This is a genomic window from Paenibacillus provencensis, from assembly GCF_042678545.1.
GTDB classification, from domain to species: domain Bacteria; phylum Bacillota; class Bacilli; order Paenibacillales; family Paenibacillaceae; genus Paenibacillus; species Paenibacillus provencensis.
Window position 1 is genome coordinate 2,824,533 of sequence record NZ_JBHTKX010000001.1, and the last position, 57,671, is coordinate 2,882,203.

At 43.2% G+C, this 57,671-nt stretch carries 52 protein-coding genes (2 of these 52 cut by a window edge); 12 read left to right on the top strand and 40 right to left on the bottom strand.

Going from position 1 to position 57,671, the window contains the following annotated elements; all coding sequences use genetic code 11:
* The 5 genes from rimI to ACFQ3J_RS13720 all read right to left on the bottom strand — a co-directional run.
* Positions 1 to 155, bottom strand: the beginning of a protein-coding gene (gene rimI / locus ACFQ3J_RS13700; RefSeq protein WP_091153783.1) for a ribosomal protein S18-alanine N-acetyltransferase. 367 nt of this gene lie to the left of the window's left edge; only the first 155 of its 522 coding nucleotides appear in the window; it begins with the start codon at positions 153 to 155; the stop codon falls past the left edge of the window.
* Positions 156 to 175: 20 nt separating this feature from the next.
* Positions 176 to 997 (bottom strand): tRNA (adenosine(37)-N6)-threonylcarbamoyltransferase complex dimerization subunit type 1 TsaB, encoded by an 822-nt coding sequence (tsaB, locus tag ACFQ3J_RS13705; protein WP_251582149.1) that lies wholly within the window; start codon positions 995 to 997, stop codon positions 176 to 178.
* Positions 998 to 999: 2 nt separating this feature from the next.
* On the bottom strand, positions 1,000 to 1,482 hold the full coding sequence (tsaE, locus tag ACFQ3J_RS13710) for a tRNA (adenosine(37)-N6)-threonylcarbamoyltransferase complex ATPase subunit type 1 TsaE (protein ID WP_379293004.1): 483 nt from the start codon (positions 1,480 to 1,482) through the stop codon (positions 1,000 to 1,002).
* A 169-nt stretch (positions 1,483 to 1,651) separates the two neighbouring features.
* Complete coding sequence (locus ACFQ3J_RS13715) at positions 1,652 to 1,837, bottom strand: H-type small acid-soluble spore protein (protein WP_379293006.1); 186 nt, start codon at positions 1,835 to 1,837, stop codon at positions 1,652 to 1,654.
* Position 1,838: 1 nt separating this feature from the next.
* Positions 1,839 to 2,162 carry a hypothetical protein gene (locus ACFQ3J_RS13720; RefSeq protein ID WP_091153775.1) on the bottom strand — a complete coding sequence of 108 codons (324 nt, stop codon included), beginning with the start codon at positions 2,160 to 2,162 and terminating at the stop codon, positions 1,839 to 1,841.
* Positions 2,163 to 2,346: 184 nt separating this feature from the next.
* Here ACFQ3J_RS13720 and ku point away from each other — a divergent pair, with 184 nt between their 5' ends.
* The 4 genes from ku (at position 2,347) to ligD (ending at position 6,220) form a co-directional block, all read left to right on the top strand.
* Complete coding sequence (ku, locus tag ACFQ3J_RS13725; RefSeq protein ID WP_091153773.1) at positions 2,347 to 3,270, top strand: non-homologous end joining protein Ku; 924 nt, start codon at positions 2,347 to 2,349, stop codon at positions 3,268 to 3,270.
* A gap of 205 nt (positions 3,271 to 3,475) precedes the next feature.
* Positions 3,476 to 4,336 carry a VOC family protein gene (locus ACFQ3J_RS13730; RefSeq protein ID WP_251582153.1) on the top strand — a complete coding sequence of 287 codons (861 nt, stop codon included), beginning with the start codon at positions 3,476 to 3,478 and terminating at the stop codon, positions 4,334 to 4,336.
* A gap of 33 nt (positions 4,337 to 4,369) precedes the next feature.
* The gene (locus ACFQ3J_RS13735; RefSeq protein ID WP_251582155.1) at positions 4,370 to 5,326 is read left to right on the top strand and encodes an ATP-dependent DNA ligase; all 957 of its coding nucleotides are present in this window, start codon (positions 4,370 to 4,372) and stop codon (positions 5,324 to 5,326) included.
* A 3-nt stretch (positions 5,327 to 5,329) separates the two neighbouring features.
* Complete coding sequence (gene ligD, locus ACFQ3J_RS13740) at positions 5,330 to 6,220, top strand: non-homologous end-joining DNA ligase (RefSeq protein ID WP_251582157.1); 891 nt, start codon at positions 5,330 to 5,332, stop codon at positions 6,218 to 6,220.
* Between the two features lie 137 nt (positions 6,221 to 6,357).
* Here ligD and ACFQ3J_RS13745 read toward each other — a convergent pair whose 3' ends face one another.
* Positions 6,358 to 7,245, bottom strand: coding sequence for a YitT family protein (locus ACFQ3J_RS13745; protein ID WP_091158969.1), 888 nt, complete (start codon positions 7,243 to 7,245; stop codon positions 6,358 to 6,360).
* A gap of 183 nt (positions 7,246 to 7,428) precedes the next feature.
* On the bottom strand, positions 7,429 to 8,868 hold the full coding sequence (cls, locus tag ACFQ3J_RS13750; protein WP_251582159.1) for a cardiolipin synthase: 1,440 nt from the start codon (positions 8,866 to 8,868) through the stop codon (positions 7,429 to 7,431).
* 279 nt (positions 8,869 to 9,147) lie between these two features.
* On the opposite strand from cls, the gene ACFQ3J_RS13755 reads away from it, so the two are divergent.
* Positions 9,148 to 10,500 carry a hemolysin family protein gene (locus ACFQ3J_RS13755; RefSeq protein WP_379293010.1) on the top strand — a complete coding sequence of 451 codons (1,353 nt, stop codon included), beginning with the start codon at positions 9,148 to 9,150 and terminating at the stop codon, positions 10,498 to 10,500.
* Between the two features lie 107 nt (positions 10,501 to 10,607).
* On the opposite strand, the gene ACFQ3J_RS13760 is transcribed toward ACFQ3J_RS13755, so the two are convergent.
* The 5 genes from ACFQ3J_RS13760 to ACFQ3J_RS13780 form a co-directional block, all read right to left on the bottom strand.
* Entirely contained in the window at positions 10,608 to 11,687 is a 1,080-nt protein-coding gene (locus ACFQ3J_RS13760) for an AI-2E family transporter (RefSeq protein ID WP_251582161.1), read from the bottom strand.
* 138 nt (positions 11,688 to 11,825) lie between these two features.
* On the bottom strand, positions 11,826 to 12,605 hold the full coding sequence (locus ACFQ3J_RS13765; RefSeq protein ID WP_251582163.1) for an ABC transporter permease: 780 nt from the start codon (positions 12,603 to 12,605) through the stop codon (positions 11,826 to 11,828).
* Positions 12,602 to 13,507, bottom strand: a complete 906-nt coding sequence (locus ACFQ3J_RS13770; RefSeq protein WP_251582165.1) for an ABC transporter ATP-binding protein — start codon at positions 13,505 to 13,507, stop codon at positions 12,602 to 12,604. The genes ACFQ3J_RS13765 and ACFQ3J_RS13770 overlap by 4 nt, the downstream gene beginning before the upstream one ends.
* A 73-nt stretch (positions 13,508 to 13,580) precedes the next feature.
* Positions 13,581 to 13,958, bottom strand: coding sequence for a hypothetical protein (locus ACFQ3J_RS13775; RefSeq protein ID WP_139236936.1), 378 nt, complete (start codon positions 13,956 to 13,958; stop codon positions 13,581 to 13,583).
* 400 nt (positions 13,959 to 14,358) lie between these two features.
* On the bottom strand, positions 14,359 to 15,630 hold the full coding sequence (locus tag ACFQ3J_RS13780) for an O-antigen ligase family protein (RefSeq protein WP_251582166.1): 1,272 nt from the start codon (positions 15,628 to 15,630) through the stop codon (positions 14,359 to 14,361).
* Between the two features lie 244 nt (positions 15,631 to 15,874).
* On the opposite strand from ACFQ3J_RS13780, the gene ACFQ3J_RS13785 reads away from it, so the two are divergent.
* Together ACFQ3J_RS13785 and ACFQ3J_RS13790 are read left to right on the top strand one after the other, a co-directional pair.
* Positions 15,875 to 16,951, top strand: coding sequence for an acyltransferase family protein (locus ACFQ3J_RS13785; RefSeq protein ID WP_251582167.1), 1,077 nt, complete (start codon positions 15,875 to 15,877; stop codon positions 16,949 to 16,951).
* Positions 16,952 to 17,049: 98 nt separating this feature from the next.
* Positions 17,050 to 18,834, top strand: coding sequence for a right-handed parallel beta-helix repeat-containing protein (locus tag ACFQ3J_RS13790; protein WP_251582168.1), 1,785 nt, complete (start codon positions 17,050 to 17,052; stop codon positions 18,832 to 18,834).
* A 17-nt stretch (positions 18,835 to 18,851) separates the two neighbouring features.
* On the opposite strand, the gene ACFQ3J_RS13795 is transcribed toward ACFQ3J_RS13790, so the two are convergent.
* The 19 genes from ACFQ3J_RS13795 to ACFQ3J_RS13885 form a co-directional block, all read right to left on the bottom strand.
* The gene (locus tag ACFQ3J_RS13795; RefSeq protein ID WP_251582169.1) at positions 18,852 to 19,337 is read right to left on the bottom strand and encodes a hypothetical protein; all 486 of its coding nucleotides are present in this window, start codon (positions 19,335 to 19,337) and stop codon (positions 18,852 to 18,854) included.
* A 29-nt stretch (positions 19,338 to 19,366) separates the two neighbouring features.
* Entirely contained in the window at positions 19,367 to 19,867 is a 501-nt protein-coding gene (locus ACFQ3J_RS13800; RefSeq protein ID WP_379293329.1) for a VanZ family protein, read from the bottom strand.
* Between the two features lie 47 nt (positions 19,868 to 19,914).
* Positions 19,915 to 20,862, bottom strand: coding sequence for an LCP family glycopolymer transferase (locus ACFQ3J_RS13805; RefSeq protein ID WP_251582170.1), 948 nt, complete (start codon positions 20,860 to 20,862; stop codon positions 19,915 to 19,917).
* Between the two features lie 66 nt (positions 20,863 to 20,928).
* Positions 20,929 to 22,263: a UDP-glucose dehydrogenase family protein gene (locus tag ACFQ3J_RS13810; RefSeq protein WP_251582171.1), complete on the bottom strand. Its 1,335-nt coding sequence runs from the start codon at positions 22,261 to 22,263 to the stop codon at positions 20,929 to 20,931.
* Between the two features lies 1 nt (position 22,264).
* Entirely contained in the window at positions 22,265 to 23,290 is a 1,026-nt protein-coding gene (locus tag ACFQ3J_RS13815; RefSeq protein ID WP_251582172.1) for a glycosyltransferase, read from the bottom strand.
* A gap of 71 nt (positions 23,291 to 23,361) precedes the next feature.
* A complete protein-coding gene (locus tag ACFQ3J_RS13820) occupies positions 23,362 to 24,735 on the bottom strand; it encodes a sugar phosphate nucleotidyltransferase (protein ID WP_251582174.1) in 1,374 nt (457 codons plus the stop codon).
* 11 nt (positions 24,736 to 24,746) lie between these two features.
* Positions 24,747 to 25,544: a WecB/TagA/CpsF family glycosyltransferase gene (locus ACFQ3J_RS13825; protein ID WP_251582176.1), complete on the bottom strand. Its 798-nt coding sequence runs from the start codon at positions 25,542 to 25,544 to the stop codon at positions 24,747 to 24,749.
* Positions 25,522 to 26,733, bottom strand: coding sequence for a glycosyltransferase family 4 protein (locus ACFQ3J_RS13830; protein WP_251582178.1), 1,212 nt, complete (start codon positions 26,731 to 26,733; stop codon positions 25,522 to 25,524). The genes ACFQ3J_RS13825 and ACFQ3J_RS13830 overlap by 23 nt, the downstream gene beginning before the upstream one ends.
* Positions 26,708 to 27,880 carry a glycosyltransferase family 4 protein gene (locus ACFQ3J_RS13835; RefSeq protein WP_379293017.1) on the bottom strand — a complete coding sequence of 391 codons (1,173 nt, stop codon included), beginning with the start codon at positions 27,878 to 27,880 and terminating at the stop codon, positions 26,708 to 26,710. Before ACFQ3J_RS13835 ends, ACFQ3J_RS13830 begins: the two co-directional genes overlap by 26 nt.
* A 43-nt stretch (positions 27,881 to 27,923) precedes the next feature.
* Entirely contained in the window at positions 27,924 to 29,210 is a 1,287-nt protein-coding gene (locus tag ACFQ3J_RS13840) for a hypothetical protein (RefSeq protein ID WP_251582182.1), read from the bottom strand.
* Positions 29,197 to 30,543 carry a flippase gene (locus ACFQ3J_RS13845; RefSeq protein WP_251582184.1) on the bottom strand — a complete coding sequence of 449 codons (1,347 nt, stop codon included), beginning with the start codon at positions 30,541 to 30,543 and terminating at the stop codon, positions 29,197 to 29,199. The genes ACFQ3J_RS13840 and ACFQ3J_RS13845 overlap by 14 nt, the downstream gene beginning before the upstream one ends.
* Positions 30,544 to 30,603: 60 nt before the next feature.
* Positions 30,604 to 31,587: a GDP-mannose 4,6-dehydratase gene (gmd, locus tag ACFQ3J_RS13850; protein WP_251582186.1), complete on the bottom strand. Its 984-nt coding sequence runs from the start codon at positions 31,585 to 31,587 to the stop codon at positions 30,604 to 30,606.
* Between the two features lie 24 nt (positions 31,588 to 31,611).
* Positions 31,612 to 32,553, bottom strand: a complete 942-nt coding sequence (locus ACFQ3J_RS13855; protein ID WP_251582188.1) for a GDP-L-fucose synthase family protein — start codon at positions 32,551 to 32,553, stop codon at positions 31,612 to 31,614.
* Between the two features lie 23 nt (positions 32,554 to 32,576).
* Positions 32,577 to 33,197 (bottom strand): sugar transferase, encoded by a 621-nt coding sequence (locus ACFQ3J_RS13860; RefSeq protein ID WP_311286619.1) that lies wholly within the window; start codon positions 33,195 to 33,197, stop codon positions 32,577 to 32,579.
* Positions 33,198 to 33,268: 71 nt separating this feature from the next.
* On the bottom strand, positions 33,269 to 34,177 hold the full coding sequence (galU, locus tag ACFQ3J_RS13865; protein WP_251582190.1) for a UTP--glucose-1-phosphate uridylyltransferase GalU: 909 nt from the start codon (positions 34,175 to 34,177) through the stop codon (positions 33,269 to 33,271).
* Between the two features lie 258 nt (positions 34,178 to 34,435).
* Complete coding sequence (locus ACFQ3J_RS13870; protein WP_251582191.1) at positions 34,436 to 35,125, bottom strand: CpsD/CapB family tyrosine-protein kinase; 690 nt, start codon at positions 35,123 to 35,125, stop codon at positions 34,436 to 34,438.
* Positions 35,106 to 35,858 carry a YveK family protein gene (locus tag ACFQ3J_RS13875; protein WP_251582192.1) on the bottom strand — a complete coding sequence of 251 codons (753 nt, stop codon included), beginning with the start codon at positions 35,856 to 35,858 and terminating at the stop codon, positions 35,106 to 35,108. Before ACFQ3J_RS13875 ends, ACFQ3J_RS13870 begins: the two co-directional genes overlap by 20 nt.
* Positions 35,859 to 35,893: 35 nt before the next feature.
* The gene (locus ACFQ3J_RS13880; protein WP_251582193.1) at positions 35,894 to 36,652 is read right to left on the bottom strand and encodes a tyrosine-protein phosphatase; all 759 of its coding nucleotides are present in this window, start codon (positions 36,650 to 36,652) and stop codon (positions 35,894 to 35,896) included.
* 118 nt (positions 36,653 to 36,770) lie between these two features.
* Positions 36,771 to 37,202, bottom strand: coding sequence for a hypothetical protein (locus ACFQ3J_RS13885; RefSeq protein WP_251582194.1), 432 nt, complete (start codon positions 37,200 to 37,202; stop codon positions 36,771 to 36,773).
* A gap of 222 nt (positions 37,203 to 37,424) precedes the next feature.
* On the opposite strand from ACFQ3J_RS13885, the gene ACFQ3J_RS13890 reads away from it, so the two are divergent.
* The gene (locus ACFQ3J_RS13890; protein WP_091153707.1) at positions 37,425 to 37,796 is read left to right on the top strand and encodes a helix-turn-helix domain-containing protein; all 372 of its coding nucleotides are present in this window, start codon (positions 37,425 to 37,427) and stop codon (positions 37,794 to 37,796) included.
* A 244-nt stretch (positions 37,797 to 38,040) separates the two neighbouring features.
* Here the strand turns inward: ACFQ3J_RS13890 and ACFQ3J_RS13895 are convergent, their stop codons facing one another.
* The 4 genes from ACFQ3J_RS13895 to ACFQ3J_RS13910 all read right to left on the bottom strand — a co-directional run bounded on the left by ACFQ3J_RS13895 (position 38,041) and on the right by ACFQ3J_RS13910 (position 46,622).
* Entirely contained in the window at positions 38,041 to 38,187 is a 147-nt protein-coding gene (locus tag ACFQ3J_RS13895; RefSeq protein ID WP_170862332.1) for a hypothetical protein, read from the bottom strand.
* Between the two features lie 204 nt (positions 38,188 to 38,391).
* The gene (gene gltB, locus ACFQ3J_RS13900; protein WP_251582195.1) at positions 38,392 to 42,987 is read right to left on the bottom strand and encodes a glutamate synthase large subunit; all 4,596 of its coding nucleotides are present in this window, start codon (positions 42,985 to 42,987) and stop codon (positions 38,392 to 38,394) included.
* A 586-nt stretch (positions 42,988 to 43,573) separates the two neighbouring features.
* Entirely contained in the window at positions 43,574 to 45,865 is a 2,292-nt protein-coding gene (locus ACFQ3J_RS13905) for a YhgE/Pip domain-containing protein (RefSeq protein WP_251582196.1), read from the bottom strand.
* Between the two features lie 169 nt (positions 45,866 to 46,034).
* The gene (locus ACFQ3J_RS13910; RefSeq protein ID WP_170862460.1) at positions 46,035 to 46,622 is read right to left on the bottom strand and encodes a TetR/AcrR family transcriptional regulator; all 588 of its coding nucleotides are present in this window, start codon (positions 46,620 to 46,622) and stop codon (positions 46,035 to 46,037) included.
* 242 nt (positions 46,623 to 46,864) lie between these two features.
* Here ACFQ3J_RS13910 and ACFQ3J_RS13915 point away from each other — a divergent pair, with 242 nt between their 5' ends.
* On the top strand, positions 46,865 to 48,022 hold the full coding sequence (locus ACFQ3J_RS13915) for an MGDG synthase family glycosyltransferase (protein WP_251582197.1): 1,158 nt from the start codon (positions 46,865 to 46,867) through the stop codon (positions 48,020 to 48,022).
* Positions 48,023 to 48,145: 123 nt separating this feature from the next.
* On the opposite strand, the gene ACFQ3J_RS13920 is transcribed toward ACFQ3J_RS13915, so the two are convergent.
* From ACFQ3J_RS13920 to thpR, 3 genes are all read right to left on the bottom strand, one after another.
* Complete coding sequence (locus ACFQ3J_RS13920; protein ID WP_091153691.1) at positions 48,146 to 48,838, bottom strand: metal-dependent hydrolase; 693 nt, start codon at positions 48,836 to 48,838, stop codon at positions 48,146 to 48,148.
* Between the two features lie 121 nt (positions 48,839 to 48,959).
* Positions 48,960 to 49,859 carry a cell wall hydrolase gene (locus tag ACFQ3J_RS13925; protein WP_251582198.1) on the bottom strand — a complete coding sequence of 300 codons (900 nt, stop codon included), beginning with the start codon at positions 49,857 to 49,859 and terminating at the stop codon, positions 48,960 to 48,962.
* Between the two features lie 314 nt (positions 49,860 to 50,173).
* Positions 50,174 to 50,737 (bottom strand): RNA 2',3'-cyclic phosphodiesterase, encoded by a 564-nt coding sequence (gene thpR, locus ACFQ3J_RS13930; protein WP_091153686.1) that lies wholly within the window; start codon positions 50,735 to 50,737, stop codon positions 50,174 to 50,176.
* Positions 50,738 to 51,348: 611 nt separating this feature from the next.
* Between thpR and ACFQ3J_RS13935 the strand changes: the two genes are divergently transcribed.
* Positions 51,349 to 52,305: a D-2-hydroxyacid dehydrogenase gene (locus ACFQ3J_RS13935; RefSeq protein WP_251582200.1), complete on the top strand. Its 957-nt coding sequence runs from the start codon at positions 51,349 to 51,351 to the stop codon at positions 52,303 to 52,305.
* Between the two features lie 145 nt (positions 52,306 to 52,450).
* Here the strand turns inward: ACFQ3J_RS13935 and ACFQ3J_RS13940 are convergent, their stop codons facing one another.
* Positions 52,451 to 53,428 (bottom strand): TRM11 family SAM-dependent methyltransferase, encoded by a 978-nt coding sequence (locus tag ACFQ3J_RS13940; protein WP_251582749.1) that lies wholly within the window; start codon positions 53,426 to 53,428, stop codon positions 52,451 to 52,453.
* Positions 53,429 to 53,524: 96 nt separating this feature from the next.
* Complete coding sequence (locus tag ACFQ3J_RS13945; protein WP_251582202.1) at positions 53,525 to 55,237, bottom strand: methyl-accepting chemotaxis protein; 1,713 nt, start codon at positions 55,235 to 55,237, stop codon at positions 53,525 to 53,527.
* A 516-nt stretch (positions 55,238 to 55,753) separates the two neighbouring features.
* Here ACFQ3J_RS13945 and ACFQ3J_RS13950 point away from each other — a divergent pair.
* A complete protein-coding gene (locus tag ACFQ3J_RS13950; protein ID WP_379293027.1) occupies positions 55,754 to 56,707 on the top strand; it encodes a glycosyltransferase family protein in 954 nt (317 codons plus the stop codon).
* Positions 56,708 to 56,740: 33 nt separating this feature from the next.
* Positions 56,741 to 57,671, top strand: partial view of a glycosyltransferase WbsX family protein gene (locus ACFQ3J_RS13955; RefSeq protein WP_251582206.1) — the 5' portion only. Its footprint extends 125 nt past the window's final position; only the first 931 of its 1,056 coding nucleotides appear in the window; its start codon is at positions 56,741 to 56,743; its stop codon lies beyond the right edge, outside the window.

A 57,671-nucleotide genomic window follows, 5' to 3' on the forward strand; every position in this document is an offset into this window, starting at 1 on the left:
TATTTCGCAAAATGATTCTGTGTCAGCTCATTCACGAACGCCGTTTCCGTCCACGGCAGGGTAAAACACTCTTGCTCTATGACGAGTACATCTGGAATATCCTCCAGCTTCATAAATCTAAATTCCAACCGTCCGGTTTGCTCCTTGCTCTCCATGCCCCAACGTACGACTCCCTTCATCCTTTGCGTAGAAGATTGGCTTCTGCTTCCGCAAGCTGTGTGTAATTCGGAATGAGCGTATGCACATCATCGTGTAGACCCGCCTTAAGCTTCATAGCACCCAGCTTGCCCACATATCTTCCTTCCATGTCATACGGCATAAGCACAAGCTCACAAGACAAACGGTCTCTCAGCTTCTCGATCGTCTCTGCGTGTTGCGACACTTCCCCTGCAAAAATAATGCCTGCAGGCCGGCTTGAAGCTTCTGTCTGCTCATACTGCTCAGCAAGCTTCTCCGTCCATGGCTCGACCAGCCGAATGCCGTCCTCTTCAAGCCGGTGCATTGGCTTCTCACCATCGTATCCTTCAAACCATGCGGTGTAGGCTTGTCCTCTTCTCGCATCCATCAGGGGAACGACCCAGTATTGTACCTGCTCTGCCTTCACTTGATTTCCTGAATCCGTTGAAGCTGCTCCAATCTTCTTGTTGTCCTTGAGAGAACCAATTCCTCCCCAAGCCAGTGCTTCCAGGCTGGACACGGATGCAACAGGCACACCCCACGCCCAGGCAAGCGTCTTCGCAGCCGTTACCGCGATGCGGATACCGGTGTAGGAGCCGGGGCCAATTCCAACGGCAATACCGCCGATCTCCGTTCGTTCTATATGTTGTTCTTTCATAAGGTCCTCTAGCGCCTGAACCACATGCACGGCATGATTCCGCTCCGTACGTGAATTCGACTCAGAGAGCACCGTCTCGTTCTCCATCAATGCCGCAGCAAGTACCGCTGTTGACGTATCCAACGCCAAAAACCGCTCACGCGGCTTCCGTTCTTCGTTCATCCTCAATCGACTCCACTTCTCTTCAAATCTTCGCACCAGTCCGTGTAAGGCGAGCCGTAACCATTCAAACGAATGACACGTTCTCCCGTCTCCGTCACCGTCATCTGGATATGCAGATGAGCCTCCGGCAGCAGCTCAGAGATAATACTGGACCATTCGACCAGGCTTACACCATTGCCATAGAAATATTCATCCAGCCCGAGCCCCTCTGCTTCATCGAGCGTAATCCGGTAGACATCCATATGATACAGTGCAAGTCTGCCTTCATACTCTTTGATCAATGTAAAGGTGGGACTATTCACGACGCCCTCTACACCTAGGTACTGTGCAAAATATTTGGAAAATGCCGTCTTCCCTGCACCCAGATCACCATCAAGGGCGATAACAGAGCCAGGCACCGCGAGTCTGGCCAGATGGGAAGCAAGCCGCTCTGTATCCTGTACACTACTGGAGTGGTACTCCCACTCCTGATGCTCGTGATTCAATATGCTAACCTTCTTTCGGTCTATCATTCAAGCAATAACAATGCATTTCACTAGTTTCAGGTCAAATCCTTCATCTCATTATATAGTTCTCCATCTTCCCAAGCAAGGTAAGGAAGACACACAAAACCCGGGGTACTATGACCCCGGGTTCATATTCACTATCGTATGATTAGCTCTCGACCAGACGATCCACTCGGACCGTATGCGTCTCCAGCGGATTGTTACTTATCTGCACGGTTGCCATTTGGTTCTCTACGTCCACATGCTCAATCCATACGGGTTGTTCCCCGTCCAGCTTGACGGGGATATTTTCCTTCGCCTCATAAATTGCTTTTGCACGGTTTGCATTCATCATGTTATAGATCTCCTTCTTCCTTATTAATCTCCAGCTCATGCTCATCAAATAATGCATCTGAAGTGCTGTCTCCGATATATCCATTGTCGTAAGTGACCTGTCCACCGCCCAGGCCCTCGTTCACCATACGATCGACGTCGAACGCTGTTTCCTCCATCGTCTCTTCATCTCTTGCTTCTGGCGTTGTTACCTCATGCCAATCCACCATATCGACAGCAAGCATATCCGTCCCGCTGAGAGCATCCAAGAATTGATCAAATCCACCTGCATCTCCATTCTCCCTGTCTCTTCTCTCCGGCTCGTACATATCGCTTGTTCTGGACATGTCGTCTCCCCTTCACCATTTTTTAATCCGTAATATGTCCAGATGAAGCGATATTCATGCACGAAGTTCTTAAATTATGCCTCCTAAAGCTTCTTCAGCTTCCATTCAATAAGGTTATAACCGTCTCTTTTTGCCCATAATAGCAAGAAGGATAATACAACAAATTATATAAGGAGGGATGATCATGCATACCGTCTGGAAAGGCGCGATCAGCTTCGGACTGGTTCATGTCCCAGTCAAAATGTTCTCTGCTACCGAGGACAAGGATATTTCGATGCGATATATTCATACCGAATGCGGCAGTCCGCTCAGTTATATTCGCAAATGTCCATCCTGCGATGAAGAAGTGAAATGGGAGGAAATTACTAAGGGGTACGAGTACGAGAAGGGAAAATTTGTGCTGTTTGAGAAGGATGAGCTGGATCAGCTGTCCGAGCAGGCCAATAAGAGCATTTCGATACTTGATTTCGTCAATTTAACGGATATTGATCCGATTTACTTTCAGAAGACCTATTATTTATCTCCTGATCAGTCTGGAGGCAATGCTTATCAGCTGCTGATGACAGCCATGCGGGAAACAGGCAAGATTGGAATTGCCAAAATCTCCATCCGTTCAAAGAGCAGCCTTGCGGCTATTCGAGTGCTGGAGGATTGTCTTGCGATTGAGACGATATTTTACCCTGATGAGATCCGTCCTGTGTCCCAGGTTCCTAATCTTCCCGAGAATATTGCGGTCAACGACAAGGAGCTCACGATGGCCAAAATGCTGATCGATCAGCTCAGTACGCCATTCGACCCGGAGAAATATACTGACGATTATCGCGAAAAACTGCTTGAACTCATAAATCATAAAGTCGCAGGGGAAGAGTACAAGATTGCTCCAGCCAAGCCGGAAGCGAATGTCGTCGATCTTATGGCGGCGCTTCAAGCAAGTATTGAAGCCACCCAGCAGCAGCCACCGATTGTAACCGATCCAGGGCCGGCCAAGCCTGCCAAGAAACGGACTACTCGTAAAAAGGATGCCTCCGCAGAAGACAACCGCGAAGAACCGGTCGTCAAGCCGAAGACGAAGCGCAAAACCGCCAAAAAGAAAGAGACAGGTGCTTAATCTTAGCTTGAGAAGCTTTACATTACAGCTTTGGCCTGATCGTCCGTCATTTGATTATTCGGTCATCTGGATTCTTGTTTACATGTATGTACGTTATCATTGACGCGTCCATAGAGACACTATATACTAACTTACATAAAGTAACTTAATGTAAGTTAGTAATTTTTTAGTTCATATGGACATGATCAAGGAGGCTATTAAACACATGACATACTCTATTCATCCCGCTACAACGCTGGGCGAAGTGAAGCTTCGCGTCAGCGAGCTTACACGCTCTATCGATTTTTATGAACGAGTCGTAGGACTCAAGGTGCTGTCTCAGCATGGAAACCAGGCCGTACTAACCAGTGACGGTGTCCGTTCACTTGTCGTATTGGAGGAGCTTACGGATCCCAAGCCGATCCGCTCAAGAAGCCATGCCGGGCTGTACCACTTTGCCATTCTTCTGCCAGACCGGGAATCCCTGGGTCTTGCACTTCGTCAACTGATTGACAGCGGTATTGAAATTGGTCAAGGCGATCACAGTGTCAGTGAAGCACTGTACATTAACGATCCGGATGGACACGGCATTGAGATTTATGCTGACCGGCCAAGAAGTGTATGGCGCCGCGATGAGAAGAATCATTATATTATGGGAAGCGATCCTGTTGATGTTCACGGACTGCTGGCGCTGGCGGGCGATAAGCCGTTTACCGGACTGCCTGCAGACACCGTCATCGGCCATGTGCATTTTCATATATCCAGCCTCCCAGCAGCCCGCGAATTCTACAACAAGCTGCTTGGATTTGATATTGTGCTGGATGATCCACGCTTTCAAGCGGTATTTGTGTCCGCTGGTGGATATCACCATCATATCGGGCTTAATATTTTGGCCGGTCAGAATGCGCCGGCCACCCCTCACGATGCGCTAGGAATTGATTACTTCACTATCATATTTGAGGGTAAAGAAGCGTTCGATGAAACGCTGCTGCGTCTTCAATCCGGCGGATATGCCGTAACAACTCAGGAGTCTGAAGCCTATGTTACAGATCCATTTGGTATTGGAATTCGCATGGTTTATAAGTAATTAATTATTGTATTAAAGGAGAAGCAGCTGATAATGGAACTTACGCCGGTCATTCCCTTTGAACCGATCCGAACGAATCTTTTTCCTGTCGGCCCTCCCTGGATTGCCCAGGTGAAATGGGACGGTGTCCGCATGCTAACGTATTACGACGGGCATGAAGTGAAGCTCATTAATCGCAAACGGAATGACCGGACCCTGCAGTACCCCGAATTTACACAAGCGGATGTCTATTCATCCGCTTCTTCTTTTATCCTTGACGGAGAGCTGATTGCATTCAGAGAGGGCAAGCCGTCTTTTCACGAGATCATGAGACGGGACAGCCTAAGGAGCGAACGCAGTATCCGGCAAGGCCTCAAGAGCGTTCCGGTTACCTACATGGTATTTGATATTTTGTACCTGAATGGTGTATGGGTTACGGATAGACCGCTGTCGGAGAGGCAGCAGCTGCTCGCTGAGATGATCAAGCCTCACCCGCAGGTACAGCTGGTTCAGAATTTTCCGGATGGCAATGCCTTGTTTGAAGCGGTCAAAGCCCAGCAGCTTGAAGGTGTCGTGGTCAAAGACCTGAACAGCACCTACGCCATGGACGGCAAGGACAATCGGTGGCAGAAACGCAAGAAGAACGGGGATTTATATGCCGTTATCGGCGGGGTTACGTTCAGGGACAAGCTCGTCAACTCACTTCTGCTGGGTCTGTATAATGAACAGGGAGAGCTTGAATATATCGGGCATGCCGGAACTGGCAGATTTACCGTCCAGGACTGGCGGACACTAACGGAACAAGCGCTGAGCATGGGTGTGAAGCATATGCCTTTTGTCAATATACCCGGTAGGAATCAAGGCGCACTGTGGATACAGCCCGAGCTTGTCGTGCGTGTTACCTTTCTCGAATGGACACCCGGCGGAACGATGCGTCACCCTACGATAGAGAGCTTCGCCCCTCATATCCCTGCAGCAGAATGCCGAGTAGCACAGAAGGAGGAGAACTGACCTATGCCGCGTTCGATTAAGGGCACGATTCAAATTGAAGGACAGGATATTACAATTACGAATCCAGACAAGCCTCTCTGGCCCGAAGCCGGTGTCACGAAATCGATGTATTTGCAGAAGCTGGCAGAGCTCTCCCCTTATCTGCTGAAATACTGCAGGAACCGGCTGCTCACGACCATCCGGTATCCACATGGGATTCACGGCGAATTTTTTTATCAGAAAAATGCACCTGAGCCTCTCCCTCCTTATGTCAAAACGGCGGTTCATGAAGGGATCAACTACATTGTGATGGAGGACCTGCCTGTCCTTCTATGGCTTGGCAATCTGGCTGCACTTGAGTTTCACCCTTCTCTTCATTATGTGGGCAGTAAGCTGCCCTGTGAATGGATGATCGATCTGGACCCCAGCCTGCCGGAAGAGCCCCGAATTATGGAAGCCGCGCACCTCGTCGGACAGACCCTAAATTCACTTGGCATTCAATCCGTACCCAAGACATCGGGTGCCACAGGTGTGCAGATCATTGTGCCCATCCAGAGCGGGATTACGTTCGAGGAGCTCCGAACGCTCGGTCATTTTGTCGGTATGTATGTATGTCAGAAGCATCCAGACTTATTCACATTGGAACGGCTGAAGAAGGACCGGGGCGACAAGATCTATTTTGATTATCTCCAGCATTATGGCGGTAAAACCTTGGCTGCCCCCTACACTCCACGCGCCAGAGAACACGCCTCCGTCTCGACGCCTCTGTTATGGGATGAGGTGGCAGCAGACGTACGGCCGAAGGACTTCCATCTGCTAAATATTGGCGCACGTCTAGCAAAGAAGGGTGATCTTCTCGCTGCTCTGCCGCCGCAGCCACTGGAGAATGTATTGAAGCACCTGAACAAGAAGTAGGTTATGACAGAACCGAAGCTGATATGATGTGTCATGAAGTGAGGCAGATCACATCCGCGCATAAAAAATACCCGGTACCCTAATGAATCTTAGGGATACCGGGTTCTCTATACATATACCAATAACAGAAGTCATCGCTAGTGAATGCCTTTTTTCTTGAAACGTCCGCCTTTTACATCATGAATATTACCAATCGCCACAAAGGCCTGTGGATCCCAGTCCTCTACGATGTTCTTCAGCTTGGCTTCCTCCAGACGCGTAATGACGACGAAGATCACCTTCTTCTCGTCCCCGCTGAATCCGCCTTCTCCATCGAGGTATGTAACCCCGCGGCCCAGACGATCTGCAAGAGCTTCTCCGATATCACGGTACTTCTCACTAATGATCCATACCGACTTGGATTGATCCAATCCTTCAATTGTGACGTCGATCATCTTCATCGCAATATAATACGCAATCATGGAATACATCGCGTTCGGCCATCCAAACACGAAGCCTGCCATAACGAAGATGAACACATTAATGACCAGAACGACCTGTCCGACGGAAAATGGAGACCTTCCACTCACCAGAATTGCGACAATCTCTGTTCCATCAAGAGAACCTCCCGAGCGGATAACGAGTCCTACTCCCACTCCGAGGATAACACCGCCAAAGACAGCGCCAAGCAGCGGCTCATTCGGCGTTAATGCCTGAACATGATGCAATAGGTGTGTACCGATCGACATAATGATAATACCGAACAGTGTAGATACCGCAAAGGTCTTGCCAATCTGCTTATACCCAATCAGAAGAAACGGCAGATTGAACAGTGTCAGCAATACACCAAGCGGCAGACCGAAGAGCTGAGACACCATAATCGATATCCCTGTAATACCACCGTCAATAACGCCATTGGGAATTAGAAAAATCTCAAGAGCTACAGCCATGAGCGATGCGCCGACGACGATCATAATCGCACGCTGCAGCAGCCGCAGACTAATTGGAGAACTGTTTGCCTTCGTCTGTTTGCCCGGACTTGGCATCATTTCCTTCGTTGTCATATTTGACATAGAATCCCCCTATTCTTTTAACCTTTCTATGTCCGAAAGACATGACCTGATACACTATTATACCATACTCCACATCCAGAAATCACGAAAAGAGTCAGCAACGACGAGATAATGGAATAGAAAGCTGGTTTTTCCCACAGAAATCACCCAAAATCCTTAGAGCAGAGGAGATAATAACCTACACAGGATTTCAGTGGATTTGCCTAATTTCGAACGCTTAATAAACGTGCTTAATTCGAGCTTCATGCTATGGCTTAGATCCCCTTCAAAATCAGTCACCAGTCTCTTGATCGCACTCTCTGAATACATGACCGAGGTCAATTCAAAATTGCTGTAGAAGCTGCGCATATCCAGGTTAGCCGAGCCGACAGACGCCAGCAAATCATCAACAATGATGACCTTGGAATGAATGAAGCCTTTCTTATAACGATAGAACTGAACTCCCGCCGTCAGCAGCTCTTCCACATAAGACAGCGTTGCCTGAAGCACGACCGCATAGTCTGCCTCATACGGAATGAGAATTCGCACATCCACTCCTGCATAGACAGCCGTCTTCAGTGCAGTCATGAGCGCATCGTCCGGTATAAAATACGGCGTTGTAATGTAGATCCGCTTGCTCGCTTGTGTAATGGCACTGAAGCAAACTTCCTGAATCAAATGCCGCGTCTCATCCGGTCCGCTCTCCACAATCTGAACCTGCTCATCAACCTGGCAGTCATGTGGTGGGAATAAGGAAGGAATGCGATCCTCTTCTACTGTCTGCCCGGATACCATCTCCCAGTCCTTGAGAAAGGTCGTCTGCAGGAAATATACAGCGTCGCCGCTGATCCGCATATGCGTATCACGCCAGAAGCCCATTTTCTGCGATTGACCCCGGTACTCATCCCCGATATTCATTCCTCCGGTATACCCGATCGTACCGTCGATAACGACAATCTTGCGATGGTTACGATAGTTCAGCTTACGCAGCTTCATCGCAAGGCCCGGGGGCAGGAAGAAGTGAATCTCGATCCCCGCCTTCTTCATTCTCTGAATAAAGGGCTTCGGAAGGGCTTTGCTGCCGAACCCGTCGCAGATGATACTGACTTTTACGCCTTGCTCAGCTTTTTCAATAAGGAGATCCTGAAACATGGTGCCGATAATATCATCACGAAAAATATAAAACTGGATGTGAATATGATGCTGTGCCAGTTCTATATCATGGAGCAGGGAAGCAAACAGCGGCTCACCTTCCGTAAAATACTTCGTCTCGTTGCACCCCGTAATTGCACTATTCGGCATGTGGGACATCAAGTTAAACAGCCGGTTGTGAGCTGTAAATGTTGCGCTGTGCATGTCTTCTACAGTCGTTATCACTTTGGTCTGCGAAGAGAGATGCTGGTGAATGTGCTCCCACACCTCACTCTTCACATGCTTCCTCATCCGATGATAGGGCCGGCCGGCCAGGAAATAGAGAATGATTCCAATAACAGGCAGGCAGATGGATAGAAGAATCCATACTCCCGCCTTGACCGGTCTCTCATACTCCAGTACAAATAAGAGGACCGTTTGCAGGAAATAAAATAAGATCAGTATAACGATGACCAGCCAAATCATGAGCCAGCCCCCTTCTTATGTATAGATTCGGAGTCATCTATACAGTGTGACAAATTTTTGCAAAAAACATGCATATCCGAGCTAAAAAATATGGGATATGGACTCAAGATACAGTGATGTAATCAAATCGCTTGACATTCGCTGTGCATTAGGGCGTATTTTCAGACGGCCTGAATTGAGCTATAATATTCGTTAAACTGAATCAAATTCATAAATTATTCATCAAATGAATTTGATTCGACTTTATAGTTTAAATTCATGAAGAGGAAGAGATGTGAAATGGAAGAAGGTAGTAGGTACGCGTTAAACCTGGCCTTCGTGGCCGTATTGATTGGTTTTTCGGCATTTTTTGTCGCAGTGGAGTTTGCGATTGTACGTGTAAGGACGAGTCGATTGGATCAACTGATCGCAGAAGGGAACAAGCGAGCCGCCGCGGTTAGGCAAGTGGTTGCTAATCTGGACGGCTATCTATCCGCCTGTCAGCTGGGGATCACGATTACCTCGCTGGGACTCGGATGGCTGGGAGAGCCAACCGTAGAGAAGATACTGCACCCTCTTTTTGAAAGAATGCATGTACCGGAGGCCGTAGGATCCTTCTTATCCTTCTTTATCGCCTTTATGGCGATTACTTACTTACATGTCGTAGTCGGCGAGCTGGCACCTAAGACGGTTGCGATTCGAAAGGCAGAAACGGTCGCCATGTTAACGGCCAAACCGATCATTTGGTTTAACAAATTAATGTACCCATTTATTTTCGTCTTGAACGGCTCTGCTAACGGTCTTGTTAAGCTGTTTGGCGTTAAACCTGCTTCTGGGCACGAAGAGGCTCACTCTGAGGAAGAGCTGCAGATTATTATTAATGAGAGCTTCGAGAGCGGCAAGATTAATCAGAGCGAATTTGGATATGTAAGCCGGATCTTCGCTTTTGATGAAATGCTCGCCAAGGAAATCATGGTTCCGAGAACCGATATGGTATGCTTGTACGTCAACAAATCTGTTGAAGAGAATCTCGCCATCATTCGTGAAGAGCAGTACACCCGGTTCCCGGTCGTGAATGAGAATAAGGACGATATTATCGGCATCATTAATACGAAGCAATTTTTCCTGGAATATTACGGAGACAACTCCTCCGATATTGACATTACCGGTCTTATTCAACCGATTCCCGCAGTTCACGAAACAACACCGGTTAAAGAACTGCTGCACAAGATGCAGCAGGAAGGCAATCATATTGCCATCCTCGTTGATGAATATGGCGGAACCTCGGGTATAGTCACGATTGAAGACGTGCTGGAGCAGATCGTCGGAGAGATTCGGGATGAATTCGACGCAGATGAAGAAGAAGAAATCCAGATTATGGATAATAACTACATTATATTTAATGGGAAGGTATCTCTGTCCAAGGTAAATGATCTACTCCTCGCCACACTTGACACTAACGAGTGGGATACCATTGGAGGATGGCTGTACAGTCATCAGCCCGAGATGAATGAACAAGAAGAATACGAATTCGAAGGACTCACCTTCATTCTGCTGAAGAAGGAGAAGAACCGCTTCCTGAAGGTGGCTGTTATTCCGAGAGAACCTCTGCCTGCCGCGAGCGGCGAAGAGGAATCCGCACTTGCAGAGTAATTCGTTACTATATAAATTGATAAGGCCCGCATGTCTGTTCGTGACAGATCTGCGGGCCTTACTGTGTTAGATCTAGAGAGACTCCACTATGGGAACAACTGCATGGGCTACGCCTTCTCCCATTTGTCCTTGAAGAAAATATGGTACACTTTGGTAATTACAATCTTCAGCGTCATATAGAGCGGAATGGCAAGAATAACCCCCAACAAGCCTGCAATATCGCCACCCACAAGCACAACGACAATCGTCGTAATCGGATGGATATCGAGCGATTTGTTGAAGATATACGGCGCTAGCAGGTTATCCTGAATTTGCTGTGCGGCAAGGATAATCACCAATGCCCAGATTGCCATGGAAGGTGACTGGATGAAGGCAATGATGACAATCGGCACCGAAGACAAGAATGCCCCGATGAAGGGGATGAAATTCATAATGACCGCAATGACCGTCAACAGCAGCGCGTACGGCAGATCAATGATCAGAAATCCAATATACATTAGTACACCAAGCGACACATTAATGATGACACGACCGACGATAAATCCACTGAGAGAGCTGTCGATTTCATCCATCAGATCCGTGCCCTCGTCACGGAAACGCTTAGGCATGAAGCCTACAATCTTCTCCCCGAATTTCCCGCCTTCCTTCAGCATGAAGTACAGAATAATCGGTGTGACAAACAACACCATAATGAAGCCGGAGAAGAATGATACCACACTGGACATGTAATTGGTCAGTACCGTAAATCCTTGATCAATGACTTCAGTGATCCGAGATAGAATGTTAGTTCCCTCTGGCAAGATCTGTGCCAGTATTCCACTCTCTTCCAGCTCCTCTACTTGCTCTGTCAGCATTCGAACCAAATTCGGCGCATTCTCGATGAATGCGAGGAACTGTTCCCGAAGCGACGGCCAGATCCCGATAATAAATCCAGCCATAATCAGACCGAATACCAGGTATATGAGAAAAATGGCGAGCGTTCGATTGACTCTTCGTTTATGCATCAGCTCAACAAGCGGCCTTAGTAAATAATAGAAGAAGCCTGCCAGCATCGCCGGAACTAGTATCACACTAAGTAGAGAAAATAGCGGATTAAAAATAAATTTGACCTTGTCACCCAAGAAGATAACAAGCAGGATCAGGATTATACCGATACAGAATCGGAAAAACCTGTTGGTTTGAGCCAAGTTCACTTCCTCCATTCATGTCTATTTCTATTGTAAATATGTAAGTCACACAACAAGTTATGCAACCTCTTCTTCCGCAGCATTCCTAGACATTATAGCAAATGAAGGTATCCATAATCGAACGACAAGACTTCTATTCTAAGCAGCCACGTCTCTCTTATGAAAGACATAAAAGGTAATACCCATAAATAGAACATAATAAACAGCAAGCACCGCAATAGAGAAGCCCAGGCTCATCACACTGTTACCTGAACCGAACATATATTGACTGAGGTCCATGTTAGTGAACAGAACGTATTTCCCCCAGAAATAACGATCCGGATCAAAGATTAAACCAAAGATCCCTTGCGTAAACAAGATAAATAGAGATAACCCGATGGCAAGGGCTCCTGATCTGAATACCGTGGATAGCATAAATGCAATCGCCAAGGTGATAAACAAGTCCACATATTCATACAGCCAGCTGACGAACGCATAACCTGCAGGTGTGTAAACTCCCGACATCTGTGACACGACAGCCTCCGTAGACATCAGAACCGAGCACGTAAGCAGGGATAACCCTGTCATAAGGAGCGTAGTCAGCAGACTGAATATCAGTACGGATACATATTTGGAAGCCAGAATCTTGCTTCGGGTCCACGGACGAATCAGCAGCAGCTTAATCGTACCCCAAGAGAATTCACCTGCCACCGAATCGGCCGCAATCACGACCGCAAAGATCGTATTCAGGAAGCTGATGAACGACACCGTGAGCATAGCCCCTTCCCAATAGTAGGTTGAGGCTCCTCCCCCCGTGCTAGATAGCAGATAAGGAATGAGGATTGACATCACAATGATAATCCCGAGCATCACCCAGGTCCGTATACGGAGGTAGATCTTCATATTCTCATTATGTATCAGCATCAAAAAGTTACTCAAGTACGCTCACCTCCCGTCATTGCAAGGAACTGATCTTCGAGGGAGCTGGTTCTGGAACGAATGCCATAGACCTTGATGCCATGCTGAACCAATCTTGCATTCAGCTCGGCGGCTTCGTCTCTTGTACAAGATATGCTCAGCACAGGACCCTCAGTACGTCCCTGTCCTGCCAGCCTGAATGCTGCCTCGGTATCGCTCACCTCGAACGTATATTCTTGAACCTCAAGAGCGCCGTTCTCCGGTCTCAGCTGCCGGACATCAATCAGCTTCCCACCCTGGATGACCGCTACCGTATCACACATCAGCTCCATCTCGGACAGCAAATGACTGGATACGAAGACTGTCGCCCCTTCCGTAAGCGTGAGCTTGCGCAAATAATCTCTGAGCTCCCGAATGCCCTGCGGGTCTAACCCATTCGTAGGTTCGTCCAGAATGAGCAGCTTCGGACGATGCAGAATGGCTTGTGCTACGCCAAGCCGCTGACGCATGCCAAGAGAATATGTCTTGACCTTGTCATGTATCCGGTCACTGAGACCAACAAGCTCAATTGCTTCCTGAAGTCGCTCTCTAGTCACTCCTGGTGACATCCGGGCAAAATGAACCAGGTTCTGGTAGCCTGTCAGGAACTTGTACATCTCCGGATTCTCCACAATGGCGCCAACCTCACGGATGGCATCCTCAAACTGGGTCTTCACGCTGTGTCCAGCAATGAAGATATCCCCGCTGCTAATGGACATCAAGCCTACCATCATGCGGATCGTGGTCGTCTTCCCCGCGCCATTGGGTCCTAAAAAACCAAAGACCTGGCCTGGATATATATCCAGAGTCAGGTCTTGCACGAGATGGCGGGAAGAAATGACCTTACTTACACCTTGCATACGAACGACAGGTTCCTGGTGCATGTAAATGCTCACTCCCTTTTGGTAATGTTCGAATGGGAATTCGAACAAGGATTCTCACTCATAGACTTCGAGCCTAGTGTAACATAATTTGTGAGAACCTGTCCCGCGTATTTGCTGGGATGAAGCAATTCTGTACCTCACGCTCTGCTTGAGGCTCCGAATGATCCTCCTCCGTGGCAGGAGCGGCTTCCTGGTGCTCTTCCTCCGCTTGCTCACCCTTCTGGCAGCAGAGGCAATAGCCCAGCGGCATTTCATTTCTGTAAAATCCGGTCCGGAAGACCTGATTGAGTATGATATGGGGAAGGTCTTTCATCCTGGAAATGGACTGTTCATATGATAGACTACCTGAGACTTTGGCCTCTTCTATTCCTCTCGACTCCATTGGATATTTCGTGTCTACCGACAATATCCTCCCACAGGCGACACAATAAAATCGACTCGTCATAATCACTTCAGCCGTCCTCCATTCATAAAGACAGATAGTTTCAGTGCCTGTGAAACCAACCGCAGGGACACTCGTTCAATCAATCGCATAAATCGATTCTTTTCGATACAAATTGTATCTTGAACATAATGGAGTCCCATATTTTTGTCAAGAATTTTTGAGGGTTATTAGATAATTAACCAGGAATAGGGCGGGAAAACGCTTTGTTATAAGATTTTAAAATGTGCATATGCGAATTCTTTAATTGTTATTCACAAGATACAATTTGTATACTTAACTCTAATCTCTCTCTTCATACCCAGCAGATAAAAATAAAAATAATATAAAAAAAGTACATCCTATATCGAATGATAAGGATGTACTTTTTTTAGTTTTGCAAACTAAACTACATTTAGGATATTCTCGATCACTTAAAGATATTCGTACTTCTAACAAAATCTTCAGCAAACATGGAACCAGGCTTCTTATTACATAATAGAAGTGAATCCACTTTTAATTTCTTAATTCTTGTTTGAACTGAAACGTAAGTCACGCTAATCAAAAACAATAACCAGTAAATCGGAATTGAATTCAGAAATCTACTATCAGTAATATTGTATGCGGGAAAAAATATAAGAATCCCTAGTGTAGCTAACCAATAAGGAGTATTATCGGACAATTTAATATTAACTAGAAGGTTATAAACTGTTACTAAAATAATAACTAAAATTAAAGCTAATCCAACAAATCCCACATCTAACCATAAGTCTCTCCAACCACTATGACTGCTTGTTAAAATGATTCCTCCACTATCACTTAAAACACGATCTAGTTTTCCCCAATACCCTTGATAACCGTATCCGAACCACCAATTTTGAAGCATAGCATCATTTAAATTGGTCCAAATAGTTGTTCTACCTGTCAAGTCAGAAGATTTACCAAATAGGCCAAAAAATGAATCAATATTTATATATACATAACAAGCAATTGAAAGTGTAACAGCTCCAGAAATCCAAAATATAAATTGCTTTAATGAAAAACTATTTAATTTGTAATAAGTAAATATGAATAATAGAATAGTACAAATTAACACTGACAGGATAAGCGCTGTAGAAGAACCTGATTTTATTAATAGTATAAAATTTACAAAAATAATAGATAAATGAACCATTTTTAATGAATTTCTCTTAAACAAAAACGATAAGTTTAAGATACAGGATAACAACGTAACTGTCCCGAGGGTATTCTTATGTCCTAATAATCCTTTCCAATGTCCTGAGTGCTCTGACCCTACAGGATGAACTGCAAAGGAAGGCAAAATAATACTTGTAATTAAATTTACAACACTAAGAATGCTCAAGGAGATTAATAGTAATTTTAGATATTCATTCGGGGTATATCTTGTAACTACAAATAAGCAAAATAACGAAATAATAAGAAACTTGTATATTTCTAAGAGACTATAGACTGTTGAATCAGACCATGCAAACGAAAAGGAAACCAAGACAATAAACATTGTGACTAATTTATTAGAACCGATTGTTTGCCAAATTTCCTTTTGTTTTGGAAGTAGACAAACATAACAATAAAGCCCAATTAGAGTGAATAAAGCATAGACTGGTAAAGAATATGTATAACCCTGAGTCAGCATTGGAATACAAAATATAATGAATACAGAAATAGTAAACACCTTATTCATAAATCACCATCCATCATTATTCTGTGCTGATATTATCTTATCACATCAAAGATACAAATTGTATCTTTTGTTTGCAAACTGGACTTATATAAGGGTAATCTAATTTTTCTGAGATAGTATTACATAAGTAGTAAGTTCTTTTTGTGTTGCAAAACTTACTTGAAATATTTAAGCAACTTAGTAATAGACATAGCAGCCTCCAAATGATACATTTTGTATTATAAGTGTTTAAGGAGGACATTCAGTGAAATTGAAAAACATCTCAAATATAAAAGGTGTGCTTATAATTCTCGTAGTGTTTGGCCATTGTTTTCCTCTAATTTCGAGGAATGAGCCAATTGTTAATTACATTTGGACCTTTATATACAACTTCCATATGCCACCTTTTTTCTTATTATCAGGCTTACTTTATTATAATAGTAGTAAGATAAAAAAGATCTCTGGCAAGAAATTTGTTTTAGGGAAGTTGAAAACTCTGATGATCCCCTATCTAACTGTATCCTTATGTTCTTATCTTCTTATATATTTCCTAAGCAGTGTTCCTCTATTTAATAATCTACTTTCAAGAGCGGGTTATGGAGAAATTAAATTTAACGAGATGATATACTCCATAATTACAAACAATAATCATATTGATCAACATCTTTGGTTTGTGTATGCCTTGTTTTTAATCTTTTTGTTTCAAGTGTTTTTGGATAAAGCAACAGATAATCACATACTAAAATTCATCCTAACTTTAGGGATTAGTTTATTGGGAAGTTTCATTTTTACTCAAGGCTTGGTAAGCAAAGTGTTTTACTTTTCTTTTTATTTTTATATCGGTAGATATTTTCTTAATAACTGGAATAACTTCTCTAATATCACTTTAAAAACCTCACTTATTAATATTGTAATGTTTTTTGGTACTAACTCATTACTTACTTATCTATCTATTGCAAATCTCGGCACTTCAGTACTAACAGAGATTATGCAGTATTTTGTAGCAATACATTCAATATTTGCTCTAATTTCACTAATAAGATTACTAAGAGGAATTCAGTTACTTGAACGTCTATCACAATTACTGGGTAATAATTCATTCATAATTTATCTCTTGCATCAACCTTTTTTAGTAAGTGGTGTTTCAGGCGTAATAATTCTTATGAATCAAAACATCATCCTTTACAGCCCATTTATAACAGTATTAGGTATTATGGTTCCTATAATCATTTATAATTTTCTTATTAAGAAAAACAATATCATTTCTTTTCTATTTACGGGTAAAGCCACAAAACCAAGCAAATCTATAGATTCAACCAAGAAGTCAATAAATATAAACTAAAACAATCAGAAACCTCTTTTTTGAAGCAACATAATTATTAACATAATCTTATTATAATAACTCTTGTCAGGAGGGCTCTGAAAAGGAGAGAAACTAAATTGTTAAAATTAATCAATAAATTCAATATCAGCTTTCTTACTATACTTATATTATTCAATTTACTTATTCCGTATTCTCAATCTAGTGCTGGCAGTCAGTATTATGTTGCTACTAATGGAAATGATTCGAATTTAGGAACAGTTAATGATCCATTTAGAACTATACAAAAGTGCGCTCAAGTTGCTACGTCTGGAGATACATGTGTAATAAGAGGAGGAATATATAGGGAAACGATTACTCCAAAAAACTCAGGAACATTAAGTGCACCTATTACTTATAAAGCATATGCTAACGAATCCGTACGTGTAAGTGCCACAGAATCAATAAATTCCGAATGGACTAAACACACTGAAAATATATATAAATTTAATAGTTTAAACACATACCTTGGGCACGGAAAAAACCAACTTTTCTTGAATGGTACAATGATGACAGAAGCAAGGTGGCCCAATATTTCTTCCTCACCAGTCTTTATCAAGAGAAATGATCTAGCCAAAAGCTCAATGGGATATCTTGTCACTGAAGATCCAATACCCGGACAATTGGTTACTGCAACTCTGAAAGATGAGCAACTATCCCAATTTTCTCAACACTTTTTCAAAGATACTCAGATAAATCTTCTAACTGGATCGCTTTGGACTCCAATTACTGGAAAAGTATTGCAATCTGCAAATGATTCACTTCAATTTTCCTATAAATATAACCAGGGAGGAGTTTATTATGATGTAAGTCCTAATACATACTATTATATTTGGGGCAAACTAGAACTTCTTGATTCTCCAGGGGAATGGTATATCGACAGTTCATCAAACGTATATTTTTGGCCTCCAAATGGATATAACCCAACTAACAGCAATATTGAGGTAAAAACGAGAAACTCAGTATTTGATCTAAGAAACACAAAGAACATAATTTTAAATGGAATTCAAATTTTTGGGGGAACAATTCAAACCAATACAGTTACTGAAAACCTTTCGTTGCTAAATGTAAATATAAAATACCCTAATCACTATCAATACATTAGTAATTGGTGGGAAATAGTCAATGGAATTACTTTTAACGGAGCAAACACTTTAATTCAAGACAGCATTATTGGTTATGTTGCTGGAAGTGGTGTGAAGATAGTCGGCGCTAATAGCAGAATAATTAATAGTGTAATTCATAATACGAACTATACTGGAGGAAACGGAGGACTACTCATGGCCTCTGGACAAGGAGTTCAAATTCTAAATAACACTTTATTCAATTCAGGATCAGCAAATATTATAGACCTAAGAGATTGCTCCGGTTGTATTGTTAAAAGAAACGATATTTTTGGAGCAGGTTCACAAACAATAGATGGCGGAGCAATAATGATAACAAGAGATAGTAATGGTGGTAATACGGAAATAGGATATAACAAGATTCATAATAATTATGGAGTTCAAAACCCAAGTTTAAGATACTATGGTACTTCTGGTATATTCCTCGAAGGGAACGTTAGTAATTATAATATTTATAACAATATCATCTGGAATACAAGCGCACGTGCAATTACAGTTCATCCAAGCGGAAGGATGAATATCAGCAATATTAATATTGCGAATAACACATCATATATGGACGTAACAGAAAATGGAGTGCGAGATAGTGGAACATTTTATTTTCCTTCAGAATTAATTGGAAACGGGATTAATACAAATAATAATATATATAATGGTAAGCCCTATGATGCCCCGATTAATTTTGAAGTAGGTTCTTCATTAATAAAGCCTTATATACCTGGTAAATTAGCAGATGAGTAATTTCATAATAATAGATTCTACTCCACCTTCTGAAACGACCATAATACACGCCATTCCCCCGATTCCTGGGCAGCATAAACAGGTTGGACAATGTCGAAGTTTCCAAAAGAGGAATGGTAAGTCTGAGTTACCGTAATCATATACACTTCACCTAGAGGTTCTTTGCCTTCAATTAACTGCACATCAAACACTCTCTTCGGTTCTGTCATTTCAAATTTAAATGTATTGGTCCCAAAATGCTGCATAAACACATGTGCTCTGGTCTGAACATAATCTGACTTTTTATATCTTTCCCTCATAAAGGAGTGAAATAACTCCCACGAGCTTCCAAAATCACCTTCTTGTTCATATGTATAAAATTCTTCAACAAGATTAACTGCCTTTTCTTCCTCACTCGATTCAAACGCTCCCCTTAAACTATAAAAAAGCAGGGCTACTAAACTGATCACAATTACAGTAGTAGCCAGCTTCATTAATCCTTTTCTTCGCCGTTTGCGCAGCATAAAGCTCCTCCTCACTTGTCCCTTGTAACTCAAGATATGAGAGAGGAGGAATTTTTAGACCTTCTTCGTTCCAAGATCCATTCAATACAGATTGCAATAAGAAGAGCAAGGCAGCCTCCACTGAGATCCAGCAGTACATCATACGGAGAAGATGTTCTGTTCTCTGAATACTTTTGAATGGTTTCATCTAGACTCGCGACCATTAGAATCAATAACAGAGGCAAGCAGTAGCTTAATAATCGTCTTCCCCATATTTTTCGAGTAAGCATATATATCAGTAGGGTTAAAACCCCATATACAAAGACGTGAGCAAATTTCCGAAATATGAATTCAATAAATCCGTAAGCATTGTTACGAAGTGAGTAAACCTTCTCCGCATAATGTATATGGATGTCAGGTAGAGTATAATTGATCTGAATGTGGTGAGAGATACTGGTTAGTAAAGGACGGATGCTCTGCTGCTGGTAGCTTCTCGTTGACATGTACAATATAAATACAGCCCATAAGAGAAGTAACAGTACAAGGAACATCTTGACCCGGCGTCGCTGCCTCTTTAGTTTTGTAATCTCTGTCCTGTTCAAGTTATCGAATCCTTTTCCAAGTGCTTTGCCATGATCTCTTGAACACGTACTATTTCCTGCTCACCAACAATGTAATAATAAATCCCGTTGATCCTCTCACCTTGACCTTGAATTTCGATAGTTTCAATATTCTTCAAATCCCTGCTGTATCCTGTAACAAACTTCTTCATTTCATCAAACGAAATGTCAGTTTTAACATTTCCGCCGACTTCGTTTAGTATGGGTTCAATTTGAACCACATTTGATATTTGGAGTGCATTTTTGATTAGCTGCTGAATAATCTCACGTTGTCTGGAGTTTCTCCCCAGATCCCCCCGAGGATCGTCATAACGCATTCTTGAATACAGCAATGCTTCTTCGCCTGAAAGATGAATCGCTCCTTCATTAAAGATTTTCCCTTCATAAGTGAACTGAAACGGATTGTCTACTTCTACCCCACCCAATAAGTCAATAATAGATGAAAACCCTTCCATATTAACTTTCACATAATAATCGATAGGATTTCCCAATAAATTCTCTACTGTTTGAATAGACATGTTGACTCCACCAAATGCATAAGCATGGTTGATTTTATCCTGCACTCCCTTGCCTATAATTTCGGTGCGTGTATCTCTAGGAATATTGAACATTAGAATGGAATGTTCAGCAGGATTAACAGTCAGCACTACCATCGTATCTGAACGGCCAACATCGTTTGCACGTTCATCAACACCTAATAGAAGCACCGAAAATGGAGCTTGCTCCTTAATTTTCTCAACGATTGGAGAAGGTTCTGAAGGTTGCCCTCCTCCATCAATTGTCGTAACCGGCGTTGAGGGTTCTCTCGGCTCATATATACTTTCCGCAGTGGACTGAACGGATTTGTACAAATACCAGCCATATCCTGCTCCAAGAATAATAAATAAAGAGGCAATACTTAAGGTAATCCTCAGCCATCTCTTCATCGTGTTCTACCCCACTTGTTAAATTTGATATCTTATCATCTAAAACAAAAAAAGAAGCTATGCCCTTTAGGACATAGCCTCAGTATAAGAATCAGACAAATTAATGGACTGCGGTCTTCCTACAGAGTAATAAATAAAATTCGCTTCCTTTATTTTGGCTGGATCATACAGATTTCGCCCGTCAATAAGAACCGGCCTGGACATATGTGTTGCTAACAGCTGCAAGTCAATTTGAGCAAATTCAGACCATTCCGTAAGAAGGCAAAGTGCATCGCTGTCCTCTGCCGCTTCAAATGAAGTGCTGCACCAGTGTATTGAACCATGGTTAATCTCTCTTTGAAAATTAGCAGTAGCCACCGGATCGTATGCTTTAACACGAGCGCCTAATTTGATCAATTCTTGAATAATCTCTATGGCAGGTGCATCACGAATATCATCTGTGTTCGGCTTAAATGCCAGTCCCCATATAGCTATACTTTTCCCATTAAGAGATCCTAAAGCATCATGCAGTTTACGAATAATATTAAATCTTTGATCCTTATTGACCTCAACCACTGACTTAAGCAATTTGAACTCATAATCAACATTACCTGCTATTTGTATCAAAGCTTGCGTATCTTTGGGAAAACAAGAACCCCCGTAGCCTATTCCCGCCTGCAAGAAGGAACTGCCGATTCGCTTATCGTATCCCATTCCTTCCGCAACTCGAGTCACATCTGCACCGACCTTCTCACATATATTAGCAATTTCATTAATAAATGAAATCTTGGTGGCTAAGAAAGCATTGGATGCATATTTTATCATTTCAGCAGAACGTATATCTGTTGTAATAATATTGGAGGTTAGTTGCTTATGCAGCTCCTTCAACGTCTCCAGCGTCTCCTCATCATCAGAACCCAGTATAATGCGATCCGGATTCAAGGTATCATGAATGGCGGATCCTTCTCTCAAAAATTCTGGAATTGAAGCAATTGCAAATGGGAACTTGCTGTATTGACCAACAATTTGTCGAATATGCTCATTTGTGCCGACAGGCACCGTACTTTTGGTTGCAACGATCTTCTTACCGTTAATTGACTGCCCTACTTCCTTTGCTGCTTGCTCAATATAGCTTAAGTTTGCCTCTCCATTTGGTAAGGAAGGGGTACCTACAGCAAGTAATATAATGTCTGAGTTTTGTACAGCAAAGGCCGTATCAAAAGTAAAAGACAGCCTTCCGGCTGTCTTATTTTTCTCGATTAATTCCTTTAAGCCTGGCTCGTAAATAGGAACTTCTCCACGCTCAAGCATTTCCACTTTTAAAGGATTGTTGTCAACACAGATGACCTCATTACCCAGCTCGGAGAAACATACTCCTGACACCAGCCCCACATAACCGGTACCAATAACTGCTATTTTCATATTAACCCACCATTTCTATTTGTGATTTAATATACTCGGATACTCTTTGTTTTTCCTGATGATTTTTTAAATTAATATCCTCTGATAATACCTCGCTGTTAGATAAATAACGTTCAAGACTATCCAATTTCATTAATTCGTTGAAACTTAATTGATGAACATTGTTCAAATTAATTATTTGTTTAATTGTGGATTTATCCTCTGAAAAGCTGTCCCGTTTGATAACAATAAGAGGTTTATTTAGAACTACAGCTTCGCTTACTGTGGACCAGCCTGGTTTAGAGATGACGACATTCGAGATCGCTAATAAATTCTGAGTTTCCGTATAATTCTGTGGAATTCTGTAGATGTTCTCACCTGGCAAATTCATATTGGATGAAACTATAAATACATAATCTTTATTGCTTAACAGACAAAGCTGACTAGCAAGATCTGACTGTATGCTCATACCGAGAACGAAGTAAACAATAATTTTATTACGATTTGGATTTAAGTTATTAAGTAGTCTGTTCATTTCAATCGGATCAATATCTCTGCAATAAAATCCCACCTGGCAACGATCTGTTCTTCCCCATAACGGTTCATCATTGCTGCCAGGCAGCATGAGAAAATGATCCAATTTATTATAACTATCCAGCAGCATTTCCCTGTCTTCAATAAAGGATTGATATGCGGAATACCAAGTAAAATTCGAAATGCCCAATGATTTGATACCTAAGCCGTCCGCTGCAGCAATTGCGACCGGTGAAATATCCGAAATTACAGCATTCACTTTATTTTCACTTAAAAAGCGTTCCTCTACTGAAATTCTGTAAGAGAATTCTTGCATGTATGAAATATAAGACTTATTCATCTCAGTTCTATCAATCTCTAGTGTTTTGGAATTTAATATATATCCAAGATCCAGCTTTGCTTCCCTGTAAGTAATGTTTTTATATTGCTTTAATGAATACTGCATATAGTTAAGTGCGCCGCCTGATGAAATGATAATAAATTGATATTTATCATTCGCTGCTAGATGTCTCATCAAGGCAACCGTCCTGGTGGCATGCCCATATCCATAATCCGATACATAGTAACTTATGATTGTTAATTTCATTACGAGGTTTTAATACAATGCAGCACAATCTCATCCCAGTTCGTGTAGACCTCGACCATATCCTGATCTTCGGCACTGTCCCCTGTTTGTACTGAGATCAGTTCAATGTCCGAAATGGCTTTAATACCGTGCATGGTCATGGATGGAATATGCAGCACATTGCCTGATTTTACTCTCATATAATTTCCGTTCTGTATGAACTCCCCCTCGCCTTTGACAACTGTCCATACCTCTTGTTTGTTTCGGTACAACTTATAGCTTAAATTTTTCCCGGCCTGAATGCTTAAACGCTTAGTAACGACTTGCTTCCCGTCCAAATATTTCTGAACATCTAAGGTCTTCGACCAACCCCATTGTTTTTCTTCATACATAGGACCTTGATCAAAGTTCACAATATCCTTAATTTTAGGACTAGCTGCTTTATCGGTAACCAATATTCCATCTGGTGATACGGCTACAACCACATCCGAGACGCCAAGAACAGTGACAGGAATATCAATCTCGTTAATTAAATGGGTATTGGCGCAGTCATCACTAATAATCCCTTTTCCAATTTGATTGCTTCCCATTTCCTCAGTCAGCGTATTCCAAGTTCCTAGATCTTTCCAATATCCTTGATACGGAAGAACCATTATGTTTTTCGCTTTTTCAACAACTTCATAATCAAAGCTGATCTTTGGCAACGAATTATACTTCTTAAGCATCTCTTCGTATTGAATTGGATGCCCGCTATTTTCCAGAAGTGAGATTATATAATCTAATCTGAAAGAAAACACACCGCAATTCCAAAGAGCATTTTCCCGAATGAGTTCTTCTGCTGCTTCTTCAGTCGGCTTCTCCTGAAATCTCTTTACCTTATAAAAATCCCCGTAGTCAGTGGATGACTCGGGGATGATATAACCGTATTTGGATGAAGGATATGTCGGTCTTACACCGATTAAAGCGATATCTACTTCATTCGTTGAATTCATAATTTCTTCTAGCTGCATGACTGCTGTAAAAAAATGATCCTCTACATAAGGGTCAACGGGTAGAATGGTGATCACTTCATTAAGAGAAACACTCTTTACAGAGTATAAATAAGTTGCGGCTAATGCTATTGCAGGAAAGGTATCCCTTCTCTCAGGTTCGATGATCAATGGAACATCATAACCAACCTGAGCCTGCATAATTTCGACTTGCGATTGGCTTGTGGCGATCATGCTGGATTCTCCCAGTCCTACTGTGGAGAGTTGATTCCATACCCGTTGTACCATGGATACCAATTCATGATTTTCATTTTCGAGCACCTTTAGGAACTGTTTAGACCTAGAGTCGTTGGATAACGGCCATAATCTCTTTCCAGATCCACCAGATAACAATACAAGTTTCATCTCATTTCCTCCTATTGACGCTCCATATTTTTTATAGATACCAATTGTCGTTTATTTCTCCGATACGTTGTGATGAATTTGAAGATATATACCGGATTATTGTATGCATATCTCTTCCATAATCTCTTTGGCTCATGAATCAGTCTGAAAAACCATTCCATACCCATTTTTTGAAAAATAGCTGGCGGACGCTTCACCTTACCAATGTAAAAATCGAAGGCTGCACCTACCCCAATCATTACTCCTTTAACTTTGTCCCTATGATCAAACATCCAATATTCCTGCTTGGGACATCCGAGACTTACAAAGACGATATCTGCATTTGAACCATTAATCATGCTGATAACCTGTTCATCTTCTTCTGTTGTAAGCTCTCTAAAAGGCGGAGAGTACTTCCCGCAAATGTTAATTCCCTTGTACTGGTTTTTCATCTTATCGACCAATGTTTCCAATGTTTCTTCCGTGCTGCCATAAAAAAATATGTTCAGTTTGTTGTCTGCTGACCTCTCACAGAGTTTTACCATTAATGTTGGACCGTCCACTCTGTCTTGATTGTTGTACCCATACATTTTTAATGCCCATACCAACGGCATACCGTCAGGAGTAGATAATCCGGCAGTATTGATTACATCCTTAAATTTCTCATCTTTGCTTGCAGTAACCACTGAGTGGGTGTTGCATATGCACACATAATTGGGCTCATCGTTCCTGGCCCAACCTTCGATAAGAGCTATCGACTCTTCTAATGACAAGGCTGAGATATTTGAGTTCACTATAGGGCCATACTTAAGAGCGGATTGCAATTCCATAACGATTCTCCTCTATGGCTTCATGATATATATTCATTAGAAATTGATAATTGATTTCTTCTGTATACTTTCTTTCAAAATTATCCAACGTCGACTTTCTTAATAATGAATAATTTAACGGGTCTAGATTAATTGCATATTCCATAGTCTGTGCCAGCTCGTAAATATCGTTATGCTTAAAATGAAATCCTGTTTTATCGGGGATAACGACTTCCTCCAAAGAACCGATTTTGCTACACAATACAGGAGTCGCAACCGAATAAGCCTCAACGATGGTTAGAGGGAATCCTTCGTACCAGATTGAAGGCACTACTAAGTAATGTGAATGACTCATATAAAAAAGCACTTCATCAGAATTCATTTTCCCTAAGAATAGGACATCATCTTGTTGATAGCTTTGTTCGAGCCGTTCTTTATCTGGACCATCTCCAATGATAACCAGTTTAAAACCCGATTTCGTTTTCACTTCATCCCAGGCTTTTAGTAGATTCTCAACACCTTTTTCCGGAGAAATGCGGCCGACATAGAGCAAATACTTCTCCAAGGGAGGGGTATTATGATCTGTTTTTTCAGGTGTCTTAATAAAATTCGGCTTAACCATGATTTTCTCTTCCGGAATGCCGCTCGCAATAAATTTCGTTCGGGAAAAATCAGTTAAAGCAATATATTTAGAAACCTTATTTGTCCAAGTGCCCAGCATTTTGTTTACTTTTATCATTGCTGCTAGAGGGAGCGTCTGCAGTGCGGAGCCTCTATAACATCCATACTTAACGGAGTTGATTAAGGAACCGCTCAAGCATTTTTCGCAAATCTCTCCTTCTCGCATGAATGTAGCCGCAGGGCAAATCAAACGATAGTTGTGCAAGGTTTGTACTACTGGAATTGCCATACTTTCGCAAGCATAGTATACGGAAGGTGATACAATCGGAAAAAAATTATGGACATGCACTACATCGGGGCGCATGTCCATAATTTTTTTCCTAACTTTCCTATATTCATTTAAAGACCAGGTTACATTCAGAGCAACTTTAGCTTTATCTACGATCCCCTGACTTATAGAATCATTGTGTACATAATAACTTTCTGCTTCTATTCCTCTTGACCTCAGCATGTTCAGCTCTCGTTCAACGACCTGGTCTTCTCCACCTCGAAGCTGATAATAGTTATGAATAAGCAGTACTTTTGTCAACTGCAACTCCTTCTTTCGTTTTGTCATCCAAGCTTTGTATAAACGAATCGGCTATCTCATCCCAGCTTAGATTTTCAATTGTCTTTCTCGATTCAGACTTAATTTTCTCCAGAAGCACTTGATCCTGATGCATATCCAGAATTCTCTCAACCCATACCCTTTCATCACTCGCTTCAACAATAACTCCATTGATTCCATTCTTAATGACGGTCACAGCCCCTCCATTCACAGAGCTTATGATCGGCACTTGAAAATGCATACTTTCGAGCAGAACCATCCCAAAAATATCGTATGTTGTAGGGAAGACCATAATATCTGCTGCACCATATACTTGCCAAACTTCACTTTGCTTCACTTTTGGCAAGTATATAATATAATCTCGAAGATGATGCTCCTCTACATACTTCCAATATCGATCCGTATCCTCCTTTTGACCATCTCCAATCATAAGTAAACGGAATTTATCATCTCGTTTTACAACTTCTTTGAGAATGGACAATAGGAAAATAACGTTGCGTCTTTCCTCCAAAATTCCAAGGTACAGTAACACTTTTTTGTTTTTTAGAGGAGCGATGAGTTCAGATATTTCTATATTTTCCGAAGGTTCTGTCTCAAAATTAAGTTTATCCAAACCCACGCCGACCGTGACAACTCTCTGAAATCCCTTATTCTCCAGATACTGCTTAGCTAAATCGGATTTCACATACACTGTTTTGATCTTCTTGGCCAAGAATGATTTAAACACCATATCATAAATGGTTCGAACCGCTTTGTTATTGTTATCTCGGTAAGGACCATGATATAAAACGGTTTTATGTGGTGCCAAAAGTGTAAGTAACGGCGTCATCAACTGGTTATATTCTGTTGTAATAATTAGATCATAGGGCTCCAGAAACTTTTTAGACAAAACACTTGTGTATATGCTATTACTTAGAAATTTGATACCCTTCATCCACATGATAGATAACCGATTATTATTGTAATTGAATATCTCTTCTACTTTAACCAACGAGTCCGTTGAATAATAAATGATGTCACAATCATAACCTTTCTTGACAAAAGCCTTACCCAATCCTATTTCTTGAAGATTATACGAGCTTCTGTTTACCGTAGAAGCAAAGTTTCTGAGATAAAGTATTTTTTTCATATTTCTCACCACATGACCTTATTCAATGTTTTTTGGTAACTGATCAGGCTTGCTTCTGTAAAGTCGAATTGGACATTTTCAACTGATTTTTTTTGTTGTCCTCATTGTTGTCCTCATTCTTATCCTCTAGCATCTGCAAATAATAATGAGATTTACCTTGAATTTGTTTTGCAATTATTTTAAGCATGGTTCTCATGGATAGCTCAATCGGCAGAAATCTATAATTGTACGCAGAAATTCGGCTGTCGCTTTGCTGGAATAAAATATCTTGTGCATAGTTCCCCCAACGATCCTGTGGCATAAGAACAACCGACATCCCTGCATGAGCTGAAGGCAGCAACATATTTGAGCCGTGAACGCCAATGACGACTTCACTTTCGCTATACACCTTGCAAGTTAACCTCTCACTTTCAATATCAAAGGAATTGACCCGCATATCGTCAATCCATTCTGGAAAGCTGCCGTTTTCTCCTAACCCAGCAATGGTGTATTCATATTGAGGAAATTGCTTTTTTAGCTGTTTAAATAAATGAATGACTTTCATTTTCTGATAAGTTACCAGTGGAGATGTGAATTTCTTGAGTTTAGGATATTTCTGAACTAGACGAGAAAGATTATAGAACTTAATCCAAAATCGATCCTCTCTCCAAATAAAAGTTATCCTTTTATTCTGTACATTTGAACTGTCAAACTTGTTGATCTGTGTAAACTTGGAAATGTCAAAACTACTTGGGTGTGAATACGCATGGCTAAGGTATACTTCCTTACATCGATTTAACTCAGCATTGATCTGTTCATTCAACTGAGGGTAATAGCTTCGTGCGTTCTTAAACGGAAGATTCACTTCCCACACTTCCGACACATATTCTTCCGGCACTAGCCAACGCAAAGCTTTTTGCACAATTACGATGATAGAGTATCCCTGGTTTTGCTCATATTCCCTCTGAACATTTAGCAGCTTTAACAACGCATGCCCATAAAGATAGTCAATACAGTTAACAATGATTACCTTATCATGCAATTGCCGACTGCCTACTTTAAGTGTAATTGCTGGATCATCATTTGGGTTATTCAACGAGTCAAGTAGAGGTCTCCCCAACCAATTCACTGCCTTAGGTTCACCATATATTCCATTATCAGGAATGGATACAGTGAACGGAAAGTAAGTTGCATGACCCACTGGAAGATCTACTGTAATCAAGGATTCACAATGCTCACATTTACTTTCCAGGCAAACATGTATTCCTTGCCATAATATCGTGCCAGGCAAAGAACTCTGACACCGTGGACATTTAATTGTTTCTGATATAAGGGGTTTAAGTCTGATCATGTCTTTTTCCAACCTTCTTTATATCTATAAGATCTAACTTCCAAAATGTGAAAATGGACTTTATCATAAGCATCAAATTAAAACGAACATTATTAAAGAATATGTCTACAATAAACACTGAGATTGTAAACGAAATAATTGTGGCTAATATAGAGCCCTCTACACCAAAAATCGGTATAAGTATAAAATTAAGTGCAATATTGCTCACTGCCCCAATAATCGAGGTTAATAACGTATACTTAAAGAGGCTTTCATTAGTTATAAATAAACTTTTGGCAACACTAAAATTTGTGAAGAACAAGCGTATGGAAAATAAGGATAGTAGTGTCCCTGCCTGAATAAACTCAGGTCCGTATAGCAGCATTACAATTGGTTTTGATAAGAAGAATAAAGGAAGTGAAGTCAACAGAAACACCAAAAACATCAATTTGTACACTTGAGAAAGTACTTGCTTATATTTATCATTGCCTTCAAGTTTCGCACGAGTAACAATCGGAGCATATGCAGTCGATATAACTACAGGAATAAATCCCAATACTTCAATTAGTCTAAGCGCAGTGGAATATTGTCCTACTGCAGCATCTCCAAGCATTTCCCCAATAATAACTTGGTCTATTCTAGCTTGAACATATATAGCGGAAGAAGATAAAATTAGAGGCCAGCTGCTGGTCATAATACTTTTTGCCTTTTCAAAACGAAATTTCCACTCTTTTATCTTCCATTTGTTTCGTGTGTAATTGTAAATAAGAATTATACCTGCAATTAGAAATTCCAAATGTGCACAGAATGCAACAAGATATATAGAATATCCTTGAACCAACAATCCAATCTTGAATACAGAACTAATTACAAAACCAATGTTTTTAGCGATAACAGTATACTTTGAAAGCATCTGTGATCTAAACCAATAGTCAATGACATCAAATACTTGAAATAATGCAGCTAATGCCAGGATCAAGTTTATTGTTTTAACTGTTGTATCTTCTGGACGAATGATACTAATCAGCGAATATGAGACAACTATGGCGGTAAGTGTTCCTGCAAACTTCAATACAGCCGCAGTTCCAAGAAGCTCGTTTCGATCACTGCTATTCTTAACTAGATCCCTCACAATAATAGAATCAAATCCAAGTGTAGTAAGCACAAGAAACATGCCAAAAAAGGACTCGGCATAATTCCATTTCCCTAATTCTTCAGGGCCAAGTAATCTTGCCATAACAATGCTTACTGCTAGCCCTAAGATCATACGAATAAGCTTATCTCCGAATAACCATGTAGTATTGGATAGAAGCAGCTTCTTCTCTTTATTCAAGTTTAATCTGATTAATGACATGTTCTGCACATCCTGTGATCTGAATAAAATAAGGCTGCTCGAATCGAGCAGCCTTATTACTTATACGGAAACTGTAGCGCCTAAGAATTTTCTGTTTTTCTCCAAATCACTATCAACCATCATTTTAATCAAATCTTCAAATCCTACATCAAGAGTCCAGCCTAATTTTTCTTTTGCTTTACTGCAGTCTCCCAGTAAGAGGTCTACCTCGGCCGGTCTAACAAATTCTGGGTCAATAACTACATAATCGTTATAATCCAGACCTACATAAGAGAAAGCTACTTCGAGTAGCTCCCTTACAGTATGCATTTCTCCCGTGGAGATCACATAATCGTCTGCTTCTTCTTGCTGCAGCATTAGCCACATAGCTTTGACATAGTCACCTGCAAAACCCCAGTCTCTTAAAGAGTCCAGATTTCCCATTCTAAGTTCAGTTTGAAGCCCGAGCTTAATTCTGGCAGCGGCATCGGTTACTTTCCTTGTTACAAATTCCAATCCACGTCTAGGGGACTCATGATTAAACAATATTCCGGAACATGCATACATATTGAAGCTTTCTCTGTAGTTTACAGTAATCCAGTGTCCATATACCTTTGCAACACCGTATGGGCTTCTTGGATAAAAAGGAGTCGTTTCTTTTTGTGGAGTTTCCACCACCTTACCAAACATTTCGCTGCTTGAAGCTTGGTAGAATCTAGCACTAGGCTTAATAATTCTTACAGCTTCCAGCATGTTGGTTACAGATAGTGCTGTAATTTGTCCTGTCAAGAGAGGCTGAGGCCAAGAAGCAGCCACAAATGATTGTGCAGCCAGATTATATACTTCATCCGGATTAGAGAAACGCACGGCTTCAATTAGAGATGCCAGATCAGTCAGATCGCCAGAAATCCAGTGAATTTGATCTTTAATGTGCTCAACATTTTCGTAATTCGGTGTACTCGTTCTTCTTCTAAGTCCGTATACTTTATATCCTTTTTCCAGCAAAAATTCAGCAAGATAAGATCCGTCTTGACCCGTTACACCTGTAATAAGAGCTGTTTTCATCGTATATATGCCTCCACTATTATATTATTTTTGGTCTACTAGATATTCAGCACAAAATGCCTCATAAACCGATTCGATACCCTCTTTGAGCGGAATTTTGGCGGACCAGCCTAATTGATTAATTTTTGTTACATCAACCAATTTTCTAGGAGTACCGTCTGGAGCTGAGGTATTATATACAATCTTCCCCTCAAAGCCAACGATTTGCTGTATTAGCTCTGCCAATGCTTTAATCGCAATGTCTTCCCCTACGCCAATATTGATAATTTCATCTTCCTCGTAATTCTCCATGAGAAAAAGACATGCATCTGCCAGATCATCCGAGTGAAGAAATTCTCGTTTTGGATTGCCAGTTCCCCATACTTCTACTGTTTCACTACCGTTGATCTTCGCTTCATGGAACTTACGAATCAAAGCAGGAAGCACATGCGATGTTTTTAAATCAAAATTGTCATTAGGACCATACATGTTTGTTGGCATTGCTGAGATAAATCTTGTTCCATACTGTGCATTATAGGATTGGCACATTGTAATTCCTGCAATTTTTGCAACCGCATAGGCCCGATTGGTCGGCTCAAGCTGCCCTGTCAGCAAATACTCCTCTTTCAATGGCTGCGGAGCTAGCTTTGGATATATACAAGTTGAACCTAGAAACAATAACTTTGCAGTATTATAACGATAAGCAGCATCTATAACGTTGGTTTGAATAAGAAGGTTATCTCTAATAAAATCTCCTGGATATTCATTATTTGCTACGATTCCCCCAACCTTCGCAGCAGCTAAGAATACATACTCTGGTTTCTCCATCTCAAAAAAGACATCGACAGCATCTTTGCTTCTTAAATCAAGTTCACTACTTGTGCGTGCAACAATGTTAGAATAACCTCGCTCTTGAAGAGCACGATATATTGCAGATCCTACCAGCCCTCTATGACCGGCGACAAAGATTTTGGAATCAATCTTCATTATCTCCACTCCTTATAAGGCAACTAAAAAGCATCCTTTGATCCGAACAATACACGGACCGTCTTCCACATAATTTTGATGTCATACCAATAACCACGGCTCCGGATATACTTCAAATCCAGTTCTACCATTTCCTTGAACCCTACACTATTTCGACCACTAACCTGCCATAACCCTGTACAACCAGGTGTTACATGAAGCCTCTGTTTGTCATACATTGAATACTCCGCTACTTCTCTTGGCAAGGGTGGTCTTGGTCCTACCATGCTCATTTCTCCCTTGAGAACATTCCATAATTGAGGTAATTCATCTATACTTGTTTTTCTTATAAACTTTCCTATCTTTGTTATTCGTGGATCATTCTTCATTTTGAACATTGCGCCGCTGACTTCATTCTGATCCAGAAGTTTCTCTAGTAATTCTTCAGCGTTATGAACCATGGAACGAAATTTATACATATAAAATGACTTTTCATTTCTTCCAACTCGAAGCTGTCTGAAGAATACAGGACCTTTGGGATCCTCAATCTTAATAAGGATTGCAATTAATAGAAAGACAGGTATTAATATGATAAGTCCTAATAAAGAAGCTGCTACATCCGTAATGCGCTTCATGATGATGTATGTTTGATTGGCATTTTGCACTTCGACAAAGTTACCTTCATATCCAACCGCGTCAAGTGCGATTTCACCATCATTGGTTCGCGGATTCGAGCTCACTCGAAGTCACCTCCACCGATTGCCATTTTAACAACCGATTCTTTCTCTATTATTTTTTCAAGAGCTTTTAGAATCGGAATTCTCAGTTCATCATTTTTAAGTGCAAAATCAATTGTAGTTAATATAAACCCTAGCTTCTCACCAACATCATAGCGTGTACCCTCAAAGTCATATGCATATACACCTTCAGCCTCATTCAAACGTTGGATGGCATCTGTCAATTGAATTTCTCCATGGGTCCCCGCTTCTTGGTCATCCAAAAGTTCAAATATCTCAGGAGTAAGGATATACCTTCCCATAATTGCTAAATTGGATGGAGCCTCACCTAAACTAGGTTTTTCAACAAACTGTCTAACCGAACTTAGTCTTCCTTGTGCATTAAATGGATCGACAATTCCATAACGGTCTGTATGCTCCGGCGCGACAGACTGTACACCAACAATTGATTTTCCTAGCATTTCATATTGCTCAATCAATTGTTTCGTACATGGTACGGGAGACTCGACAATATCATCCCCTAGTAGAACTGCAAAGGGTTCGTTACCTATGAAATTACGTGCACACCATACAGCATGCCCAAGGCCCTTCGGCTCCTTTTGTCTTATGTAATGAATATCCACATTTGATGATTTGCGCACTTCTTCAAGCAGATCAAGCTTACCTTTTGATTGAAGCGTGTGCTCTAGTTCAAATGCATTATCAAAATGATCTTCAATGGCTCTTTTTCCTTTTCCGGTTACAATAATAATATCCTCTATTCCAGATGCCACCGCTTCTTCTATAATGTATTGAATAGTAGGTTTATCAACAATTGGCAGCATTTCCTTCGGCATCGCCTTTGTAGCAGGTAAAAATCTCGTACCCAGCCCTGCCGCAGGTATGATGGCTTTCCTTACTTTTTTCATTCATCATCACCCTATCCTTCTCTATTCAAATATTATTAGTGACTTAAAAGCATGAGTTGTACCGTTTATCAAAAGTAAGTTGAATGTAAGCGGTACAATTCTTACTTTCAATTTCATAAACGGGCATTCAACCCCTCCTCACATCACACCCTTGACGATTCACGTCTAAGGCTACACTGACCCACAGTGTGACCGAGTGCCTACAGTGATAGAGGTACAGTAGGCATTACCTATATCCCTAAATAGATTGAATGCTAATTACCGTAGGCCGTAGTAATCATTGTGACTTGCATCCTGCTTATCTACCTGCAAGTTGTTAAGGACTACTCCCAAAATTTTTGAATTCACATGTTCAAGACGAGCCTTTGCCTTTTTTACGAGATCCTTTTTTACCTTGCCTGAATTTACAACTAAGATGACTCCATCACAGAACGAGCTGACAATCATTGCATCGGTTACCGCAAGTACTGGAGGTGTATCAAAGAAAATCATTTCGTAGTTTTCACTTAATTCTTCTAATAGTGCCTGCATTTTACGAGATCCTAACATTTCCGATGGATTTGGAGGAACAGGTCCCGCAGGTAGGATATCAAGATTGAATACTGAAGATTTTTGCAGTACTTCGTTCACCAGGTATTGGCCTGCTAGAGCACTTGATAGTCCAGCATGATTGGACACTTTGAACACTTGGTGCAGAGAAGGTTTTCGAAGATCTGTATCAATGACAAGCACCTTTTTCCCTTCTTGTGCATAAGTCACTGCAAGATTACTCACCGTTGTCGTCTTCCCTTCTCCGGATTGGGCAGAGGCCACCATTAGTACTTTGATTTGCTCATCTATAGCGGAGAACTGGATATTAGTCCGCAGCGTTCTATATGCCTCTGAGATTGAAGCTTTAGGGTTAGTTGCCGTTACTAAGTAATGCTGACTACTGGTTGAGCGTGGCATATGTGCTGTCACCTACCTGTCCATGATTTACTGATGTATGATGCGATGCTTTGACGTCTTCTTTTCTGATCTTGGCAATAACAGCTACAACAGGAAGCCCCAGCTCTCTTTCCAATTCTGCCTCCGATTTGAACGTATCATCTAAATACTCCAACAAGAAGACAAAACCTAGAGCAAGCATTAAACCTACAACAAAACTAATTAATATGTTCATCACATAACTTATATTGATTGGGCTTACTTGGACTTCAAGTGGAGCTTGGCTAAGTATTGTGACATTATCCACCTGCATTATAGAAGGGATTTCTCTCTCGAAAATTCTCGCAACCGCATTTGCTGTTTTAGCTGCTTTTTCGTATGAAGTCGTTTGAACTGTCAAATTCATAACCTGTGAGTCATTTGCTGAGGAAACATTGATCATTGAAGCTAACTCTTCTGTTGTGTATCCTAGATCAGGATAGGCAGTCAGTACTTTATCTAAGATTGCTGATGATTTTAAAATCTCACTATATGAGTTAATAAGCGCGATGTTTGTTTGGATTAAACTATAATCCAGCATGGTTGTCCCTTGTCTGTCATAAGCTTGATTCACAATCAGCTTCGCTTCTGCATTATATAGAGGAGTTGTCATGTAAGTCTTTGCCGCAGCTCCCAGACAAGCAACGATCACAATAACTGCAATCAGCCATAATCTCTTACGAATAATGTTCAGGTACTCCTTAAGAATCAACATTCATTCCTCCTTCATTCTTGTAGCGCGCAAAAGTCTCACCATAGCAGTAACCTGCCCCGTGTGTTGACTGGCTCTGCAAGCTCTACTAATCTGTCATCCCATACTCTTCGTGCGTTAGTCTGCAACTGCTCGACCAAATCGGACCCGAATCTTGCTTCGAGTTGATCATACGCAGCTTGGAGTGCAAAATTGCGACGTTGTATATCATGTGCGTCTGATGAAATGAAATGAAACCCATTTTGTTTGCAAAAATGAAAACACCATTTCTGAACTTTTCGACCGAAAAGCCCTAGGAACGATTGAGCGGTGATCTGACACAGTGCACCTTGACTCATATATTGCCTGAGTAATTCAGGCTCTCGCAGGAAGACGGCATTACGCTCTGGATGAGCAATGATAGGTATGATATTCCGGACCTTCAGTTCGTGAAGCAGGTTGGGAAAGAACGAAGGCACCTCTCGGCTCGGCAACTCCAGCAGCATATATTTACTTGAAGCCAAGGTAAGAAGCTCCTCATTATTCAACAGATCGATAAGTCTGGGGTGAATTCGAATCTCCTGACCCGAGCGAACTTGCAAAGGAATGTTATGTTCCCTGAGTTCCAAGTTAAACAACTGTACGGCTTCCTCCACTTGATGACTCGGATTATCGTGACTCACATTCAAGTGATGCGGGGTAGCAATAACCTTGGTGATCCCTGCTGCAACAGCAGCTTGTGCCATAGCCAGTGAGCGAACCATCGATGTTGGTCCATCATCCAGACCAGGCAAGATGTGACAATGAATTTCAATCATAAGCGTGCACCCTCAATACTATGTCCCCCCTCATCAAAATATGTTTCACACATTTATATGGGGTCAAAGAACTAATGCAGGAACTAGATAAATATAGTAAAATGGCGTTATACATAGGCTAAGCTTGAGTATTAATCCGTGAATACGGATAGGGCATGTCTCGGGCTAATGTCCAAGCTTCCGGCTGCTTCTGGAAATAAGTATGAACCGGATACTGCAGCTGATAAATCATCTGATTCAACTGACTATATATATATAGTCTGTGCTCTTCATGAATATGTAACTTAGCAAAATAAAGTGTGAAACTTCCTAACTCCTGCTTCCACTGCAATGTACAATCGAGATGAATGACATTGTTCTTCTGACCTTCCAGTTCCAGCCCTACGAGAAGCTCAGGTACAGGAGGAATGATGAGATCGCTTAAGAAGTGAATGGTCTTCTGATTCAATCCAAGAATAACAATGGGACGGCTCCTGCTGTTAATGACTTGCTCTTCATACTTGTGAATATACATACTTGCGTTAATACCCTGACTTCTGACCTGTTTCATAGACTTCCATCCCTTAACATAGTTATTCCCAGGTATGAATGAAGGAATCGGGGTCAAGGATAGAAATGTACGATAAAATGATACAATTTGTAACCTTGTTGTATCCAATTTACGATACAAATCGTATCGTGTCAATAGATTTTTGGACTCATCGTATTTAATATGACAAAGACAGCTAGATTCGGTAAACGTTCATTTAGTAACCAGGAGGAATAAAAATAGATGGATTACGGACATCGCATTGCAGAATTAAGAGAAAAAAGGGGAATGACTCAAGAGGAACTATCCAATGTGCTTGAGATTACGAGAGCTTCACTGTCTCATTATGAGAAGGGAAGGCGCAAGCCGGATTTTGAGACCCTCACCAGGCTTGCAGATACCTTCAATGTATCTGTCGATTATCTGCTTGGAAGAACAAGTCAACCGGAGATGGTGCTCGATGAGGATGTAAGAGGATTCGTTGATGCACTAGAGCTCTCCGATCGGGAGGTACTGAATAAATTCGAGCTCATGATTGACGGCAAGCCGTTGTCAGAGGAAGAAGCACGAAGATTCATCGCCTTCGTACGGATGGAGCGTAATATGGACTCCTGATGTCTGTTCTAGTGTCTGATTATTTAGTCCCATATTTATAATTATTATTGTAGATTCTTGACTGTAGTCCCTCGATGTGAGGGACCTTTTTTTATGTTCAATATATCTCTTATGCCAGTTTCACAGAGGTAAGTTATCCACCTAGCAAATACCAACATTAGTAAGCTGCGACATGAACTTGAGACCTAAGTAATGTATTCACAGCTCTAATTATGTCTGTGCTAATCTCTGCCTTATAGCCATCTTAGCGATCTTGAGGGGAAACAAGAGATTGCCACTTCTTCGGATCAATGCCACATTGCTTCAAAACATCCACGATATCAAGCGGTTTCCTCGGGTTGTTCTGGTTCATCGGTTGATCATTGCTCCTGCTTGGATAATCCATGTTCATACCGGACAACCTCTCCTATACCATTTTATATGTATGTTAAATTAACTAGACCTATTATACGAAATATTTCCTAGTAATGTTGTCGTCTCATGGCGGAATGTCAGGTTTTAGAGGTTCTAATTTTGTCGAATAAAAAAATAGGACTTTATAGCGTCCTTCTGAAGTGAAGGTCCTGCTATAAAGTCCTGTTTATTTATAAATTAATTACTGACCAGCACGTGCCAGTTCACGCATATTAGCTTCAAATGCTGCAAGCAATGCCGCATCTCCTGTAAGTCCCTCTGCCTGTACCTTCTCAATCTGTTCAAGCATACGCTTGAAGTCTTTAGGAATGATACGTACGAAGTTACCGACTTCCTGCTGCCAGTTTGCGAGAATCTGCTCGCCCCGGCTGCTGCCTGTGTACTGAACATGGCGGCTGATCAATCCACGCAGATCTTCTTCCTCTGCCGAATCTTCCACACGCTCAAGCAGTACCATTTCAAGGTTAACGCGTGACAGGATTGTTCCTTCCGGATCATATACGTATGCGATACCGCCAGACATACCGGCTCCGAAGTTGCGGCCTGTTCCGCCCAAGATAACAACACGTCCGCCTGTCATGTATTCACAGCCATGGTCACCCACGCCTTCCACAACAACGCGTGCTCCTGAATTACGGACCGCAAACCGTTCACCGGCAATCCCGTTGATGTACGCTTCACCACTGGTCGCTCCATACAATGCTGTATTCCCGATAATAATATTATCCTCGGCAGCAAAGGTAGCGCTTGGAGATGGCTTCACGATCAATTTACCGCCTGAGAGACCTTTACCCACGTAGTCATTGGAGTCCCCTTCAACGGTGAGGGTCATTCCCTTAGGTACAAAGGCCCCAAAGCTCTGGCCTGCAGAACCAACGAATTTGAATTGAATCGTATCCTCTGGCAGTCCAGCTGCGCCATATTTGCGCGTCACTTCGCTGCCAAGAATCGTTCCGACTGCACGGTTCACGTTCGTAATCGGAAGCACGGCTTCAACCAGCTTGCCGGATTCAATTGCAGGCGAAGCCAGTGGAACCAGCTTCTGCATATCAAGCGTCTCTTCCAGCCCGTGATTTTGCTTCTGGATACGAGTTCGAGCAGAATTCTCAGCATCCGCTACATGCAGCAGTGCGGAGAGATCAACGCCCTTCTTCTTCCAGTGTGTAGCTGCGATCTCAGCATCCAGACAATCTGTACGTCCAACCATCTCGTCGATCGTTCGGAAGCCAAGCTCAGCCATCAGCTCACGAGTATCATCCGCGATGAAACGCATGAAGTTCACGACATGAGCCGGATCACCCATATAGTTCTTGCGAAGCTGAGGATTCTGAGTAGCTACCCCTACTGGGCAGGTATCCATCTGACATACACGCATCATAATACAGCCCAAGGCGACAAGTGGTGCTGTGGAGAAGCCGTATTCTTCTGCGCCAAGCAGTGCAGCGACAACGAGATCACGGCCGTTCAGCATCTTGCCGTCTGTCTCGATGACCACACGATCACGCAGATTGTTCAGCATGAGCGTCTGATGCGTCTCTGCAAGGCCAAGCTCCCAAGGCATACCCGCATGTCTTATCGAGCCTTGAGGCGAAGCACCTGTTCCGCCATCATATCCACTGATATGGATGACATCGGCACGGCCTTTGGCTACACCGGCAGCAATCGTTCCTACACCAGCCTCAGATACGAGCTTGACATTAATATCTGCTCTTGGATTCGCATTCTTCAAGTCATAGATCAGCTCTGCCAGATCCTCGATCGAATAAATATCGTGATGCGGTGGTGGAGAAATCAGGCCGACACCTGGTGTCGAGCCGCGGACTTCAGCTACCCATGGATAAACTTTACGACCCGGAAGCTGGCCTCCCTCACCCGGCTTTGCCCCTTGAGCCATCTTAATCTGGATCTCATCGGCATTCACAAGATAGTTCGAAGTTACACCAAAACGTCCGGATGCAACCTGCTTAATCGAGCTGCGGCGTGAGTCTCCGTTCGCGTCAGGCGTGAAGCGAGCCGGGTCTTCCCCGCCTTCACCGGTATTGCTCTTGCCGCCGATGCGGTTCATTGCAATCGCCAGATCTTCATGCGCCTCTTTGCTGATGGAACCGAAGGACATTGCACCTGTCTTGAAACGACGCATAATGGACTCTGCCGATTCCACTTCGGACAGTGGGATCGCTTCACCATTTGGCTTCAGCTTCAGAAGAGAGCGGATCGTCAGCTTCTTCTCATTCTCGCCTTGAACCAGCTTCGCATATTTCTTATAGAGATTATAATCTCCTGTTCTAACTGCGTGCTGCAGGGTGTGAATGGTCTGCGGTGTGAAGAGGTGATCCTCTCCATCGTTACGCCATTGATATTCACCACCGGAATCCAGCACTTTATCGTTACCGTCTTTGTCCGTAAACGCGCGGTTATGATGCACAAGTGCTTCTTCTGTCACTTCCTCGATACCGATTCCGCCGATACGAGAAGGTGTCCATGTAAAGTAACGGTCTACAAATTCACTGTTCAAACCGACAGCCTCAAAAATCTGAGCCCCGCGGTAAGATTGAATCGTCGAGATTCCCATCTTCGACAGAATCTTAACGACCCCTTTGGTCGCTGCTTTAATATAATTCTTCACGGCTTTGTCATGAGAGATGCCGCGCAGCATGCCTTGCTGAATCATATCATCCAATGTCTCGAATGCGAGGTAAGGATTCACTGCACTTACGCCGTAGCCGAGAAGCACCGCATAATGGTGCACCTCACGAGGTTCTCCGGATTCCAGCAGGATGCTGACTTTGGTCCGTGTCCCTTGACGAATGAGATGGTGATGCAGACCCGATACGGCCAGCAGTGCTGGAATAGCTGCATTCTCCGCATCCATGCCGCGGTCGGACAGGATGAGTATATTATGCCCTTTCTCAATAACCCGGTCCGCTGCTTCAAACAGGACGTCCATCGCTTTCTTCAGACCTTCGGCTCCTTCCTTGGCTGGGAAGAAGATCGGAATAGTCATGGAACGGAAGCCTGGTCTGCGGATATGACGAATCTTAGCAAATTCTTCATTGGATAAGATCGGAGTCGCCAAACGGATTTGTCTTGCGCTCTCGGGTTCCGGAATAAGCAGGTTACGCTCTGATCCAATGGTCGTCAGCGTCGATGTTACGATCTCTTCACGAATCGCATCAATCGGCGGGTTGGTTACTTGGGCAAACATTTGTTTAAAATAGTTATACAGTCTTTGAGGACGATCCGACAAAATCGCAAGCGGTGCATCATAGCCCATGGAGCCTGTTGCTTCCATGCCTGTGGATGCCATCGGCTCAATTACTTTGCGCAGCTCCTCGAAGGTATAACCGAATGCCAGCTGAAGCTGATTTATGTTATCATGCTTCGGCTCCGGAAGCTCAGGAGCATCAGGAAGCTCATGCAGATCCACCAGATGCTCGTTCAGCCATTCCTGATACGGCTCTTCTGAAGCGATCTGTGCCTTCACTTCACTGTCCGAAATAATACGTCCTTCTCTGGTATCAACAAGCAGCATACGTCCAGGACGCAGTCTGTCCTTGTACAAGATATCCTCAGGTGCAATATCAAGCACACCCACTTCAGAAGAAAGAACAATACGGTCATCCTTGGTTACATAGTAACGTGCAGGACGAAGTCCGTTCCGGTCCAGGATGGCACCAATCTGCACACCGTCCGTAAAGGCCATAGCGGCAGGTCCATCCCATGGCTCCATTAGTGTGCTGTGGTATTCATAGAATGCCTTCTTCTCGGCATCCATTCCTTCATCATTGCTCCAAGGCTCTGGAACCATCATCATGGCCACATGAGGCAGGGAGCGTCCGCTCAAATACAGAAATTCGAGTGTATTATCAAACATGGCCGTATCAGAACCGTCCGGGTTAATGACCGGTCTGACTTTGGACAGGTCGTCTCCAAAAATTTCACTCTCAAACAGCGACTGACGTGCATGCATCCAGTTCACGTTACCGCGCATCGTATTAATCTCACCATTATGAATCATGAAACGATACGGATGCGCTCTCTCCCAGCTCGGAAACGTATTCGTACTGAAACGGGAGTGCAGCAGAGCCATCGCAGATTCAACACGCTCATCCTTAAGATCAAGATAGAACTGGCCTACTTGCTCGGTGGTCAGCATCCCTTTGTATACAATCTTGCGGCAGGACATACTCGGGATATAGAAGGAATTTGCATCCTTCACCTGATCGGAGTAACGAATTGCCTGCTCTGCCCTGCGACGAATAACATACAGCTTCCGTTCAAATTCAAGCTCATTCTGGATTCCTTCAGCACGGCCGATAAATGCTTGACATACATAAGGCTTCGCGGCCAGAGCAGATTTACCCAGCATCTCGTCATACGTCGGAACTTCACGAATTCCTAAGAATTCTTGTCCTTCTTCCTGTACAATCTGTTTTAGAATCGCAAGGTGCTCATTACGAACGTCTTCATCATTAGAGGTAAAGATCATACCAACTCCGTAATGACCCGGTTCAGGAAGGGCAAAGCCAAGGCGCACAGCCTCTTCTGCAAAAAAACGATGTGGAAGCTGAATCAGAATACCGGCTCCGTCACCGGAATTCGGCTCACTTCCCTGTCCACCACGATGCTCCATATTGCTCAGCATCGTCAGGGATTGACTGACAATATCATGGGAAGGCACGCCTTTGATGTTAGCTACAAAGCCCATACCGCAAGCGTCTTTTTCGAACTGAGGGTCGTATAAACCCTGTTTAGGAGGTAATCCAGTCTGTCTCATGGAACGCAACCTTTCTATTACGAAAAATTTTGTGAACATCCGTGACAAAAGTGACTTAACGATGGGACAAGCAACACTTGGATGACAGCGCCGTAACAAACTTGTTTAAGATCCGCTCAGGCTCCCGCTGCCAGCTGATTGTGCATAAACATAAGGTAGAACCGTTTATAAGTATAGTTCTATCATTTTAACATCGACCTTACATCAGCGCAATTCAAAATTTCTATAGGTTTGATAATTAATATCTTGCATTACAGCTTTAGCGTATCGACGTTTATTACCAACATATTTTCGGATAATTATTCATTTATAATACAAATAAGATGCATGGGGTTGGTCCCTCATGTTTATATTGTTTTTTATTATTTCCTCTCGCATGTCACATTTGAATGGAGCTTTTATCTAAAAATTTGTACAATCCTTCTACGTAAGCCCTATCATTTGTCCCCTGCTGCTATCATGAGTGGATTCATCCAGATAACAGCCACTTTGCCAGATCAACGGTCAACATAAAACAAAGCCGCATCCCATGTTAATTAGGACACAGCTTTGTTGTTAAATTCTGCTTATAGTCAGATTACACAGTTTACACAGTGACAACTTCTCCGTTATTCTGCTGGGAATCTTCTGCAACAGAAGCTTCTGCTCTTCTGCGGCCGCTCCACAGGAAATAGAACAGCGTCAGCAGCAGAGAGATACCGGCATAGATTCCGAGTAAGACAGCCTTATCCCACATGAGATCGAAGTTGCCGATCATAATGACTCCTTTGTATCCGATCACGCTATGATACATTGGCAGTAGTGCACTGATCGGCTTCATCCAGTCTGGCAGCAGCTCAAGCGGGAACGTACCGCCGCTTGTCGCCAGCTGGAATACGAGCAGCACGATGACTAGATAGCGCCCTACCAGATCAAGCCAGGTAACTAGCGCCTGAACGATCATCATGGAAGTAAAGCCCACAATAATCGAGAAGGTGTAGAACAGTGGTACACTCGCGACTTCAAGCTTCAAGCCGTACAGCATGAAGGTCGCCAGGATCACAGCCTGCAGCACGCTCATTCCGCCAAAGGCAAGGAACCGACTTATGAACCTGCTCCACGGGCCAGCACCCGGTACGCTTGTTTCTCTCATGTTCAGAATAATGGTCGTAATCAGTGCCCCGACAAACAAGCCGATCGACATGAAATATGGAGTGAGACCTGTACCGTAATTGGCTACCCCTCTGGTCTCATCTTCGATTGTTTGGACAGGCTCAGCAAACATGCTGACCACATCATCTGTTCGGTGCAGCTCAGCGGTATCCGACGCTGCATCCTTTAATTTGGTTGACAGCTCACTCGAGCCATCCTTAATTTCACTGAGCCCGTTATGAAGCTGACCCGCGCCATCGGTCAGCTGAGCTGAGCCATCTGCCAGTGTGGTAACGCCACCCGTCAATTCTCCAATACTGCTAAGCAGTGTTCCCGTTCCGGTGTACAGCTCTGATGCTCCCACGCTCAGAGATTGACCACCGCTAGCAGCCTCTGACAGCTTCTCACCAAACAATGCCAAGTTGGAGTTCAGCTCTTCTTGACCTTGTACCAAAGTATCTGCACCTGCAAGCAGCTGTTCTTGACCGGCTGCCAAGGCAGAGGCTCCAGAGGCAAGCTCCTTGTGTCCCGAGAGAAGCTGCTGCGCACCCGCTGCGAGCTTCTCATTCCCTTGATCCAACGCCTGAGCACCGCTGAGCAGCTGCTGGTCAGCGGCATGAAGCTGACCAGCTCCTTCCGCCAGTGACTGACTTGCTGCAAGGAGCTTCTTCACTTCTGGACTCGCGGCAAGCTCCGGATTAGACTCGGCCAATTGCTGAAGTCCCGCCGCAAGGGTCTCTGACCCGGCTGCCAGCTGGCCACTTGCCTCTTCCGCAGCAGAGAGTCCGCTGCTTAGCTGCGCACTTCCCTGCTTCGCCTCCTGCAAGCCTTCATTCAGTACACTGGCTCCTTGCTCCGCAGAAGTAAGACCTTCGCTCAGCGATGCGGCACCATCTCTCGATGAAGCAATGCCATCCTGCAATTCCACAGCGCCGTTCTGCAATTTCCCGGTTCCTTCTCTCAGCTGACCTTCTGCCGTGACGAGCTGGTTCAAACCGGTCGACAGTTCATTAGCTCCGGTGTGAAGCTGTGCTGCTCCGTCATTTAATGTCATCACACCGTCCGCCAGAGGATCCATTCCTTGTTGCAGCTCCAAGGTGCCCTCCGTCAGCTTCTTCAGATTATCCTGGAGTGTCACAGCTCCGTCATCCAGCTTAACTGCTCCTTCGTTAATATCCCTTGCTCCATCTCCTGCTTCTCCAAAGCCATCGGATGCTTCAGAGAACTTATCCAGCAAAGTTTCCGTATACGATTCCGTTACAGCGGAGGATACTTGCTTACTGATTTCTTTGATCGCCGTATTGCCGATCTGAGCCCCGACAAAGTTATAGGTTCCGTTCGGTTCATAGACCAGTTCGGCTGGACTTGGTTTGTCATCGAGCAGTGTCGTAGCTCGAGCCGAGAAATCCTCAGGAATGGTAATCTTCATGTAATACTTATTGTTATCGATCCCCTCCTGAGCTTCCTCATTATTGACAAACTGCCAGTCGAACTCGGGGTCCTCCTTCAGCTCTTCTATCAAATCCTGACCGATCGTCAGACTCTCGCCTTCAAAATCGGCCCCCTTATCCTCATTAACCACGGCAATCGGCAGCCTTTCCAGATGATTGTACGGATCCCAGAAGGCTGTCAAATAGATCCCTGTGTACAGAATCGGAATACAGATCACCGCAATGATCGGAATCAGTTTTTTGGGATTCTTGACAGCCCTGAGTAAATCTTTAGCAAAAACAGATAATGATTTCATTTCGCCTTACTCCTTCTCCATTGCACTATTTGACCGAAATCCCCATTCGGTCATTTCATTTGAAAAAAATAAACATTTCTGTACCAGAGATGTTTGACATTGATAAGCTGAATATGAACAAGCCGGCCTCCACTTCCATGCTGTGTGAATACCGGCCATCACTGCTGAGCTATCCTACCGCTTCCTGCGACAGGCCGTTTACAAGAAACAACTGTAGATATTGCTTGATCTCTTCCTTGCTTAGCGGTTCATTGGTGCGATTCCAGTCTGAAGTGAGCGCAATATACAGCTTGAACATAATAAAAGCTACGACCTTCGGATCACATGGCTTAATTTCACCTTTGTCCATTGCGGTATGAAGCTGCTTCTCCAAATACCCTGTAATGACAGCTTCTACTTTCTCATGACCGGCCTTCGCCTGCGCCGTTCCGAATTCTCTGACTTCTTGAGACAATTTGATGAGCAGCTCATGCTGCTTCCTGAACTCTAATAGGGCATCAAGAATACGATATAAATTCGTAATAAAAGTCTGTTCAGAATCAAGCTCCCGTTCTGCTAGCTCCTTCATCTCCCGAATAACATCATGCAATATTTCATCGAACAGCTCTTCTTTATTCGTAAAAAAAGTATAAATCGTGCCTTTCCCGACATTTGCGATCTTAGCTACCTGATCCATCGTCGTTGCTTTATAACCAAATAGAGCAAAAGACTGGGCTGCGGCCTGAACTATGAGTTTGCGGCGATCTACCTGTGCCAACATGTCTCCTCCCTCTTTGTTATATTCAATATTGACCAAAATTCATTTTTAGTCACTTAGTCAAAACCAACTTTAACACTTTTATTTCTTTTTAGCAAGAAAAATCACATTTTTTGAGACTTATTCTGTGCCAAATCCGTTTAATGTATTGCAGGGTTTTATTACTGCAGTTTCGTCATATGATTTAGAGATCTGTATACATACCGAATAGCAAAATCTCATTTTATGAAATAGGTGAATGTATGAAGAAGAAGAGAGTGCTCTTGCTGTCAGAAGGGTTCGGTACCGGACATACACAAGCAGCACACGCCATTGAGAAGGGGCTTAAAATTCTATACCCACATGTGAATGCACGTGTCATTGAGCTTGGCAAAATTCTGAATCCCACGGTAGCCCCATTCATTCTGGGTGCCTATCGTAGAACGATCACGATGAGCCCCGGGCTGATCGGACTAATTTATCGAACAAATTATAACCGAAGCTTGACCGGATTTCGAAGACTCGCGCTTCACCGGCTATTTTACAACCACGCCAAGAAGGTGCTGACACAGCTGAACCCGGATGTCATTATTTGCACGCACCCTTTTCCGAATGCGGTTATTTCCAGATTAAAGCGGCTTGGACTAGACATTCCGCTGTATACCTTAATCACAGATTACGATGCCCATGGGACCTGGATCAGTCCTGAGGTCAATCAATACCTCGTCTCGTCGCCCAAGGTTGAGAGAATGCTGCTTGAGAGAAACGTAGATTCCCAGCGAATTCGAATTACCGGCATACCGGTTCATCCTGACTTCTGGAACAAGCAGCCGAAGGATGCGGTCCGAGAAGAGCTTGGACTGAGAAATATCCCTACTGTCATGATTATGGGGGGAGGCTGGGGGCTGCCGCTTCAGGACCAGTTCATGGAGGACATTGCTTCCTGGAAGGGCAAGATTCAGCTCGTATTCTGTGTCGGCAACAATGAGAAGCTGGCTGAGCGATTAAGAGAATCCGCCATGTTTCAGCACCCAGATATTCATATCATAGGCTACACACGCAAGGTAAGCAAATTAATGGATGCTTCGGACCTTCTCGTGACCAAGCCGGGCGGCATGACCTGTACAGAAGGACTGGCCAAGGGACTGCCTATGCTGTTTGCTCCCCCGCTGCCCGGGCAGGAGGAAGAGAATTGCGATTATTTTGTAAAATCCGGATATGGCGCTGTTCTTAAGAACTCGTATGTACTTCATCAGCAATTCTCGAGATTACATCATCTATATGCGAACGGCATTGCAGCGAGTGGTGCTGATGCCAGGCTGAATGAATATCAGCCAGAGGCCTGCACAAGAACCGTTCATGAGCTGCTTATGCAGAGTTCGAGCCGCCGCACTCCGGTTATGCAATATGCTTCCCGCTAACTCGCCATCCAATTCCATACCATATCCAAAAAAGAGCTGCATGCCCATTCGTCCAAGATCGGCGAATTACGCAAATGCAGCTCTTATTATATCCTCAGATCTATTACTCGTCTGTATTACAAGTTACAGTGATGTGCTCGCTCCCGGCTCCAGTATAACAGCCTCGATCTCCTTTTGGCTCTCCTTGCTCAGAAGCTGACCGAATTGGTTCGGATCCTGCTCAAGCGCTGGGAACGTATTGTAGTGAATTGGAATCACCTGTTTCGTGCGGATCCAGGTGGCTGCAATTACTGCATCCTCCGGGCCCATCGTCAAACCATCTCCGATCGGAAGCGCAGCTATGTCTATATTGTTCAATTCTCCAATAATACGCATGTCGCCAAATAAAGCCGTGTCTCCTGCATGATACAGCGTCTTGCCGCCCATCGTCAGCAGAATGCCTGCAGGTTGTCCCAAATAAACAGGCTTCCCATCCATATCGAGGGACGAACTGTGGAATGCCAGCGTAAACTTCACCTTGAACCCGTCAAACTGATGGCTGCCTCCTGTATTCATGTGATGTGCCTTCACACCTTGTTTCTGACAATAATCAGCCAGCTCGTATACCGCAACGACCGGGCAATCATTCTCTCTAGCTATCGCAAGGGTATCACCAAAATGATCCGAGTGTGCATGAGTCAACAGCACTGCATCCACTTTGACATCTTCCGGGGCAATCGTTGCCTTCGGGTTTCCTGTTAGAAAGGGATCGATAATGACCCGTTTGCCTTCAGCCTCAACCAATAAACAAGAATGACCATAGTACGTAATTTTCATAGATTACTACCTCCTAAGCATAGGTTATACCCGGTGTAATAACGGACATATCACATCCATTATAACACTTGTTGAATCAATTCCATAAATCGTTAAAAAGGTATTATGAAATTGATTCTGCCTATTTATAAAAGGTATGGTGACCAATCGTTTTCACCTTTTCTTGAGAATGGTGTACAGTAAGATCGTCAGCCAGGGTAATAGATAAGAAATAGAGCGTATCATCCGGTACTTCCTTGCGTCCGTGCATGGCTTCGTTTACAGCTTGAATAGCGTCCTCGTTAGGCGTCACACGGTCCATACGGCCGTTCGCAACAGGACTGAATTGATATTTCTGGTATATAACATCCTTAATGGTATCGGGATAATTGGCTGACCGCAGCCGGTTTAAGACAACATTAGCTACAGCTACTTTGCCTTCGTACGGTTCACCTTCTGCTTCTGCCATCACAATTTTTTGCAGCATCAGCAGTTCCTTATCCGTCACGGGGTAGTCCCAGGTCGATTTGTCTTTATCTGCCTGAGTTAATAATTCCGTACGGGTAAAGAATATCGTTTCGGGGGGATTTGTTTTCATTTCTTCAGCGGATAGTCGGGCAAGAGCTTTCTGCTCCTCCAGCTTCTGTTGCTTCTGTATAGCCGCCAGCTTCCTCTCTTTCTCGGCTTGCTGCTGTTCTTTGAGAGCCTGAGCTTCCAAATGTTCAGCTGCCTTGATCGAAATATAGTCAGTGGCAATGCGCGGTGTGCCTACCGCCGTCACCAATTGGTTTGTAATTTCATGACTTGCAGATGTCTTTGTCATGGATTTCGCAGCAGCTGCTCCGTCCCCTTCAGAGCTTGTCCTGCGAATGTGATCTGCATCCTCATCAGCAGGAGCGGACTTTGCCGTCTCCGGCGTCTCCTTCGTTGCACTATCCCCATATACTTCAACAGCCTTAACAATAAGGCTGGCCCCCAATATAAAAACTAGCAGCACGATCATCAGAGGTGCTACCCAGCGAATCTCTCTATTTGTATTCATAATGACCTCCTGTTATATCGGCACAATTCTACTTAACTGTAACCAAAAATGCAAGGTTTGAATAACAGAGAATATAACAAATGTAGTCTCTACAACAGGGAAAAGTACGATGTCCGAATGCTTGTCCACATCAAAAATTCCGTTGATCTATCAAGCTTTTTCACACCCGAACACCTGATCCCAAAAAATACTAAATGAAAAAATATAATTTTTGTGAACTTTATTTTTTTTATCTCAAATTATATCTTTTTTATGGTTGTAAAAGCTATAAATGGTTATAGATTACCATATTAAGGAGTCTATGAATTTATGCATTATAAAACGTAATTTCCTATCATTTCATACATCGGCTTCTGTCCCATATTGGTCTTATATAGCACAAATTCTTCCACCATCCAGGTATCATCCCAAGCTCCATCCGCAAGCTCATCCAGATTAAAGGAGCGGCGAAGCTCCTGATTGAATTTACGAGCTGTTGTAATATGCGGGCGATAGGGCCGATCCTCAGGTACAAACCCTAGAGGTATGGTTGATTGTACGATGGACTGTTGTAGTGAAAACAGGCTGTCCAATTCACCTTCCACCCCTCTCCACAATACTCTCGGTACCTCTTTGGAACCAAAAACGCCCGGCTCCCCAATCTTGAGCGGAAAGGGCTGTACTTGATTGGCCGCTTCCTGCAAAGACTCATGCAGCTTGTCAATGAGAGCTGGTTCCGTATCGCCCAAGAACTGCAAGGTAATATGATAATCATCTTGATGAGTCCTATTTCGAAAAGGAAGCTGGCCCTTGTGATGCTCCATCCAATGATGGAGCTTATTTTTCAACGCATCCGGGATCCGGATAGCGGTAAAGAGACGTGCCTTGTTATGTGACATATGATTAACCTCACTTTATGTTTTTTTATAACCATTATTCACCAGAATATAATAACAATATCCTAGTACTAGTACCAGGTACTAATTTCGGTTAATTAGGTATATTTTCCATAGAAACATATGACTTACAGCCTATTTTACACCAAAACAATTGGTTTAAATTATCTGTCTTCCCTCTAATTCATCATTTCCTTATCCATCTGATCCTATGTAAAGAAACGAGCACTCTGCCGTACCAAATAGAATGCAGCAACAAATGTCTTTCTTGCATATTCAACGTTAAAATTTTTTTCCTACTATATAATATGTATTCAATAGCATAATGAATTCAATGTCACCGTTCATGTCAAATAAGTATACAGAACTCATCTCCTTACCCACACTAATACCAATATATAACACTTATACATAATATTACATTTATTACGGAAACATCTTCACTTTTCAGCTTCGAGTGAACTTCTTCTATCAAGAGCCGCCGAGAGTACTCCGGCTTCCTATAGGAGTATTCATTATTATATACCCACATCCTATCGAACTGAGTTACAATTGCCGACTTGGCTCAACACTGCTACACTAGAGCTATTATGGTAGCAGGAGGAGATCTAGATATGAGCAGTATTGTAAGCTTACATGCATTTACAGAGTCACAGCAACAGCTAGTTCAAGAAATAGCCCCTGATTACAAACTCACAATAGGCAAGGCCAAGGAACTGGATTCTTCCATCCTGAAGAACGCGGAAATATTGGTAGGCTGGGCCCGAAACCATGCGGATACGCTGCTTGATCCGGACAGTAAATTGAAATGGGTTCAAACCTGGTCTGCTGGAGTCGATTCTCTTCCTCAGGCAGAGCTGGGTAAACGAAATATTCTGCTGACGAACACAAGTGGAATTCATGCCATACCGATCTCAGAGATGGTGTTCGGTATGCTGCTGTCTATGTCTCGCATGCTGAAGCAAGCGATACTGAATCAAGCAAGTCGGAACTGGGACTCAACCGATACCGCTATGAGTGAACTTCATGGCAAGACTATTGTTATCGCGGGTGTAGGGGAGATTGGAACCGCAACAGCCAGACTGGCAGAAGCCTTCGGTATGAATGTTGTTGGTGTCCGCAAATCCGGCAAGCCTGCCCCTCATGTAAGCAAAATGGTAAAGATGGAACAGCTGGAGGAAGTCTTGTCTGAGGGAGATTACATAATTAACATCCTTCCTCTTACGGAGGATACGAAGCATCTATTCAACGAACAGACTTTTGGCGTAATGAAGACAGGTGCTTGCTTCATTAATGTAGGGCGAGGTGCAACGGTTCAAACCTCTGCTCTGGTTAAGGCATTAGAAGAGAAGAAGCTCTCCGCTGCAGCGCTCGATGTATTCGAGGAAGAGCCGCTGCCAGCCGATCATCCACTGTGGGGAATGGACAATGTTCTGATCACTCCGCATTTTGCCGGCAGCACGCCGCATTATTCCGAACGTGCCTTCGAAGTCTTCCTTGAAAATTTGAAGGCGTATGTGAAGAATGAGGATCTGCCACGTAATTTGGTAGATTACAGCCGTTCCTATTAACCATCCTGAAGATGGATAATAGGTTTCATTAGCTTCATTCATTCGTTTAATCGTAATATAACATAAGGTCTGCTCCTCTCTGCCGTATACAGCAGCTGAGGACCAGACCTTATATGACTTTCACTTCATTTTAATAGGTTACTGCTTAACCTTGATGTTCACACAACCATATATCTCGAATGAATGTCCCCTTCGTGACCTGGAGGTGATGCTGAATCTTCCATCCTGACATGTTCAACTGCTCCTCTAGTGGCTCCGTGCTAATAATGACAGCCTCATCAGCAAGTCTCCCGAGACTCCGAAGCATTCCTAGCTGCTCCTCCATAGACAATACGGAGCACAGATTGTAGGGTAGATCAAGTACGGCACGGTCGGCATGACCGGTTAGATCATTCATGTCTCCTAAGGTGACAAGATGGGAGTCGTAACCATAATACTGCAGATTGACTCTCGCCCCCCGAATCGCCAGTGGATTCAGATCATTGCCTCGAATCGCGATTCCCATCGAAAGAGCTTCGATCAATACATTTCCCATACCGCAGCAAGGATCAATTATGGAGACTGCGTCCCCTTCAGGAGCTGCCACATTGACTATTGCTCTTGCCATTCGTGAGCTGAGTCCTGTCGAATAATTATATGGCTTATTCTTATGCTGCAGCCATATCGGCTCTGCATACCGAACGACACCTAATACCCATGTATTCTCCAATTGCATCAACCCATAGGTTATATCAGGATCCTTCATTTTGGCGGTCCCTGTAATGCGCTCCCCTGCCCTGCGCTCAAGCTTCCGTTGTTCATCATACGAATAGGGAACGCCTTCCTTAATATATACAACTTTAAAGGTACAATCCTGCGGTAATTGAAGCGCAAGTGAATCGATATCTGCAAGCAGCCCGAGATAATCCTTATTCTCAGCCAGGACCTCGAGACGCAGCTTGATGAACGGACTTCGTGACGGATCGATGAGGCGACTGGAACGAAGATAAGCTTGCTCTGGCGGTATACTTGTACCCAGAAGCCGCTGCAGCTCCAAATGACAAAGAGCCTGTTCACTTTCGTGACAGGCATAAGTGTATAGCAAATCTGTAGGATGATGTTCTTTATTGAGTGTATGCGTCATTAACAATCTCAGCAATTCCCTTCTGAATAGTGAATACAGCAGTCACAATGTTTGAATAACAAGGCTGCTCTCATTCACTGTGTCATTACGCTCCTATTATACTCGAAGCGCCGATACCGAAGCGAGCAGCTCTTCAGACAGCTTCTTAAGCTGCTGAATATTCTCTGCCACACCTTCGAGGGAACCCGACTGTTCTTCTGCAGAAGCAGACACTTCCTCCACACTGGCTGCGGATTGCTGAGAAATAGCAGATATCATTTGACTGAAATCGTTCATTTGTCCACTGAGCTCTTCCATTTCAGAAAGCCCCATTGAAATCTCTTGAATGACATCAACCATCTGATGCACAGAGTTCGTAATCTGGTTGAAGGCTCCATTCACGGCTTCCATCTGTGCTGTCCCTCTTCTTGTCTCCTCTACACCACTTTGCAGCGATTGAACGACAGATTTGGATTCCTGCTGAATCGTTCCCGTTAGCTCGTTGATTTGGCCTACTGCCTGTGACACATCTTCCGATAGTGTCCGTACCTCTTCGGCTACGACAGCGAAGCCCTTCCCATGTTCCCCCGCTCTCGCTGCTTCAATGGAAGCATTCAAGGACAGGAGGTTCGTCTGTTTCGCAATATCACGAATGACATGCAGCAGCTGGTAAATGTTCTCGTTGGATTGATCCAGCTTATTCACCTGCTCCATGGATATGGATACCCGGCTTGCGATTTGTCTCATCTGTTCAATAGACTTACTCATTGTTTCTTTACCAAGTGTGCCTTGTTCAAGAACTAGCTCGGACATCCCTCTAAGCTGCTCTCCTTTGGCTGCATGGTCCTGAATATGCTCATTCAATCGTTCAACCGTTCTGGCAGATGACTGTGCTGTTTCTGCCTGGCTCTCCACGGCTTTGGCCGATTCCTCCATGGATAAGGCAATCTGCTGACTGCCGATCTTCACTTCTTCGGAAGTTGCTGCCAGGTGTGTACTTTGCACGCCAATGATCTCTGAAGAGTCCTTGATCCGATTTACAATCTGGACTAGACCTGCTTTCATTTGGTTAATGCCTTGTCCAAGCGTAGTCAGCTCATCCTCCAGGTCTCGCTTGATATCCTCTACAGACAGATCACCCTCGGCAATCGCTTTAACATTGTTCTCAATCTGTTTGATCGGAGTGACCAATGTCTTAATCAGCGAGTAAGTACTGATAATCGTCATCACCAAAATAAAGGCAATCCCGATAGAGAGTACGGTCTCTGATGTTCTCGCACTATCTTCAAGCTCTTGGGCTGACAGGTCTGCTTGCTCCTTAATAAAAGCCGACAGAGACATCAGCTCACTCTGCATTCTGTCGAATGAAGCGGTACCCTTCATGAGCACTTCATAAGCCAGCTCAATATCATTCGCATCGCTTCGATTCATTGCTTGGGTATTGATCTTGAAATATTCCTCCCAAGCCGCAGAGAAGGCATTATAGTATTCCCTTTCTGTATCCGTTGTAATTAGCGAGCCATAAGCCTGTCTTTCAGCTGTAAGCTGTCGTATGTAATCTGTACGTTCCTTGGCAACAGCCGCTTTGTTCTCCTGATCAAAGACGGAAGCCAAGAAGTAACTGTAGCTCAAGGATTGGATATGTTCAGTCGTAAAGATTAAATCATCAATTTTACTGATGGACGGCATCCAGTTTCTCGTAATGCTCGTCGTGTTCTTTTCCATCGCTCCCAGCAGTGTCAATGTAATGATTCCTATTGCGATGACATAGATAAGCAGCGGTACCATTACAACCGATATTCTTTGCCTGATGCTCTTTAATTTAAACACCTTTTCTCCCCCTGTGCAGCTATACAAAGCTCATTGTTTTGTAACCTGAAGCCATTCCATAACTTATTGGAACGATGAAATGGATTCCTCCTTATTTTTATTTCGGTAAGCAGCTTTCAAAATATAAGATTTTCAGCTATGTATATTTTTAAGTGCTTTGGAGCCCTTTTTATCACGGCTTGGGTTATTGTCCTGAAACAAACGGGGCTGACATCATAGACTAGAATAAATCTGACGATTAAGGATCGGGTCAACTATGAGAAAAAAAGAAAAAAATCAGAAATCCGAAGCACTGCTGCTGCGCGTAACAAGATCCCTTCTAATAAGAGGCGGAGTAAACCTCTGAGTAAATCCCAGAGTAAATCTTTAAATAAATCCAACAGCAAATCTCAAGAAAGCTTGATAGATATAATTCAAGGCAAATCCAACGCCACATCGACATCTCCTATGTTCGTGCTTCCTCCTCCCATGGAGACCTCTCATGAGGATTTAACACGCTCGAATCAAGGACTTATAGTGCCACAGAGTCAGCCTGTATCAAACTTCCAGCTCCCTGATTCCAGATCGGCCAAATCCATGCGACTCGCACTTCTGATCCCCTTAACGGAGCAGTTTACTCCTTCAGTGGAAAGCCTGATTGCAGACTCGCTGCGCATGCTGGTTAAAGAAGTCCTCATTCTAAAGATCAATGAGAATCTTCATGATAGTCTGTCGACTTATCGGCCAGATCTCTTACTATGTATCGGTAATCAAGCCGCACAATCCATCACGCCTGAACTCGTGCCCCAATCCATTTATACAAAAACAGCCATCTGGTTAAATGACCCTTATGAACCATGCGAATATATACATTCTGCATACCATGACTGGAGCCTTGTCATCACACAAAACATGCTGCACCATCCTATATATGAGAGATACGGTTATAAAAATATTATCGTTATGCCATATAGTGCCGATCCGATGATTTACAAGCCTCATCGACCACAGCCGGAATTCCACTCCGATCTACTCATTGTTGGGAATTATTCAGAGGAACGTCTCCCCTATATTCATGCCATTCGCCATAGATTTGAGGGAAAGAAAGTACGTGCATTAGGCCAAAACTGGGAGCCAGTGGATCAGATTGAGACTTGTCAGGCCGATAGCGAGACGATGATCAGTGCGTACTACAACGGAGCGAATATGATCGTGCATTGGGACGCTGTACCTCGTCAATTGTATGAGATCGCGGCATGCGGCGTATTTCAAATCGTGGAAAACTCTCCGGAAATTCACGAGCTGATGAAGCCTGGCGAGGATATTATCATCTACAGCAATCCCGAACAGCTTGGCTCCAAGCTGCAATACTACAGCGAGAACACTGATGATAAAAGAATGATTGCTTCAAGAGCTCTCTATAGCAGCAAATACGACTATTCCTATCTTCAGGCAGCTATGAAACTAATCCAGCAGTTGAACCATCTTTAACTAACCATACTCAGGATTAGGCGGTGTCCCTGCATGAAGCTGATCGCTTATTATTTACCTCAATTTCATCCAATCCCTGAGAATGATCTGTGGTGGGGAGAAGGCTTTACGGAATGGACTAACACACAAAAAGCTAGACCGCTGTATCCGAATCACAGACAGCCAAAAGAGCCATTGAAAAACTATTACTATAATTTGATGGATCCTTCGGTCCGTGAATGGCAGGCGAGCTTAGCCCGATTTTATGGCATCTACGGTTTTTGCTATTACCACTATTGGTTCAAAGGAAAACGTCTGCTTGAAAAGCCGCTTGAAGCTATGTTACAGTCAAAAACTCCTGACTTCCCCTTCTGTCTCTCCTGGGCCAATGAACCTTGGACCCGCAGATGGGATGGCAGTAATAATGAAGTCCTCATGCATCAGGATTACGGAGATGAAGACGATTGGACTAAACATTTCTATGAGCTGCTTAAGGTATTTAATGACAAGAGGTACATTCGTATTGATAATAAGCCTTTATTTGTTATCTATCGTCCGGGTCTGATTCCGCGATGTGAGGAAATGTTGAAGTACTGGAACAAGCTCGCTGTACAAAATGGGCTTCCCGGCATCTATTTTGTACAGACGCTCGGCGGGTTTGATATACCGAATCAAGCTGGATTTGAAGCGAGCGTTGAATTTGAACCGCATTATACCTTTGCGCATACACATACTCAAGGGTTATGGAGCAAGGTAAAAAAGAAGGAGAACGAGCACCTGGTGTTTGACTATGATGGTGCCTGGGAAATGATCTTGTCCCGATCTCCTCATCGAAGTGGAGAGCAAATCCTACCTGGTGCTTATGTGAATTGGGATAATACCCCACGCAGAGGATACAAGGGACAGAGTTGCATCGGGTCCAGTCCGGAGAAGTTTGCTTACTATTTAAGCAGACAAATAGAGCGGGCAGATAAGGTATATGGTT

Bases quoted from the DNA above. Each gene is read 5' to 3' on its own strand.
- ACFQ3J_RS13940 (WP_251582749.1), bottom strand. From the start codon at position 53,428: ATGACGCATACACTCAATAAAGAACATCATCCTACAGATTTGCTATAC.
- ACFQ3J_RS13890 (WP_091153707.1), top strand. From the start codon at position 37,425: ATGGATTACGGACATCGCATTGCAGAATTAAGAGAAAAAAGGGGAATG.
- ACFQ3J_RS13915 (WP_251582197.1), top strand. From the start codon at position 46,865: ATGAAGAAGAAGAGAGTGCTCTTGCTGTCAGAAGGGTTCGGTACCGGA.
- gltB (WP_251582195.1), bottom strand. From the start codon at position 42,987: ATGAGACAGACTGGATTACCTCCTAAACAGGGTTTATACGACCCTCAG.
- ACFQ3J_RS13720 (WP_091153775.1), bottom strand. From the start codon at position 2,162: ATGTCCAGAACAAGCGATATGTACGAGCCGGAGAGAAGAGACAGGGAG.
- ACFQ3J_RS13730 (WP_251582153.1), top strand. From the start codon at position 3,476: ATGACATACTCTATTCATCCCGCTACAACGCTGGGCGAAGTGAAGCTT.
- ACFQ3J_RS13800 (WP_379293329.1), bottom strand. From the start codon at position 19,867: ATGTTCCTTGTACTGTTACTTCTCTTATGGGCTGTATTTATATTGTAC.
- ACFQ3J_RS13920 (WP_091153691.1), bottom strand. From the start codon at position 48,838: ATGAAAATTACGTACTATGGTCATTCTTGTTTATTGGTTGAGGCTGAA.
- ACFQ3J_RS13745 (WP_091158969.1), bottom strand. From the start codon at position 7,245: ATGCCAAGTCCGGGCAAACAGACGAAGGCAAACAGTTCTCCAATTAGT.
- galU (WP_251582190.1), bottom strand. From the start codon at position 34,177: ATGAAAAAAGTAAGGAAAGCCATCATACCTGCGGCAGGGCTGGGTACG.
- ACFQ3J_RS13835 (WP_379293017.1), bottom strand. From the start codon at position 27,880: ATGAAAAAAATACTTTATCTCAGAAACTTTGCTTCTACGGTAAACAGA.
- ACFQ3J_RS13825 (WP_251582176.1), bottom strand. From the start codon at position 25,544: ATGGAATTGCAATCCGCTCTTAAGTATGGCCCTATAGTGAACTCAAAT.
- ACFQ3J_RS13885 (WP_251582194.1), bottom strand. From the start codon at position 37,202: ATGAAACAGGTCAGAAGTCAGGGTATTAACGCAAGTATGTATATTCAC.
- ACFQ3J_RS13845 (WP_251582184.1), bottom strand. From the start codon at position 30,543: ATGTCATTAATCAGATTAAACTTGAATAAAGAGAAGAAGCTGCTTCTA.
- ACFQ3J_RS13895 (WP_170862332.1), bottom strand. From the start codon at position 38,187: ATGAACATGGATTATCCAAGCAGGAGCAATGATCAACCGATGAACCAG.
- ACFQ3J_RS13880 (WP_251582193.1), bottom strand. From the start codon at position 36,652: ATGATTGAAATTCATTGTCACATCTTGCCTGGTCTGGATGATGGACCA.
- thpR (WP_091153686.1), bottom strand. From the start codon at position 50,737: ATGTCACATAACAAGGCACGTCTCTTTACCGCTATCCGGATCCCGGAT.
- ACFQ3J_RS13810 (WP_251582171.1), bottom strand. From the start codon at position 22,263: ATGAAAATAGCAGTTATTGGTACCGGTTATGTGGGGCTGGTGTCAGGA.
- tsaB (WP_251582149.1), bottom strand. From the start codon at position 997: ATGAACGAAGAACGGAAGCCGCGTGAGCGGTTTTTGGCGTTGGATACG.
- ACFQ3J_RS13840 (WP_251582182.1), bottom strand. From the start codon at position 29,210: ATGATCAGACTTAAACCCCTTATATCAGAAACAATTAAATGTCCACGG.
- ACFQ3J_RS13905 (WP_251582196.1), bottom strand. From the start codon at position 45,865: ATGAAATCATTATCTGTTTTTGCTAAAGATTTACTCAGGGCTGTCAAG.
- ACFQ3J_RS13925 (WP_251582198.1), bottom strand. From the start codon at position 49,859: ATGAATACAAATAGAGAGATTCGCTGGGTAGCACCTCTGATGATCGTG.
- ACFQ3J_RS13755 (WP_379293010.1), top strand. From the start codon at position 9,148: ATGGAAGAAGGTAGTAGGTACGCGTTAAACCTGGCCTTCGTGGCCGTA.
- ACFQ3J_RS13715 (WP_379293006.1), bottom strand. From the start codon at position 1,837: ATGATGAATGCAAACCGTGCAAAAGCAATTTATGAGGCGAAGGAAAAT.
- ACFQ3J_RS13875 (WP_251582192.1), bottom strand. From the start codon at position 35,858: ATGTTGATTCTTAAGGAGTACCTGAACATTATTCGTAAGAGATTATGG.
- ACFQ3J_RS13855 (WP_251582188.1), bottom strand. From the start codon at position 32,553: ATGAAGATTGATTCCAAAATCTTTGTCGCCGGTCATAGAGGGCTGGTA.
- ACFQ3J_RS13935 (WP_251582200.1), top strand. From the start codon at position 51,349: ATGAGCAGTATTGTAAGCTTACATGCATTTACAGAGTCACAGCAACAG.
- ACFQ3J_RS13795 (WP_251582169.1), bottom strand. From the start codon at position 19,337: ATGCTGCGCAAACGGCGAAGAAAAGGATTAATGAAGCTGGCTACTACT.
- ACFQ3J_RS13735 (WP_251582155.1), top strand. From the start codon at position 4,370: ATGGAACTTACGCCGGTCATTCCCTTTGAACCGATCCGAACGAATCTT.
- ACFQ3J_RS13770 (WP_251582165.1), bottom strand. From the start codon at position 13,507: ATGCACCAGGAACCTGTCGTTCGTATGCAAGGTGTAAGTAAGGTCATT.
- ACFQ3J_RS13805 (WP_251582170.1), bottom strand. From the start codon at position 20,862: ATGAAGAGATGGCTGAGGATTACCTTAAGTATTGCCTCTTTATTTATT.
- ACFQ3J_RS13870 (WP_251582191.1), bottom strand. From the start codon at position 35,125: ATGCCACGCTCAACCAGTAGTCAGCATTACTTAGTAACGGCAACTAAC.
- ligD (WP_251582157.1), top strand. From the start codon at position 5,330: ATGCCGCGTTCGATTAAGGGCACGATTCAAATTGAAGGACAGGATATT.
- ACFQ3J_RS13820 (WP_251582174.1), bottom strand. From the start codon at position 24,735: ATGAAACTTGTATTGTTATCTGGTGGATCTGGAAAGAGATTATGGCCG.
- ku (WP_091153773.1), top strand. From the start codon at position 2,347: ATGCATACCGTCTGGAAAGGCGCGATCAGCTTCGGACTGGTTCATGTC.
- ACFQ3J_RS13815 (WP_251582172.1), bottom strand. From the start codon at position 23,290: ATGAGACATCTAGCAGCGAATGATAAATATCAATTTATTATCATTTCA.
- gmd (WP_251582186.1), bottom strand. From the start codon at position 31,587: ATGAAAACAGCTCTTATTACAGGTGTAACGGGTCAAGACGGATCTTAT.
- cls (WP_251582159.1), bottom strand. From the start codon at position 8,868: ATGATTTGGCTGGTCATCGTTATACTGATCTTATTTTATTTCCTGCAA.
- ACFQ3J_RS13780 (WP_251582166.1), bottom strand. From the start codon at position 15,630: ATGAATAAGGTGTTTACTATTTCTGTATTCATTATATTTTGTATTCCA.